Source organism: bacterium (assembly GCA_019637795.1).
In the GTDB taxonomy this organism is placed as follows: domain Bacteria; phylum Desulfobacterota; class Binatia; order HRBIN30; family CADEER01; genus JAHBUY01.
Genome location: JAHBUY010000003.1, coordinates 458,342 through 516,012, shown reverse-complemented (window position 1 = coordinate 516,012; position 57,671 = coordinate 458,342). Strand labels below are relative to the sequence as shown.

Annotated in this window: 50 protein-coding genes (2 of these 50 running past the window's edge); 43 read left to right on the top strand and 7 right to left on the bottom strand. The window is 72.3% G+C overall.

All coding sequences use genetic code 11. The annotated features are described in order from the left end of the window. Both KF840_12210 and KF840_12205 read right to left on the bottom strand, forming a co-directional pair. Positions 1-415, bottom strand: the start of a protein-coding gene (locus KF840_12210) for a DegQ family serine endoprotease (GenBank protein ID MBX3025661.1). Its footprint begins 1,187 nt before the window's first position; 415 of the gene's 1,602 nt are visible here — the first part of the coding sequence; its start codon is at positions 413-415; its stop codon lies beyond the left edge, outside the window. Positions 416-467: 52 nt separating this feature from the next. Next, on the bottom strand, positions 468-899 hold the full coding sequence (locus tag KF840_12205; GenBank protein MBX3025660.1) for a DUF1844 domain-containing protein: 432 nt from the start codon (positions 897-899) through the stop codon (positions 468-470). A 353-nt stretch (positions 900-1,252) separates the two neighbouring features. Between KF840_12205 and KF840_12200 the strand changes: the two genes are divergently transcribed. Both KF840_12200 and KF840_12195 read left to right on the top strand, forming a co-directional pair. After that, positions 1,253-2,662 (top strand): hypothetical protein, encoded by a 1,410-nt coding sequence (locus tag KF840_12200; GenBank protein MBX3025659.1) that lies wholly within the window; start codon positions 1,253-1,255, stop codon positions 2,660-2,662. Positions 2,663-2,814: 152 nt separating this feature from the next. Next, a complete protein-coding gene (locus KF840_12195; GenBank protein ID MBX3025658.1) occupies positions 2,815-4,224 on the top strand; it encodes a transglycosylase SLT domain-containing protein in 1,410 nt (469 codons plus the stop codon). Positions 4,225-4,258: 34 nt separating this feature from the next. On the opposite strand, the gene KF840_12190 is transcribed toward KF840_12195, so the two are convergent. Continuing rightward, positions 4,259-4,744 carry an adenylyltransferase/cytidyltransferase family protein gene (locus KF840_12190; protein ID MBX3025657.1) on the bottom strand — a complete coding sequence of 162 codons (486 nt, stop codon included), beginning with the start codon at positions 4,742-4,744 and terminating at the stop codon, positions 4,259-4,261. A 204-nt stretch (positions 4,745-4,948) separates the two neighbouring features. Between KF840_12190 and KF840_12185 the strand changes: the two genes are divergently transcribed. The 26 genes from KF840_12185 (at position 4,949) to KF840_12060 (ending at position 34,779) form a co-directional block, all read left to right on the top strand. Continuing rightward, a complete protein-coding gene (locus tag KF840_12185; protein MBX3025656.1) occupies positions 4,949-5,800 on the top strand; it encodes an isoaspartyl peptidase/L-asparaginase in 852 nt (283 codons plus the stop codon). Positions 5,801-5,921: 121 nt separating this feature from the next. Further along, on the top strand, positions 5,922-6,098 hold the full coding sequence (locus tag KF840_12180) for a hypothetical protein (protein MBX3025655.1): 177 nt from the start codon (positions 5,922-5,924) through the stop codon (positions 6,096-6,098). An 8-nt stretch (positions 6,099-6,106) separates the two neighbouring features. Beyond that, positions 6,107-6,682, top strand: coding sequence for a hypothetical protein (locus tag KF840_12175; GenBank protein MBX3025654.1), 576 nt, complete (start codon positions 6,107-6,109; stop codon positions 6,680-6,682). Next, a complete protein-coding gene (locus KF840_12170) occupies positions 6,679-7,446 on the top strand; it encodes a matrixin family metalloprotease (GenBank protein MBX3025653.1) in 768 nt (255 codons plus the stop codon). Before KF840_12175 ends, KF840_12170 begins: the two co-directional genes overlap by 4 nt. A 217-nt stretch (positions 7,447-7,663) precedes the next feature. Next, positions 7,664-9,454, top strand: coding sequence for an ATP-dependent DNA helicase RecQ (locus KF840_12165; GenBank protein MBX3025652.1), 1,791 nt, complete (start codon positions 7,664-7,666; stop codon positions 9,452-9,454). Between the two features lie 6 nt (positions 9,455-9,460). Next, positions 9,461-10,558, top strand: coding sequence for an efflux RND transporter periplasmic adaptor subunit (locus KF840_12160; GenBank protein ID MBX3025651.1), 1,098 nt, complete (start codon positions 9,461-9,463; stop codon positions 10,556-10,558). After that, on the top strand, positions 10,555-13,635 hold the full coding sequence (locus KF840_12155; GenBank protein MBX3025650.1) for an efflux RND transporter permease subunit: 3,081 nt from the start codon (positions 10,555-10,557) through the stop codon (positions 13,633-13,635). The genes KF840_12160 and KF840_12155 overlap by 4 nt, the downstream gene beginning before the upstream one ends. A gap of 100 nt (positions 13,636-13,735) precedes the next feature. After that, on the top strand, positions 13,736-14,863 hold the full coding sequence (locus KF840_12150) for a response regulator (GenBank protein MBX3025649.1): 1,128 nt from the start codon (positions 13,736-13,738) through the stop codon (positions 14,861-14,863). Positions 14,864-14,896: 33 nt separating this feature from the next. Next, positions 14,897-15,193, top strand: coding sequence for a hypothetical protein (locus tag KF840_12145; GenBank protein MBX3025648.1), 297 nt, complete (start codon positions 14,897-14,899; stop codon positions 15,191-15,193). After that, positions 15,190-15,453: a DUF493 domain-containing protein gene (locus tag KF840_12140; GenBank protein MBX3025647.1), complete on the top strand. Its 264-nt coding sequence runs from the start codon at positions 15,190-15,192 to the stop codon at positions 15,451-15,453. The genes KF840_12145 and KF840_12140 overlap by 4 nt, the downstream gene beginning before the upstream one ends. 132 nt (positions 15,454-15,585) lie before the next feature. Beyond that, complete coding sequence (ptsP, locus tag KF840_12135) at positions 15,586-18,000, top strand: phosphoenolpyruvate--protein phosphotransferase (GenBank protein ID MBX3025646.1); 2,415 nt, start codon at positions 15,586-15,588, stop codon at positions 17,998-18,000. A gap of 119 nt (positions 18,001-18,119) precedes the next feature. Then, entirely contained in the window at positions 18,120-18,566 is a 447-nt protein-coding gene (locus KF840_12130) for a DUF4878 domain-containing protein (GenBank protein ID MBX3025645.1), read from the top strand. A gap of 207 nt (positions 18,567-18,773) precedes the next feature. Beyond that, on the top strand, positions 18,774-19,838 hold the full coding sequence (locus tag KF840_12125; GenBank protein ID MBX3025644.1) for a hypothetical protein: 1,065 nt from the start codon (positions 18,774-18,776) through the stop codon (positions 19,836-19,838). Positions 19,839-19,863: 25 nt separating this feature from the next. Further along, positions 19,864-22,560 (top strand): MMPL family transporter, encoded by a 2,697-nt coding sequence (locus tag KF840_12120; GenBank protein MBX3025643.1) that lies wholly within the window; start codon positions 19,864-19,866, stop codon positions 22,558-22,560. A 10-nt stretch (positions 22,561-22,570) separates the two neighbouring features. Then, on the top strand, positions 22,571-22,756 hold the full coding sequence (locus tag KF840_12115) for a hypothetical protein (protein ID MBX3025642.1): 186 nt from the start codon (positions 22,571-22,573) through the stop codon (positions 22,754-22,756). Positions 22,757-22,788: 32 nt separating this feature from the next. Beyond that, a complete protein-coding gene (locus KF840_12110; protein MBX3025641.1) occupies positions 22,789-23,064 on the top strand; it encodes a hypothetical protein in 276 nt (91 codons plus the stop codon). A gap of 125 nt (positions 23,065-23,189) precedes the next feature. Next, positions 23,190-24,128 (top strand): ATP-binding cassette domain-containing protein, encoded by a 939-nt coding sequence (locus KF840_12105; GenBank protein ID MBX3025640.1) that lies wholly within the window; start codon positions 23,190-23,192, stop codon positions 24,126-24,128. Beyond that, positions 24,125-24,880, top strand: coding sequence for an ABC transporter permease subunit (locus KF840_12100; GenBank protein ID MBX3025639.1), 756 nt, complete (start codon positions 24,125-24,127; stop codon positions 24,878-24,880). Before KF840_12105 ends, KF840_12100 begins: the two co-directional genes overlap by 4 nt. Next, on the top strand, positions 24,877-26,214 hold the full coding sequence (locus KF840_12095; GenBank protein ID MBX3025638.1) for a GldG family protein: 1,338 nt from the start codon (positions 24,877-24,879) through the stop codon (positions 26,212-26,214). Before KF840_12100 ends, KF840_12095 begins: the two co-directional genes overlap by 4 nt. Positions 26,215-26,219: 5 nt before the next feature. Next, entirely contained in the window at positions 26,220-26,705 is a 486-nt protein-coding gene (locus tag KF840_12090; GenBank protein ID MBX3025637.1) for a DUF4340 domain-containing protein, read from the top strand. Between the two features lie 123 nt (positions 26,706-26,828). Next, positions 26,829-29,123 (top strand): hypothetical protein, encoded by a 2,295-nt coding sequence (locus KF840_12085; GenBank protein MBX3025636.1) that lies wholly within the window; start codon positions 26,829-26,831, stop codon positions 29,121-29,123. A gap of 92 nt (positions 29,124-29,215) precedes the next feature. Beyond that, the gene (locus KF840_12080) at positions 29,216-29,806 is read left to right on the top strand and encodes a hypothetical protein (protein MBX3025635.1); all 591 of its coding nucleotides are present in this window, start codon (positions 29,216-29,218) and stop codon (positions 29,804-29,806) included. 117 nt (positions 29,807-29,923) lie between these two features. Then, a complete protein-coding gene (locus KF840_12075; protein MBX3025634.1) occupies positions 29,924-31,891 on the top strand; it encodes a hypothetical protein in 1,968 nt (655 codons plus the stop codon). A gap of 23 nt (positions 31,892-31,914) precedes the next feature. Beyond that, positions 31,915-33,216, top strand: coding sequence for a hypothetical protein (locus tag KF840_12070; GenBank protein MBX3025633.1), 1,302 nt, complete (start codon positions 31,915-31,917; stop codon positions 33,214-33,216). A 121-nt stretch (positions 33,217-33,337) separates the two neighbouring features. Then, a complete protein-coding gene (locus tag KF840_12065) occupies positions 33,338-34,162 on the top strand; it encodes a hypothetical protein (protein MBX3025632.1) in 825 nt (274 codons plus the stop codon). A 17-nt stretch (positions 34,163-34,179) separates the two neighbouring features. Further along, positions 34,180-34,779 (top strand): hypothetical protein, encoded by a 600-nt coding sequence (locus tag KF840_12060; GenBank protein MBX3025631.1) that lies wholly within the window; start codon positions 34,180-34,182, stop codon positions 34,777-34,779. A 62-nt stretch (positions 34,780-34,841) separates the two neighbouring features. Here the strand turns inward: KF840_12060 and KF840_12055 are convergent, their stop codons facing one another. The 3 genes from KF840_12055 to KF840_12045 form a co-directional block, all read right to left on the bottom strand. Beyond that, entirely contained in the window at positions 34,842-36,491 is a 1,650-nt protein-coding gene (locus KF840_12055; protein MBX3025630.1) for a glycosyltransferase family 39 protein, read from the bottom strand. Between the two features lie 136 nt (positions 36,492-36,627). Then, entirely contained in the window at positions 36,628-38,340 is a 1,713-nt protein-coding gene (locus tag KF840_12050; protein ID MBX3025629.1) for a hypothetical protein, read from the bottom strand. A 195-nt stretch (positions 38,341-38,535) separates the two neighbouring features. Further along, the gene (locus KF840_12045; protein ID MBX3025628.1) at positions 38,536-39,366 is read right to left on the bottom strand and encodes a hypothetical protein; all 831 of its coding nucleotides are present in this window, start codon (positions 39,364-39,366) and stop codon (positions 38,536-38,538) included. A gap of 155 nt (positions 39,367-39,521) precedes the next feature. Here KF840_12045 and KF840_12040 point away from each other — a divergent pair, with 155 nt between their 5' ends. The 10 genes from KF840_12040 to KF840_11995 all read left to right on the top strand — a co-directional run bounded on the left by KF840_12040 (position 39,522) and on the right by KF840_11995 (position 51,665). Further along, positions 39,522-40,994, top strand: coding sequence for a sulfatase (locus KF840_12040; protein ID MBX3025627.1), 1,473 nt, complete (start codon positions 39,522-39,524; stop codon positions 40,992-40,994). 46 nt (positions 40,995-41,040) lie between these two features. After that, positions 41,041-42,213 (top strand): glycosyltransferase, encoded by a 1,173-nt coding sequence (locus KF840_12035; GenBank protein MBX3025626.1) that lies wholly within the window; start codon positions 41,041-41,043, stop codon positions 42,211-42,213. Beyond that, the gene (locus KF840_12030) at positions 42,210-43,148 is read left to right on the top strand and encodes a glycosyltransferase family 2 protein (protein ID MBX3025625.1); all 939 of its coding nucleotides are present in this window, start codon (positions 42,210-42,212) and stop codon (positions 43,146-43,148) included. Before KF840_12035 ends, KF840_12030 begins: the two co-directional genes overlap by 4 nt. A gap of 93 nt (positions 43,149-43,241) precedes the next feature. Further along, positions 43,242-44,090 carry an ABC transporter permease gene (locus KF840_12025; protein ID MBX3025624.1) on the top strand — a complete coding sequence of 283 codons (849 nt, stop codon included), beginning with the start codon at positions 43,242-43,244 and terminating at the stop codon, positions 44,088-44,090. Positions 44,091-44,205: 115 nt separating this feature from the next. Next, a complete protein-coding gene (locus tag KF840_12020) occupies positions 44,206-45,513 on the top strand; it encodes an ABC transporter ATP-binding protein (GenBank protein ID MBX3025623.1) in 1,308 nt (435 codons plus the stop codon). Continuing rightward, complete coding sequence (locus tag KF840_12015) at positions 45,510-46,523, top strand: glycosyltransferase family 2 protein (protein MBX3025622.1); 1,014 nt, start codon at positions 45,510-45,512, stop codon at positions 46,521-46,523. Before KF840_12020 ends, KF840_12015 begins: the two co-directional genes overlap by 4 nt. Positions 46,524-46,639: 116 nt before the next feature. Continuing rightward, positions 46,640-48,103, top strand: coding sequence for a hypothetical protein (locus tag KF840_12010; GenBank protein MBX3025621.1), 1,464 nt, complete (start codon positions 46,640-46,642; stop codon positions 48,101-48,103). Between the two features lie 66 nt (positions 48,104-48,169). Continuing rightward, a complete protein-coding gene (locus KF840_12005) occupies positions 48,170-49,021 on the top strand; it encodes a class I SAM-dependent methyltransferase (GenBank protein ID MBX3025620.1) in 852 nt (283 codons plus the stop codon). After that, the gene (locus tag KF840_12000) at positions 49,018-50,985 is read left to right on the top strand and encodes a hypothetical protein (GenBank protein MBX3025619.1); all 1,968 of its coding nucleotides are present in this window, start codon (positions 49,018-49,020) and stop codon (positions 50,983-50,985) included. The genes KF840_12005 and KF840_12000 overlap by 4 nt, the downstream gene beginning before the upstream one ends. Beyond that, on the top strand, positions 50,982-51,665 hold the full coding sequence (locus KF840_11995; protein ID MBX3025618.1) for a glycosyltransferase family 2 protein: 684 nt from the start codon (positions 50,982-50,984) through the stop codon (positions 51,663-51,665). The genes KF840_12000 and KF840_11995 overlap by 4 nt, the downstream gene beginning before the upstream one ends. A gap of 22 nt (positions 51,666-51,687) precedes the next feature. Here KF840_11995 and KF840_11990 read toward each other — a convergent pair whose 3' ends face one another. After that, positions 51,688-52,311, bottom strand: a complete 624-nt coding sequence (locus tag KF840_11990) for a hypothetical protein (GenBank protein ID MBX3025617.1) — start codon at positions 52,309-52,311, stop codon at positions 51,688-51,690. 162 nt (positions 52,312-52,473) lie between these two features. On the opposite strand from KF840_11990, the gene KF840_11985 reads away from it, so the two are divergent. The 5 genes from KF840_11985 to KF840_11965 all read left to right on the top strand — a co-directional run. Continuing rightward, positions 52,474-53,742, top strand: coding sequence for a radical SAM protein (locus tag KF840_11985; GenBank protein MBX3025616.1), 1,269 nt, complete (start codon positions 52,474-52,476; stop codon positions 53,740-53,742). After that, on the top strand, positions 53,729-54,898 hold the full coding sequence (locus KF840_11980; protein ID MBX3025615.1) for a radical SAM protein: 1,170 nt from the start codon (positions 53,729-53,731) through the stop codon (positions 54,896-54,898). Before KF840_11985 ends, KF840_11980 begins: the two co-directional genes overlap by 14 nt. A gap of 280 nt (positions 54,899-55,178) precedes the next feature. Next, positions 55,179-55,988: a class I SAM-dependent methyltransferase gene (locus KF840_11975; GenBank protein MBX3025614.1), complete on the top strand. Its 810-nt coding sequence runs from the start codon at positions 55,179-55,181 to the stop codon at positions 55,986-55,988. 8 nt (positions 55,989-55,996) lie between these two features. Then, positions 55,997-56,800, top strand: a complete 804-nt coding sequence (locus KF840_11970; GenBank protein MBX3025613.1) for a class I SAM-dependent methyltransferase — start codon at positions 55,997-55,999, stop codon at positions 56,798-56,800. 31 nt (positions 56,801-56,831) lie between these two features. Further along, positions 56,832-57,671 carry the 5' portion of a hypothetical protein gene (locus tag KF840_11965; protein ID MBX3025612.1) on the top strand. It continues 120 nt past the right edge of the window, so the window shows 840 of its 960 coding nt (coding positions 1-840); its start codon is at positions 56,832-56,834; its stop codon lies off the right edge, out of view.

Genomic DNA, 57,671 nt, shown 5'->3' with positions numbered 1-57,671 from the left:
CGAACGGCTCCCAGAACTCGCGGTACTGCTCGTTGGGATCACCGCCACCGCCCGGCCCGCCGGGGCCTCCCGGGCCTCTCGGCCCGCCAAACCCGTGCGGGATCGGACCCTGCGGGCCCGAGGTCTCGGTGGCGACGGTCGAGATGTTGACCACGGCCGGCCGCAACTGCTCGGCGAGATCGGCGAAGTTGGGCAGGGATCCGGCCGCGCCGCCGGTCGAGGTCGCCGGCGCGCTCGACGCGTCGGGGGCGGCGGGCTGGGGCGCCTGCTCGGCCGCCGGCGACGGCTCCTCGTTGCCCCAGAAGCGGATGGCGTGGGCGGGTGCGCCGAAGCCGGCGGTGATGGCGAGTGCGACGGCGACGAGCGCCGAGCGCACGGCCACTCGGACGCGGCGCTGGCGCGACTGCGAATGCATACGGGATCTCCTTGTGAGGTGGTGGGTGGGGGGAGTGCGCACGTGCGGCGCGTCAGCGGTTGGCGCGCTCGACGTATTTCATGCGTAGATCATACAGGGCGCCTTCCAGCAGCGCCGCTTCCCGGGCGTCGAGATTGCCGCGGGTCTTGTCCTGCAGAATGCCCAGGATGTCGATGAACTGCCGCGCTCCCTCGAGATCGACCGCGGTCCGGCCCTGCACCGGATCGGGGATCTCACCGAGGAGCGCCAGCGCCTGCGTGCTGAGGCTGATCACGAAGGTGGCGAAGGACAGCTCGGCGTGCGCGTGCTCGTGGTGCGAGGGCGCTTCAGCGGCGGGCGCGGCGGGGGGCGGCTCGGGGGCGGCGGCCGGCGCTGGTTCGGCCGGCGCGGCCTCGCTCTCGGCCCGCGCCTCGCCGGTGGCGGAGAATCGCCGCCGATCCTGCACCTTGAAGGGCTTGTCGGAGTCCCGTTCCTCGCTTCCCATGTCTGCCGTGCCCCTCAGATCGCCGCCGGTCGGCGGAGCATCTCGTCACTCGATCTCGGCGCCGCATCGATGCGCGGACGGGATTGGCGCGCCGCGCTGAATGAGGTCAGGTGCCCGCGTCCCGCCCGTCGAGCGACGGAGCGGTCGCGTCGGGCCGGGTCACAGGCGGTGAGAATGAGGCGAGATGACACCAGAGAACCTGCGGCTGCCGCTTTGACGGCGGCGAGCCAGTTTTATTTGCTGCGGCCTTGCAGAAATCGCGCCGTCCGTCCGCGAACGTAGGCTGGCACCTCGGGGGTGTCAAGGAAGCGGCGGCGGCAGAGGCTGCAGATGACGCGTGCCCGGGGGCAGCGATGAGGTTTCACCGACTCCGCGACATCACCGCCGCCGACCGTCGCGGGCACCTGCGATGGGCGGTGCGCGTCCGCTGGCTGGCGATCGGCGGCTTCTCGGCCCTGACGCTGCTCGGCTGGCGGATCGGGCTGCTGCCCGATCCGTGGCCGCCGTTCGTCATCGGCGGCGCGGCGGCGGCGGTCAATGCCCTGAACCACTGGTGCGTCGAGCGGGGGCGGGGCCTCCGCCGCGTGACCACGCTTGCCCTGACCGCGGACGTGGCGTTGATCACCGCGCTCATCCTCCTCACCGGCGGAGCGCACAGCCCGTTCGTGATGCTGTACGTCGTGCAGGTCGTCGCCACCGCGTTGCTGGTCGACCTCTGGATCGCGGCCCTCGCCGCCGTGGCGTCCGCCGTCGCGATCACCGCGGCGCTGTGGTGCGGGCTGGCGGTGGCGGCGCCCGCCGGGGCGCGCGAGGATCCGGCGGCCCAGATCGTCTGGGGACTCTTCCTCTTCTACTGCCTCGGGCTGCTCACCTTCCTCGGCGGCTACATCGCCGAGGCGCTGCGGCGGAGCGAGGGGGACCTGGACGCCGCGCAAGCGGTCCTGCGGGGCACCCGCCACCGCCTGCGCGAAGCCGAGGCGCAACTGGTCCACGCGGAGAAGATGCGGGCGCTCGGGCAGTTCGTCGCCGGCATCGCGCACGAGCTCAACAACCCGCTCGGCTTCGTCGCCGCCAACCTCGACGCGCTGCGCCGTGCCGTCGCGGCCTTCGAGGCGATGCTCGACGCCTATGCGGCCGCGCCGCTGCCGGCGGCGGCGCAGGCGGCCCTGGCCGAGCGCGGCGAACGCGCGCGCCTCGCCTTCTGGCGCGCCGAGCTGCCGGTGGTGGTCGAGGACTGCGCCGAGGGGGTGCGGCGGGCGGCGGACATCGTCGCCGCGCTGCGGGTGTTCGCCCGCGCCGACCGCGGCGAGACATGGACGGCCGTCGACCTGGACGCGCGCCTCGAGCGCGTCCTGTCCTTGCTCCGCCACCGCCTCGGGTCGGGCATCGTCCTGCACCGCGAACGCGGATCGTTGCCGCTCGTCGAATGCCTCGCCGGCCAGCTCGATCAGGTATTCCTCAACGTCCTCGCCAACGCGATCGACGCCGTGGCCGGCGCCGGGACGATAGCGGTGCGCACCCGCCTCGCGCCGCCGCGCGCCGTCGTCGAGGTCGCGGACGACGGACCCGGCATCGCGCCGGAGCTGCGCGACCGCCTCTTCGAGCCGTTCTTCACGACCAAGCCGGAAGGACAGGGCACCGGGCTCGGCCTCGCCGTGTCCTACGGCATCGTCGAGCGCCACGGCGGGACGATCGCCATCGACTCGCCGGCGACCGGCGGCACCACCGTCACCATCGCGCTGCCCCTGCGTCGACCCTCGTGAGATGGCGCGCACCAGGCGCTGACGCCCGCGCGGGCATCGGCCGGTCCGCGCGCCGCCGCTCCGCCACGGCCCGCGCCCCGCGTCACGGCACGTCGCGCCCTTGACCCCTCGCGCGTGGCGCCGATAATGCGGCGGCGGGTGAGCACGCGGTGATGCGGGGTCAGCAGCGGGCACGACGGGTGACGGTCGAGTGGGTGTCCGCGATCGCGGCGACGCTCCTCGGGTGCCTGATCGCGAACGCCGCCGGCGCCGCCGCCACCTTCACGGTGCCGCCGGCGCTGCGGCCGCAGGTCGACTTCTGGATCGCGATCTTCGCGACCTACAGCCGCTACCAGGACGTGATCCACGACACCGAACACCTCGACCGCGTCTACAGCGTGCTCGACTTCCGCGAGCTCGCGGCGCAGGGCGCCAGCGGCGGACAGATCGACGGCCTGATGCGCGCCCAGGAGGACGCGGAGAAGCAGCGCGTCCGCGCCATGCTCTACCGCCTCCAGGACGACCCCGACCCGGCGACGCTCAGCGCCGAGGAGCTGCGCCTGCAGGCGCTGTTCGCCAGCGATCCGTCGCCGACCAAGTACCTCGACGCCGCCGCGTCGGATCGCATCCGCGGCCAACGCGGGCTCCGCGAGCGCTTCGCCGAGGGCATCGCGATCGGCCACGCCTACTTCCCGTACATGGAGGAGATCTTCCGCCGCAACGGCGTGCCGGTCGAGATCACCCGCCTGCCGCTCGTCGAGTCGACGTTCAACATGAAGGCGTACTCGAAGGTGGGCGCGGCCGGCGTGTGGCAGTTCATGCCGGGGACGGCGCGCCATTTCATGCGCGTCGACGACGTCGTCGACGAGCGGCTCGACCCGTTGGTCGCCACCGCGGCGGCGGCGACGTTCATGCGCCAGAACTACGACCGGCTCGGCACCTGGCCGCTGGCGATCAAGGCCTACAATCACGGACCGGGCGGCATGGCGCGGGCCGTGCGCGACACCGGCACGACCGACATCGCCACCATCATCCGCGACTACAAGGGGCCGGCGTTCAAGTTCGCGTCGCGCAACTTCTACCCCGAGTTCCTCGCCGCGCTGCACGTCGAGCACAACCACCGCAAGTACTTCGGCGAGATCGAGCTGCACCCGCCGCTGCGCACCGAGACGGTGGAGCTGTCGAGCCCGATGTCCATCACCAGCGCGGCGCGCTGCGCCGATGCGGACGTGTTCGCGGTGAGCGACCTCAACCCCAGCCTGTTGCCGCCGGTGCGCGCCGGCCGCGCCGCCATTCCCTCCGGCTACAGCCTGCGCCTGCCGGCCGGCGGCGCGGCGCGCTTCCGCAGTTGCGCCGTCGCCCTGCCGGCGTCGGACATGGCGCGCCGCGCCACCGAACGGCGCAACGTGGCGACCCGCGGGCGCACCGCGTCGACCGCTCGCGTCCACCGCGTTCAGCGCGGCCAGACGCTGGCCGCGATCGCGGCGCGCTACGGCTGCACGATCGATCAGATCCGCCGCGGCAACAGCCTCAAGTCGGGAGCGGTGCGCACCGGCCAGTTGCTGCGCATCCCGCCCTGCTGACGCGTCCGCCGACCGTGGCGCCGCGCCCGGGACACTAGGTCGACATCCGCTCCAGGTCGGACCGCAGAAACGTCGTCTTCAGCCGCTGGCGCTCGTACGGTGGGCAGCGGACGATCTTGGCGAAGATGCCGGCGGCGTGCAGCGCGTCCTCCCAGCCCGCCTTCTGGTCGTGGCCGAGCACGATGAGGTCCGGGTTCGCCCGCCGCACCGAGGCGATGAAGTCGTTGCGCGCTCCAACGAACGCCTCGTCGACCAGGCGCAGCGCGGCGACGAGCGCGCACCGCTCGCGCTGGGTGTGATGCGGCGGCCGGTGCTTGATGCGGCGCACGCTGTCGTCGCGCGCCACGACGACGCTGAGGTGGACGCCGGGCCGGCCCTGCCGCCGCGCCATCGCGGCGCCGCGCCGGTGCGCGTGCTCGAAGAGGAACAGGTGGCCGCGATGCAGACCGTCGAAGGTGCCGCCGACGAAGACGCGCACGGGGTCGGCAGGGCGCGGCGCGCCGTCGCGGGACTGGGTCACGCGGCGTCGTTTACCAGACGCGGCCAGCGTCGGACAGAGCACCGGCTGGGGCTCGGTGCGGCCTGGCGATCGCGCTCCGTCGCCCGCGTCGGAACCGCGGACTGGCCACTGACGTTCCAGGTTGGTAGCCTCGCGCCAGATCCCCTCCGATCCCGTCTCCGTCGCGAGAACGCGCGTGGGCCCGCGGCGGCCCATCCCGACTGTATGCAGCGCCCGACCTTGATCGTTCACGGCGGGGCCGGCCCGTGGCCGGCCGACCTGCTCACCGCCGCCGTCGCCGGCTGTGGCGAGGCAGCGGCGGCCGGCTGGGCGATCCTCGCCGCCGGCGGCAGCGCCATCGACGCCGTCGAGGCCGCGGTGCGGTTCCTGGAGGACGACCCGCGCTTCAATGCCGGCGTCGGATCGAGCCTCACCGACGCCGGAACGGTCGAGATGGACGCCTCGATCATGGACGGCGCCAGCGGCCGCGGCGCCGGCGTCGCCGGGGTGACGACGATCCGCAATCCGGTGCGGCTGGCGCGCACGCTACTCGTGGAAGGTCGCCACGTGCTCGTCGCCGGCGCCGGCGCCGAACAGCTCGGCCGCGCTCACCGACTGCCGGCCGTGCCGCCGGAGAGCCTGGTGACCGCGGTGCAGCGCCGGCGCTGGAGCGACCGGCTCGCCGGCCAACCGGGGACGGTGGGCGCGGTCGCCTGCGACGCCGCCGGGCACGTCGCGGCGGCGACCTCGACCGGCGGCCTGCGCGGCAAGCGCGCCGGGCGCATCGGCGACAGCGCGGTCATCGGCGCCGGTACCTATGCCGACGACCGGGCCGGCGCCGCGTCCGCCACTGGCGACGGCGAAGCGATCCTGCTCGCCGGGCTGACGCGCGCCGCGGTCGATGGGGTGCGCGCCGGTCGCGACCCCGCCGCGGTCGCCGCGGCGTTGGTCCGCGACCTGACGGGTCGCGCCGTCGAGGCCGGTCTGATCCTCGTCGATCGCTTCGGGCGCGCCGCCATCGCCCACGGCGCCGACGCCATGCCGACCGCCCAGCGATCACCGGTGGGGCGAGCTTGAAGCGCCAGGAGGTGTCTGGTTGATATGAGCGCGCACGAACACATCGACCGCGCGGGCCCGCGAGCCCGCGCCCACGCGGCCTGGGAGGCCGATCACGGTCACGAGGAGGAGGGTGTACATCATGGCGAAGAAGGCGTCCGCGAAGTCGGCCAAGAAGCCCGCCAGGAAGCCGGTCCGCGCCAGCAAGCCGGCGCCGAAGACGGCGGCCAAGAGCGCGCCGAAGTCCCGCGCCGCGAGCGCCGCGAAGTCGGCCAAGTACCAGCAGTCCGGCGCGCCCTGGTGGAAGCAGTTCCTGTGATCCGCTCTGTGCGACCGTGCCATGGCGCCGCCGCGATCGCGCTGCTGAGCCTGCTGCTCGCCGCGCTGCCGGCGCACCGCGCCGGCGCGACGGTGGTGGTCGCCAAGGACTTCAGCGCCCTCTGCCGCGAGGCCGAGCTGATCTTCGTCGGCACGGTCGCCAGCGTCCAGTCCCGCTGGAGCGATCCCCAGCAGCAGGCGATCGAAACGGTGGTGACCTTCACCGATCTCACCTGGCTGCGCGGCGGGCCGCAGGCGCAGATCGCGCTGCGCTTCGCCGGCGGGGAGATGGACGGCCTGCGCGAGGCGGTCGCCGGCGTGCCCGAGCTGGCGGTCGGCCAGCGCCGCGTCGTCTTCGCCCACGCCGGGCACTTCGTCAGCCCGATCGTCGGCTTCAACCAGGGGTTGTTCCGCGTCGTCGACGGCGCCGACGGCCCGGTGGTGCTCGATGCCGAGGGCAAGGCGGTGACCGGCATCGGCCGGGCCGCGCTCCAACGCGGCGCCGCCGACGACCGCGGCGCGGCGCTGCCGCTCGACACCTTCCTGGCGCGCGTCCGCGCCCAACTGGCGGAGCCGACGCCGTGAGGCGGGCCGCGTCCCTCGCGGCGGTGGCGCTGATCGCGGCGACCGCCGCCCCGGCCTACGAGCTGCTGCGCGTCAACAACAACCCGTGCAGTCGCGGTGACCAGAACCTGTTCTGGCGCGACGCCACCGTGTCGGTGGCCGTCAACCTGTTGCCGGAGCCGCAGCGCGGCCTCGCCGACCAGGCCCGGCAGCGCTGGAACCAGAGCCTGCGGCGCTTTCGCTTCGGCGTCGGCAACGGGCCCGCCTGCGCCCGCGACGGCATCGCGACCCTGACCATCGCCGACACGCCGTGCGGGCAGGCGAGCTTCGGCGACGCCCTGGCGATCACCCGCAGCTTCTGGATGGCGAACGGCGAGCTCGTCGATGCCGATGTGACCTTCAACGCCAACTCGTTCCTCCTCGCCGACAACGCCGCCTTTCTGCAGGTCGCCATGCACGAGCTCGGTCACGTGCTCGGGCTCGACCATGCCGACGCCTGCGGTGCCGACGGCACGGGCACGCTGATGCGCTCCCGCCTGGTGCCGCCGCGGCTGGAAGCGCCGCAGGCCGACGACGTGTCCGGCGCCGAGGCGATCTATCCCGGCGGCGGCGGTGGCGGCGGGGGTGGCGGCGGCGTGCCGGAGGGCGCCAACAGTTGCGCGATCGTCCCTGGCGCCGCGAGCGCCTGGCCGTTGCTCGGCGCGGCGCTGTTGCGCCTGCTGCGGCGGCGCCGTGCCCGACACCCCGGCCGGCGACCGCGCAGCGCCGCCGCCGATCCGGATTGACGGCACTCGCCTCATCCTCTACACACGTTCAAAGCAGGACGGGGTGCTCGGCGCGTTTCCCGGAAATTCGCGGCATCCCAGGGACGTTGGAAGTCAGGTCCCGTCAGCGCGACGGGCTTCAGCGTCGGAGGCGAGATCGGACGGTCCCCTGCTACCGCACCACGCCTGCGACAGATCACCGCTGCGACCGCGAACGGCGCAGCCGCGAGAGATCGACGTGAACCGCACCCCAGACGACGGCAGCGCGCCGGTCGCCGAGACGACCGGTCCGGACGCGGCGCGATCCGACACCCCGCAACGCAGCGGCCATCGCCGCCGCCGCCGCCGCCGCCGTTCCGACGGGCAGCGCGCCGCCGAGGCGCGCGAAACGCTCGGCCCGGTCGAGCAGGCGGCGCGCCGCCTCGGCATCACCCGCCTGTATCCCGAGCAGGAGCAGGTGATCCACAACGCGCTCGCCGGCACCGACTCGCTGGTGGTGCTGCCGACCGGCTTCGGCAAGTCGGCCTGCTACCAGATTCCATCGATGATCATGCCGAAGCCGGTGGTGGTCATCTCGCCGCTGCTGGCGCTGTTGCGCGATCAGCACGAGAAGCTGCTCAAGCGGCGCATCCCGTGCGTCCGACTCGACGGCACGGTGCGCGGCAAGGCGCGGCGCGAAGCGCTCGACACGATCGCCCGCGGCGGCTCGCTGCTGGTGATGACGACGCCGGAAACGCTCGGCTCGGAGGAGGGGCGGCAGGCGCTGCGGGCCTCGGGGGTGAGCCTGGCGGCGGTCGACGAGGCGCACTGCATCTCGGAGTGGGGCCACGACTTCCGCCCCGCCTATCTGCAGATCGGCGAACGCCTGCGGCAGCTCGGTGGGCCGCCGATCCTGGCCCTCACCGCGACGGCGACCACCAACGTTCGCGAGGACATCGTCCGCTTCCTCGGCCTGCGCAGCCACGCCGTGGTCGCCGGCTCGCCGCATCGCGCCAACCTGGCGTTCGAGGTGCTGCACAGCCGCGGCGACGCCCGCCTGCGGGCGCTGATCCGCTTCGCGCGCCGCCTGCGCCGTCCGGGCATCATCTACTGCACGACGACGCGCGAGGTGGACAACGTCTATGCGGCGATGCAGATGCTGCGCATTCCCGCCCATCGCTACCACGGCAAGATGGCGGCGGGAGAGCGCGATCATCAGCAGGAGATGTACATGAAGGCCGGCCGGCGCACCGTCATGGTCGCCACCAGCGCCTTCGGCCTCGGCATCGACAAGCCGGACATCCGCTACATCGTTCACTACCAGTCGCCGGCGTCGCTCGAGCAGTACGTGCAGGAGGCCGGCCGCGCCGGCCGCGACGGGCAAAAGGCGAACTGCATCCTGCTCTACGACGAGGACGACCGCGCCATCCACGAGGCGTTGCTGCAGAAGAGCCGCGTGCGTCCCGACCAGTTGTACAAGCTCGGGCGCGCGCTGGCGGCGTGGGCCGCGGAGAACCGCACGCCGCAGCTCGAGGCCCTGGCGCTGTCGGCGGGGCAGGGGCCGCGCATCACCGGCGCGCTGCTGGCGGTGCTCGAGGAGGCCGGGCTGGTGTCGCTGGCCGAGGACGGCGCGATCCACATTCTCGAGCCGGCGGAGTCGGTCGAGGAACGCTCGCGCAGCCTCGCCGGCCAGTTCGAGACCCTGCGCACCCAGGACGGGCGGCGCATGGACTCGATCTCCGAGTACGCTCTGACCAGCGAGTGCCGCGCCGTCCTGTTGCGCCGCTACTTCGGCGAGCAGGATGGCACGCCCTGCGGCCTCTGCGACATCTGCCGCGGTCGGCCGGAGCGGCCGTCGAGCTTCTGGGAGCCGATCGCCCAGCCGGAGCGCAAGAAGAAGAAGCGCAAGCGCTCGAACCGCAAGCGCAACAAGAAGAAGGGCGGGGCGGCGGTGACGCCCGACGTGCTGACCGCGCCGCTCGAGTCGATCGATCACGGCGCCGAGGCGCTGCTGCCGATCGACGAGTTGCCGCTGCCGCTCGACGACTGACCGCGCGTGTCGCGTTCCCTTCCGAGGATCCGCGGCGGCGCCGCGCTGCTGGTGCTGTGGGGCGCCAGCGGCTGCGATTCCCCGGCGACGTCGGCGCGCACCGTCTCCGGCCCGCCGCCGGTGCACGTCGAGTTGGCCGCGGTCCAGCAGACGGCGATCCGCGACACCGTCGACCTCGTCGGCCAGCTCGACGCCGAGGAATCCGTGGTGCTGAAGCCCGAGACCTCCGGCGTCGTCGCGACGGTCTCGTTCGAGGACGGCGACGCGGCGCAGGCCGGCCAGGTGCTGCTGCAGCTCCGCGACGGCGAGCAGCGGGCCCGCCTGCACGAGGCGGCGGCGCAACTGAAGCTGGCGGAGGACGAGCTCGCCCGCACGCGCGCGCTGGCCGCGCGGCAGACCGTGTCCGCCGCCGAGCTCGACCGCGCCTTCGCCACCGCCGAGGCGGCGCGCGCCCGCCGCGACCTGGCGCAGGTCGAGCTCGACCGCATGACCATCCGCGCGCCGTTCGACGGCCTGCTCGGCGCCCGCCAGGTCTCGCCCGGCGACCGGGTGAGCAAGACGACGGCGCTGGTGCGCATCGATGCCGTCGACCGCCTGCGCCTGCTCTTCAGCGTGCCCGAGCTGGCGGTGACCGCGATGCGCGTCGGCTCGCCGGTGGCGCTGTCGGTCGCCGCCTATCCCGAGGAGCGCTTTGCCGGCGAGGTGTATTTCGTCGCGCCGGCGCTCGACGTCGCCAGCCGCCGGCTGCCGCTGCGGGCGTGGATCGGCAACGAGGACCATCGCCTCCGCCCCGGCATGTTCGCCAACATCCGCCTCGAGGTGGCGCGGCGCGACGACGCGCTGGTGATTCCGGAAGCGGCGCTCGCCTACGACGCCGACGGGCCGTTCGTCTGGCGCGTCGGCGCCGGCGACGCCGCGCAGCGCGTCCCGGTGGCGATCGGCATCCGCCAGGCGGGGCAGGTCGAGGTGACGAACGGGCTCGCCGCCGGCGACCACGTCGTCGCCGCCGGCACCCACAAGGTCGCGCCCGGCGCCGTCGTCCGCGACGTGCCACCGCCGCCGCCCGCGGCGGCGACGTCGCCCGGCGGCGGAGCGGCCGAGTGAAGCTCTCGCAGACGTGCATCGAGCGACCGGTCCTCTCGACCGTCCTGTCGATCGTGATCGTCCTGTTCGGGGCGATCGCGCTCTCGCGCCTGGCCAACCGCGAATACCCGGACGTCGATTCGCCGGTGGTCGCGGTGACCACGGTGCTGCCCGGCGCCGCGCCGGAGGTGATCGAGACCTCGGTCACCCAGCCGCTCGAGGATCAGCTCATCGCCATCGAAGGCGTGCGCCACCTCACCTCGCTCAGCCGCGAGCAGGTGTCGCAGATCACGGTCGAGTTCGAGCTCGACCGCAACGTCGACGAGGCCGCCAACGACGTGCGCGACCGCGTCGCCCGGGCGCGCAGGAAGCTGCCCGACGACGTCGAGGAGCCGGTGGTCGCCAAGCGCGAGGCCGACGCCAGCCCCATCCTCTGGCTGGCGCTCTTCGGCGACCACACCTCGCAGCTCGCGCTCTCGACGCTCGCCGAGACGCAGATCCAGGATCGCCTCGCCAAGCTGCCCGGGGTCTCCGAGGTGATCATCGCCGGCGAGCGGCGCTATTCGATGCGGGTGTGGATCGACAACTCGCGCCTCACGGCGCACGCCCTGACCATCGCCGACGTCGCCGCCGCGCTGCAGCGCGAGAACGTCGACATCCCCTCCGGCCGCGTCGAGAGCGTCGACCGCGAGTTCACCCTGCGGACCCTCGGCGAGCTGTCGACCGCGCCCGACTACGGGGCGGTGACGATTGCCGTCGTCGACGGCGCGCCGGTGAAGCTGCGCGACGTCGCCCGGGTCGAGGTCGGTCCCCAGGATGAGCGCAAGCTGGTGCGTTTCAATGGCAAGCCGGCGGTGGGCCTCGGCATCGTCAAACAGTCGAAGGCCAACACCCTCGACGTCGCGGCCGCGGTGAAGGGCGAGCTCGCCGCGATCCGCGCCATCCTGCCGGAGGGCGTGCGCATCGACACCGCGTTCGACACCTCGATCTTCATCGAGCGCTCGCTGCGCGACGTCCGCGAGTCGATCTTCGAGGCGATGGCGCTGGTGGTCGTCGTCATCTTCCTCTTCCTGCGCTCGCTGCGCGCGACGCTCATCCCGTCGGTGGCGATTCCGATCTCGCTGATCGGCACCTTCGCCGTCCTCTACTTCGTCGGCGCGTCGATCAACACGCTCACGCTGATGGGTCTGACGCTCGCCATCGGCCTGGTCGTCGACGACGCGATCGTCGTGCTCGAGAACATCAGCCGCTGGGTCGAGCTCGGGCTGCCGCCGATGGACGCGGCACGCCGCGGCATGGAGGAGATCTCGTTCGCGGTGGTCGCGGCGACGGTGTCGACGATCGCCGTGTTCCTGCCGCTGGCATTCCTCAGCGACAAGACCGGGCTGTTGTTCCGCGAGTTCGGCATCACGGTCGCCACCGCGGTGACGATCTCCGGCTTCGTCGCGCTCACCCTGTCGCCCATGCTCTGCGCCCGCGTGCTGCGTCACCACGCCGCCGAGCACGGCATCAAGGCGCTGCTGGCGCGCGGCTTCGACGCCCTGGCCGGGGGCTATGCCCGGGTGCTCCGGGCGACGGTCGCCCGGCCGCTGCTGCCGATCGCCATCGGCGTCGCCTGGGTGGCCGCCGGCGGCGTCCTCCTCCAGATCGTGGCGCGCGAGTTCATCCCGATGGCCGATCGCGGCGGCCTGCGCATCTTCTCGCGCGCCCCGGAGGGCAGCACGATCGACTACACCGATCGCTACCAGCGCGCCGTCGAGGCGCAGGTGCTCACCTATCCGGAGATCGACCGCGCCTTCTCCGTCGTCGCCCTGGGCATCGGCACCCCCGGCCTGGTGAACGAAGCCGGGATCTTCGCCAACATGACGCCGTGGGAGTCGCGCACGCGCTCGCAGATGGCGATCGTCGACGAGCTGCGCGGCAAGCTGGCGGTCATCGGCGGCATCCAGGCGTTTCCCGCGAACCTGCCGGCGCTCAGCAACGACGCCGGGGTCGCGCCCATCTCGCTGGTGCTGCAGGGGCCGGACGTGACACGCCTGTCGCGCTACGCCGACCAGATCATCGCCAGGGCGCGCGCCATTCCCGGGTTGGTGAACCTGCAGAGCGACCTGTTGCTCAACAAGCCGCAGATCGAGGTGCGCATCGACCGCGACCGGGCCAGCGACCTCGGCGTGTCGGTGCGCGAGATCGCCCGCGCGCTGCAGATTCTCTTCGGCGGTCTCGACCTGACGACGTTCAAGCTCGCGGGCGAGACCTACGACGTCATCGCCCAGCTCGGCCGGCTGGACCGCTCCAACCCGCGCGATCTGTACAACGTGTTCGTGCGCGGCAGCGGCGGGGCGCTCATCCCGCTCGCCTCGGTGGTGTCGGTGACGGAGACCGTGGCGCCGCGCGGACTGCCGCACTTCGATCGCTTCCGCTCCGCCACCATCGGCGCCCATCTGGCGCAGGGCCTGCCGCTCGGCACCGCCATCGAGCGCATCCGCGCCATCGCCGACGAGGTGCTGCCCGAGGGCGAGGGGTACCGCTACACCTTCGCCGGCGAGTCGGAGGACTACTTCGAGTCGGGCAACGCGCTCGCGTTCGCCTACGTCCTCGCGGTGCTCGTGATCTACCTGGTGCTGGCGGCGCAGTTCGAGAGCTTCGTCCACCCGTTGACGATCCTGGTGGCGGTGGCCCTGTCGTTCACCGGCGCCCTGGTGTCGCTGCAGATGACCGGCGCGACGCTGAACCTGTTCAGCGAGATCGGGCTGGTGATGCTGGTCGGGCTGGTCACCAAGAACTCCATTCTCATCGTCGAGTTCGCCAACCAGTTGCGCGCCCAGGGGCTGACGCTGGTCGAGGCGACCCTCGAGGCCGCGCGGACGCGCTTCCGCCCCATTCTGATGACCGCCCTGGCGACCATCGTCGGCATCATTCCCATCGCCCTCGGCTCCGGCGCCGGCGGCGAGGCCCGCGCGCCGCTCGGCATCGCCGTCGCCGGCGGCATGCTCTTCTCGACCATCCTGACCTTCCTGATCGTGCCGGCCACGTACGTCGCCATCGAGCGCCTGCGCGCCCGCCCCACCCGCGCCACCGCCCTCGCCGACGCCACGTAGCCGCGGCAGCGTCGCCGCGCCTACCACTCCCGGCGCGGCGTCGGCGCAGCGAGTCCGCGCCGTCATTGCGGCGGTCCCGCGCAGGGCGCTAGCTGCCGCCATGCACTGCGTCCTCGCGGTCGATGACGAGCCGGCGAACCAGCGGGCGGTGCGGCGGGTGTTGGCGGACGACCATGAGGTGCTGGTCGCGAGCAGCGCCGCCGAGGCGTTGGAGGTGCTGGCGCGGGCGCCGGTGGCCCTGGTGATCTCGGATCACCGCATGCCCGGCATGACGGGGGCCGCCTTTCTCGCCGAGACGGCGGCGCGGCATCCGGCGGTGATCCGCGTCGTGTTGACCGGCTATCCCGAGGTCGAGCTGCTGCTCGACGCCATCAACCGCGGCCACGTCTATCACTTCCTCACCAAGCCGTGGCAGGCGCACGAGCTGTGCCAGGTGGTGCGGCGCGGGCTCGACGCCTGGGAGGCCGCGGCGGAGCGCGGACGCCTGCTCGACGAGCTCCGCGCCGCCTGCGGGCGCGCCGAGCGCGAGGCGGCACAGCGGGCCCGGATGCTGGTGCTGGCGGCGCACGAGCTGGGGACGCCCGTCCACCTGCTGCTCAACGCCCTCGCGCTGCTGCGCGAGCGACCGCTCCCGCCGGACACGGCGCCGTGGTTCGCGATCGCGGAACGCGCCGCCGACTGGCTCGCCGCGGGCGCGGCGCAGTTGCACGCCGGCGCCATCGCCGGCGGCGCCCGGGCGCTGGTGGTACGGCCGCAGGCGGTGGCGCTGCGGCCGCTCGTCGACGCCGCCGTGGCGGCGATCGCCACCGCCAGCGGCCGTCGCCTGACCCTGGGCGCCAGCGGCGCGGCGACGGCGGTGGCCGATCCGCACTGGGTCGCGTCGGCGCTGGCGGCGCTGCTCACCAACGCCGTGCGCAGCACCCCCGACGGCGGCACCGTCGCCGTCCACCTGGCGGCCGCCGACGACGCGGTCGAGATCGCGGTGCGCGACACCGGCATCGGCATCGCCGCCGAGCACCTGCCGCACATCTTCGAGCCCTTCTCGACCGCCGGGGGCGATCTGCTGCTGCACAGCTCCGGGCGCTGGGCGTTTGGGGCGCGCGGGCTCGGGATCGGCCTGGCGACGGTGCGGGCGATCGCGGAGGCGCACGGCGGCCGCGTCGCGGTCGAGAGCGCGGTCGGTCAGGGCAGTTGCTTCCGCCTGCGGCTGCCAGCGGCGCGCGGCTAGCCGCGCTCGGAGCGGACGCGTACACTGCCGGGCGTGTCGACCTCCGAGTCCCACCCGTTGCGGTGCACGCACTGCGGCCGGCCGGTGCGCGGCACCCAACACACCCGAACCGACTACCGGGTGGACTACTACGCCCTGCACGGCGGCCACGGCGAGGTGTGCGCCCTGGTGGGCGACTTCGCGCACCACGACACCACCTTCATCCGCCTGCTCGACCACTACGAGGTGATCTCCTGCGCCGAGTGCTATCCGTTGCCGGCGGTGCAGGCGGAGCGCGAGCGCCTCTTCCGCCCCGAGGCTGGCGCCGGCGACGAGGCGGGTGAGCCATGAGCGACGACTCGTTGCAGGTCTTTCCCGGCGAGTACGTGTTCAAGATCTTCGGCCGGCAGTCGCCGACGTTCGTGGAGCGGGTCTCCGCCATCGTCTCGGCGACGTTCGGCGCCCTCCCTGCCGAGGCGGTGACGGTGCGCGCCTCGAGCGGCCAGCGCTACCTCAGCGTCACCATCACGGTCTGGGTCGACCACCGCCGCCAGCTCGAGGCGGTCTACGGCGAGCTGAAGGCGGAGCGGGAAGTGCTGCTCTACATCTGAGCGGCCAGGCGTCAGCGGCGCCACGTGCGGCCGCGGCAACCCGTCGCGCGCCGCCAAGCGATCGCGGCGACCGTCCCGAACGCGGTCGTTGTCGCTTCCACGGCCCTTGGCTATAAGCAGGGCTCCACTTCCATGGAACGCGCACTAACCGAGGAGTCCAGCCGGCGGATCGATCCGCGCGGGCGGGGGCGGGGGCGAGGCCTGCTCCTGCTCGAGGCGATCGGCACCCTGATCGGCGATTCGGGCGATCTGCGGGGCACCCTCGAGCGCATCGTCGCGCTGGTCGCGGAGCGCCTGGACATGGAGGTCTGCTCGATCTACCGCTACGACGCCGAGGCGAAGCGGCTGCACATGGTGGTCACGCGCGGCCTCGATCCCGGCTCGGTGGCCGCCGTCAGCATGGGCATCGACGAAGGGCTCACCGGGTTCGCCATCCAGAAGGGCGAGCCGGTGATGGCGATCGATGCCCTGGCGCACCCGCGCTACAAGTACTTCCCGGAGACCGGCGAGGAGCGGTACCACTCGTTCCTCGGCGTGCCGATCGTCGACCGCCGCGAGGCGCTCGGGGTGCTGGTGGTGCAGACCTCGCGCCGGCGCCGGTTCACGCGCGATGAGGTGCGGCTCATGAAGGCGGTCGCGGTGCCGGTCGGCGGGCTGCTGACCCAGCTCCGCCTGCTGGAGAGCCTGGAGAGCAAGGAGGAGGAGCGGCGCGGCTACCAGCGGCGGATGCTCGACGCGATCAAGAAGCTGCAGGCCTACGAACGCCGCCAGGTGCCGACCGGCGAGGCGGAGACGGCCACCGCCTCGCGCCTGGTCGGCGTGCCGGCGGCGCCGGGTTTCGGCATCGGCCGCGCGCACCTGCTCGAGTCGGAGGTCAGTTTCGCCAGCATCCCGCGTCGCAAGCCGCGCTCGGCGCGCAAGGAGCGCGAGCGCTTCCACGCCGCGATCGCGCAGTCGGTGCAGGAGATCGAACGCATGAAGGCGCGCGTGCAGCGCTCCTTCCCGGAGATCGACGCGGCGCTGTTCGACGTCCAGCAGATGATGCTCACCGACACCACCTTCGCGCGCCGCGTCGAGCGCCACATCAGCGGCGGGTCGAGCGCCGAGGTGGCGCTCGAGCGGGTGGTGACGGCGATGGTGGACGAGTTCGCGCGCCTCGCCGACCCGTACATGCGCGAGCGCGCGGTCGACGTGAAGGACATCGGCCAGCGCACGCTGCGCAACCTGCTCGGCGTCGCCGAGCGCGACCGCTCGTTCGCCAGCGCCGTGGTGCTGATCGCCGAGGAGCTGACGCTGTCCGACATCCTGCTCATCGAACCGGAGCTGCTGAAGGGCATCGTCATGGGGGCCGGCGGCGCGACCTCGCACGCCTCCATCCTCGCCAAGTCGCTGGAGATCCCGACCGTCGTCGGCGTCGAGCGCCTGGCCGAGATCCACGAGGGCGAGCACCTGATCATCGACGGCAACGCCGGCACGATCTACGTCAATCCGAGCGGCGACGTCCTGCGCGAGTACGGGCGGTTGAGGAACGAGTACGCCGCCTTCAACCGCGAGCTCGACAGCCTGCGGGCGCTGCCGGCGGTCACCCGCGACGGCTGCCGGATCATGATGGGCGCCAACATCGGCCTGCTCGGCGACCTGCCGCTGGCGCACCGCCATGGCGCCGATCGCATCGGCCTCTACCGCACCGAGATCGCCTTCCTGAGCCACCGCGACTTCCTCAGCGAAGAGGACCAGGTGACGCTCTACGACCGCATCGCCGAGGCGGCGCAGGGCCTGCCGCTGACCGTGCGCACGCTCGACCTCGGCGCCGACAAGTACCCGCCCTACCTGCACATCCCCGAGGAGCGGAATCCGTTCCTCGGCTGGCGTTCGATCCGCGTCTCGCTCGAGCTGGCCTCGGTCTTCAAGACCCAGTTGCGCGCCATCCTGCGCGCCAGCCCGCGCGGCCCGCTGCGCATCATGCTGCCGATGATCTCGAGTCTCGAGGAGCTGCGTCGCAGCAAGGAGCTGATCGACGAGGCGAAGGCGGAGCTGCGGCGCGAGGGCGTGGCGTTCGATGCGAGCATCCCGGTCGGCATGATGGTCGAGGTGCCGTCGGCGGTGCAGTTGGCCGATCGCTTCATCGAGGAGGTCGACTTCTTCAGCATCGGCACCAACGACCTGATCCAGTACCTGCTGGCGGTCGATCGCAACAACCGCAAGGTCGCCTCGCTCTACGAGCCGCTGCACCCGGCGGTGCTGCGGGCCGTCGCCTCGGTGGTGCGGGTCGCCGACGCCGCCGGCAAGCCGGTGTCGCTGTGCGGCGAGATGGCGGCCGACCCGGTGTGCACGCTGGTGCTGATCGGCATGGGGCTGCGCGACCTCAGCATGAGCGCGTTCTTCGTGCCGGTGATCAAGCGGCTCATCCGCTCGGTGGACATCGCCGCCGCCGAACGCGTCGCCGCCCACGCCCTCACCCTCGACACCGTGCGGGAGGTCAAGCGCTGCGTCTTCGAGCAGATGCGCGCGCTCGACGTCATCGATCTGATGGAGACGTACCATTGAAGACGGCCGTCAGGGGGTTGGGCTGTCGGCCCTCAGGGGTCGCCGGCCGCAGATGATGTCCGACCTCAGGACCCCGAAGAGCTAACAGCCCAACAGCGTAACAGCCTCAGGACGCCGACATGCGCATCGCTCTCGCTCTCTTCGCTCTGCTGCTGACCGCGGCACCTCTCCGTGCCGCCGACCTGACGCCGGAGGAAACGGTCAAGCAGTACCTGACCGCCTTCAAGGCCGGCGACTTCAACCAGGCCTATCCACTCGTCACCCACGCCATGGCGCAGAACAAGTCCAAGGAGGACTGGGTGAAGGAGCAGCAGTGGATGATGCAGATGGCGGAGGTGAAGATCTTCGAATTCCACGTCTACCCGGGGAAGGTGGAGGGCCAGACCGCCTACGTGCCCAACGTGCTCAGCTCGCAGGACAAGTTCCTCAACCAGCTCGGGGTGGTCGAGCACGAGCTCTACACCCTGCTCAAGGAGGAAGGCCGCTGGAAGATCAACCAGCAGCAGATCGTCGAGCGCAGCGATCTGGCGAAGTGGTTCCCGAAGGACGTGGTCGACGGCAAATGAGGCGATCCGCCCGCGGCGGACGGCGGATCGCCGCGCGCTCGTCCACCCGGGCTCCGGGCGACGCCGCTGGCGGAGTCCTCCGGCCGGCCGGCCGTCGTCAATTCCCACGGTTTTCTTGACACCTGTGATAGCGCCCCGGTAGGACCTGCCCATTTGCACAGGGGTCCAGACGGCCGTGGCGCGGCAACCGGCCGACAAGGGGGTTTCATGCACAGGTTCGGGCCGTTGGCCTGCTGGGTGGCGGTGTTGGCGCTGAGCAGCGTCGGATGCCACCAGGAAGTGCCGGAAGACATTCCCTCCGCGGACACGCGCAAGATCACGATCGCCGACCGCTTCTATGACGTCGTCGCGCTCGACGACAAGCAGACGATCGTCGTCGGCTACGCCGGCAAGATCCTGCGCACCGACGACGGCGGCTACACCTGGGCGCTGGTCGCCAGCGGCACCGACAAGGCCCTCTACGGAGTCAGCTTCCCCGACAGGAGCAACGGCTGGATCGTCGGCCAGGACGGGCTGATCCTGCACTCGAGCGACGGCGGCCGGACCTGGACCCGGCAGCCGACCGCCGTCCCGGTGTACCTCTTCGCGGTGAACTTCGTCGATGCCACGCACGGCTGGGCGGTCGGCGACAAGGCGACCTACGTCAAGACCAGCGACGGCGGCGCCACGTGGACCGCGGGCAAGATCGGCAGCGACGAGAAGCTGACCGCCGACGAGGCCCTGCTGGCGCAGGAGCCGGTGCTCTATGGCGTGCGCTTCCTCGACCCGACGACCGGCTGGGTGGTCGGCGAGTTCGGCAACATCTACCACACCACCGACGGCGGCGCGTCGTGGCGCACCCAGCAGGAGAGCCTGATCGGCGCCGAGGGCACCTTCGACGCGCTCGACATCCCGACCTTCTTCGGCGTCTCCTTCGCCGACGCCACCACCGGCATCACCGCCGGCCTCGAAACCAGGATCGCCCGCACCACCGATGGCGGCGCGGTGTGGAAGTTCGACGACACCGCGATCGCCGACTCGACCGGCGATCCGCTCTACCAGCCGTTCCTCTTCCCCGACGCCACCGGCTGGGCGGTCGGCGCCGCCGGCACCGTGCTGCAGCGCATCGAGCCGGGCGCGCCCTGGAAGCGCGTGTCGCTCGGCATGGAAGTCAACACCTGGCTGCGCGGCGTGCACTTCCGCGACAAGAACGACGGATGGGTGGTCGGCGGCTACGGCCTCATCCTGCACACCACCGACGGCGGCGCGACCTGGCTGCCCGCCCTCGGCTGAGCGACGGGACGAGGTAGGAGGAACCATGGCCCTCGACTACGAGGTTCCCAAGGACAAGCGGCTGCTCTACTGGCTCGGCGACAAGCTCATCGACTATCGCCATCCCGTCTCGATCATCGTCATCCTGGTCACCGCGCTGTTCGCCTACTGGGCCTTCCAGTTGCGGTTGGTCACCAGCTTCGGCGACCTGCTGCCGCAGGAGCACGAGTACATCCAGATCCACAACCGCTTCTCCGGCTCCTTCGGCGGCGCCAACAACATCATGGTGATGCTCGAGGTGAAGGACGGCTCGATCTTCAACCCGGAGACGCTGAACAAGATCTGGCGGATGACCGAGGGCCTCGACAAGGTCTACGGCGTCAACCACAACCAGATCGATTCCATCGCCCACCGCACCGTCCGCTACCTGAAGGTGGCCGCCGGCGGCACCATGCGCGCCCAGCCGGTGATGACCGGCGAGGTGAAGACGCAGGAGGAGGCGAACTTCATCCGCCGCAACGTCCACAACTCGGAGAACATCTACGGCCTCCTCGTCTCGCTCGACGACAAGGCGGCGTTGATCCGCGCCAACTTCATCGAGGGCAAGCTCGACTACCGGCGCATCTTCGAGGAGGTGAACGCCAACGTCGTCGACCCCTTCGGGGACGAGAACACCACGATCTACGTCGCCGGCGAGCCGCGGCTGTACGGCTGGGTGTACAACTACGCCGGCGACGTCTTCTTCATCCTCGTCGTCACCTACTGCATCGAGTGGGTGCTGCGCTGGATGTACTTCCACGACTGGCGCGGCGCGCTGCGTCCCACGATCACCGGCCTGATCGCCGCGTTCTGGGGGCTCGGCTTCATCCACCTGATCGGCCTGGCGCTCGACCCGCTGATGCTGGTGATGCCGTTCCTCATCACCGCCCGCGCCGTCAGCCACGCCATCCAGATGCACGATCGCTACTACGAGGAGTTCGAGAAATCGGGCTGGCACAAGCGACGGGCGATCGTCGCGTCCTTCGGCGAGCTGTTCGTGCCGACCCTCTCCGGCATCTCGACCGACGCCTTCGGCGTCCTGGTCATCCTGCTGGTGCCGGTGATCATGCTGCAGAAGCTGGCGATCACCGCCTCGTGGTGGATCCTCGCCATCACCATCTCGGAGATGCTGCTCAATCCGATCGTCTACTACTACCTGAAGGCGCCGGAACCGGAGCTGGTGATCCTGCGCGAGCGCGGCGGCTTCCGAAAGCTCATCAACCGCTTCGTGCAGCGCCTGCTGACCCCGACCGGGATGACGGTGACCGTGGTGGCGTGGCTGCTGGCCACCAGCGTCGCCGTCTACTTCGTGCGCGGCCTGACCATCGGCGACCCGACGTCGGCGTCGCCGCTGCTCTTCCTCGACTCGCCCTACAACGTCTCGCACAAGAAGATCCAGGACAAGTTCGGCGGCGTCGAGCCGCTGATCATCGTCGCCGAGGGCTACGACCGCGACGCCATGAAGGAGCCGAAGATGCTCCGGCGCATGGAGGAGTTCCAGCGCGTCATGGAGCGCGACCCGAGCATCGGCTACAGCTTCTCGCTCGCCGACATCATCCGCGCCGTCAACGGCGTGTTCCACGAGTCGGAGCCGAAGTGGGGCGTCATCCCCAATAGCTGGGTGGACGTCGGCGGCCTCTTCTTCATCTACTTCTCCGGCTCGCCGCCGACGGAGACCGCGAAGTACGTCGATCCCAGCTACACCACCGCCCACGTCACGTTCTTCTGCAAGGACCACAAGGGGCAGAACATCCGCCGCATCATCCACCGCGCCAAGCAGTTCATCTACCGCTCGCAGCTCTCCGACCTCGGCATCGCGGTGGCCGAGCAGAACGGCCAGGTGGTGATCACCGAGGTCCAGGGCGCGCAATGGGAGAAGGCGGGCCCGTCGTGGGTGTCGAGCGAGCACGAGAGCGCCGAGGGGCCGTTCCGGCCGGGCGACGTCATCACCGGCATCGGGCGCAACGAGGTGACCGACATCGAGAGCCTGCGCGTCGCCCTCAACAAGCAGAGCGCCAACAAGACGCTGCTCGACTTCAAGCTGACGCGCGACGGCGGCCCGGTGGTCGAGACGGTGCTGGTGCCGTGGAAGGCGGCGTTCAAGCTCGCCGGCGGCCTCATCGGCACCCTCGCCGCCGCCAACGAAGAGCTGGTGAAGAACGACGCGCTGATGAACTTCCTCGGCTTCTTCACCATGTGGATGATCATGCTGTTCACGTACCGCTCGTTCGCCGCCGGCCTCTACCTGCTGGCGCCGCTGGCGCTGTCGAACGTCATGGTCAACGCCTACATGGCGGTGAACAACATCGGCGTGAACATCCACACCCTGCCGCTGGTGACCGTCGGCCTGGGCTTCGGCATCGACTACGGCCTGTACATCGTCAGCCGCACCATCGAGGAGATCCGGGTCCGCGGCGATCTCAGGGACTCGCTGCGCGAGGCGCTCGAGACCTCGGGCAAGGCGGTGACCTTCACCGCCGCGACGATGGTCATCAGCACCGTCTTCTGGATGACCTCGAACATCCGGTTCAACGCCGAGATGGGCCTGCTGCTGGCGATCTGGATGGCCATCAGCTACGTCGGCTCGCAGACCCTGACGCCGGTGCTCATCCTGCTGTTCAAGCCGCGCTTCGTCATGCGCGAGGCGCATCGCAGTCCGGAGCTGGTGGCGGGCACGCGCCCCGGCGCCGGCGCCGCGCGCTGAGGAGACGATCATGGAACTCGGCATGTGGAGCTCGATCCTCATCGTCACCGGCTTCAGCTTCGTCGTCATCTTCCTCGACGAGTACGTCCTCAAACCGTGGCGGCATCGGAAGTGGGAGCGCCTGGCCGAGTCCGGCGATCCGGAGGCGCAGGAGCTGCTGCGCATCGCCAAGTCGGCGAAGGTCAGCGACGAGTGAACGGCGGCGCCGCGGCGCGCCACGGGTCGAGCATGTCGTTGGTGCGCGCGGCGCGGATCGCCGCGGTGACGCTCGCGCTGCCCTGGCTGGCGCGCCTGTCGCAGCGGGTCGGCGAGGCGAGCGGCAATCCCCCCGTCGAGGGCATGTCGTGGGCGCTCGGCGTCCTGGCGGTGCTGTTCGCGCTGCGCGCCCTCGCCACCGAGGTCAGCCGCGGCGCCGAGGCGAACCGCATCAAGGACCTCCAGTGGGGGCTCGCCGCCGGCTGTCTGATCGCCGCCCTGGGGCGGGCCGGGGTGCTCGGCGGCTGAGCGACGGGCTGAGGGCGCCGCGTCGCCGGCGGCCTGTTGCATGGGCCGTGGCCGCGTGATGCAACAGGCGCTGCCGGAGGCCCCTCGCTCGTGGCGCCCGCCACGCGCCGCGTCCCCCGCCGCCCATGATCGCCGTCACCGATCTCACCAAGACCTTCGGACGCGTCGAGGCGGTGCGCGGCGTGTCGTTCCGCGCCGCCGCCGGCGAGGCGATCGGGCTGCTGGGGCCGAACGGGTCGGGCAAGACGACGATCATGCGCGTCCTCACCGGCTACTTCCCGCCCACCAGCGGCCGCGTCGAGGTGGCGGGGATCGACGTCGAGCGCGCGTCGCTGCGGGCCCGCGCCCAGGTCGGCTACCTGCCGGAGCAGTCGACCTGGTACCCCGACATGCGGGTGCGGGAGCTCCTCGACTTCTGCGCCGACGCGCGCCGCCTGCGCGGCGCCCGCCGGCGGGCGCGGCTCGACGCCGTGGTCGCGCAGTGCGGGCTCGGCGACGTGCGCCGCCGCCTCATCGGCCATCTGTCGAAGGGCTACCGCCAGCGCGTCGGCATCGCCCAGGCGCTGCTGCACGAGCCGGCGGTGCTGATCCTCGACGAGCCGACGGTCGGCCTCGACCCGCGCCAGGTGGTGGAGATCCGCGGCCTGGTGCGCGCGCTGCGCGGCCGCACCACCGTCCTCCTCAGCACCCACATCCTCTCCGAGGTGGCGGCGGTGTGCGATCGCGTCGTCATCCTCGACCGCGGCCGGGTGGTCGCCGAGGATCGCGCCGACGCCCTGGGGCGCGCCGGCGAGGCCGCCGAGCGCCTGCTGGTGCGCGTCCAGGGACCGGCGGCGGCGGTGCTCGCGGCGCTGCGCGCGCTGCCGGAGGTCGCCGGCGCCGAGGCGCGGCCGAGCGACGACGGCACGGTGCACGTCGTGGTCGCCGGCCGGCCCGGCGTCGCGCTCGGCCCGGCGCTGGCCGCCGCGCTGGTCGGGCGCGGCTGGGGCGTGGCCGAGATGCGCGCCGAGACCGCCAGCCTCGAGGAGCGCTTCGTGCGCCTCACCGGCGGCGAGCGGCCATGAGCGTGCTCGCCCTGCTGCGCAAGGAGCTGCGCGCCTACTTCGCGTCGCCGCTGGTCTACGTGGTCGGGGCCGTCTTCTACGCCCTGACCGGCTTCTTCTTCTACACCCAGCTCGTCTACTTCGTGCAGTACGGCTTCGGGGTGAACATCCTCGGCAACTTCTGGACGGCGTTCATGGCCGGCGCCCCGTACTCGCTGTCGATGGTGCTGCTGCTGGTCGTGCCGCTGCTCACCATGCGGCTGCTGGCCGAGGAGTGGAAGCTCGGCACCATCGAGCTGCTGCTCACCTACCCGCTGCGCGACGGCGCCATCGTCGCCGCCAAGCTCGCCGCCTGCGCGCTGGTGATCGCGCTGCTGCTGCTCGGCACGCTCGCCTATCCGCTCTTCCTGGCGCGCGTCCAGCCGGTGCCGTGGGCGCCGATCGCCGCCAGCTATCTCGGCCTGCTGCTGCTCGGCGTCTGCTTCGCCGCCGCCGGGCTGCTCATCTCGGCGCTCACCGAGAGCCAGGTGGTGGCGGCGGTCGCCACCCTCGGCTTCCTGCTGCTCTGCTGGGCGGTGAGCTGGAACGAGGCGGCCACCAGTCCGCCGCCGTTGCGCCTCGCCGCCGAGCTGGCGATGTTCGACCACTTCGAGCCCTTCGCCCGCGGCGTCATCGACGCCGGCGATCTCGCCTACTTCGCCGCCGCCACGGTCCTCTTCGTCTTCCTCACCCTGCGCGTGCTCGAGGCGCGGCACTGGCGGGGGCGCCGATGAGCCGCTGGCTGGCGACCCTGATCGGCACCCTCGCCTGCGCGGTGGCGCTGGTCTGCGCGCAGCGCCTGGCGGCGCGCACCGGCTGGCGCGTCGACCTGACGCCCGAGCGGCGCAGCGTCCTCTCCGCGCACGCGCGCGGCATCCTGGCGGCCGTCGACGCGCCGGTGTCGGTGACCGCCTTCCTGCGCGCCGACGACCCGCGCAACCGCGACATCGAGGACCTGCTGCGCCGCGTCCGCGCGGCGCAGCCGCTGGTCCAGTTCCGCATCCTCGATCTCAACCGCAATCCGGCGCTGGCGCGCGAATTCGGGGTCGACGCCTACGGCGCCGTGGCGGTCGAGAGCGACGGCCGGCGGCGCGACTTCGCCAACCCGGACGAGCCGACGCTGATGGCGGCGATCATCCAGGTGACCCGGCCGGCGCGGCCGCGCGTCTACGCCACCGCCGGCAACGGCGAGCGCCGGCTCGGCGATCGCGAGCGGCGCAACGGCTTCTCGGCCGCCAACATCGCCCTCATCAACGAGCGCTACGAGGTCGGCGAGCTGCGGCTGGACGCCGACACGCCGGTGCCCGACGATGCCGCGGCGCTGATCCTCGCCGGCCCCGAGCGCGATCCCCCGCCGGCGGCGCTGCAACAAATCGACGCCTACCTGCGGCGCGGCGGCGGCGTGCTGGTGCTGCTCGATCCGGCGCGGACCCCGGCGCTGGTCGCCCTGCTGCAGCGCCACGGCATCATCGCCGGCGACGAGATCGTCCTCGACTCCGACCGCCGCCTGTTCGCCGGCGATTACCTCACCATGCTGGTGCCGGGGCGCAACCCGGCGCAGCCGGTGAGCGCCAACCTCAGCGCCCCGCCGCTCCTCTCGGCGGTCCGCCCGGTGCGCGCGGCCGACGCCGACGCGGGCGTCGATCTGCTGACGACCTCCGAGTCGAGCTGGCGCACGCCGGACCGCAGCGTCCTGGCCACCGGCGTCGGCGAGCTGGTCGCCGGCCGCGACAGCCGCGGTCCGGTGGCGGTGGCGGCCAGCGTCGAGGTGGCGGGCGACGGCCCGCGCCCCGGTCGGCTGCTGGTGGTGGGCGATGCCGACTTCGCCGCCAACCTGCTGCTCGACTACGCCGGCAACCGCGACCTCTTCCTCAACGCCGTCGACTGGCTGGCCGGCGAGGAGGCGCTGATCGGCAGCCGCCCGCCGCGTCAGCTCCCCGGCGTCAACCAACTGTTCATCAGCGCCGCCCAGGGCGAGCGCATCTTCTGGCTCGGCGCGGTGGCGCAGCCGGCCGCGGTGCTGCTGTGCGGGCTGCTGGTCGTGGCGTACCGGCGGCGCAGCGGGTGAGGCGGATGCGCTGGTCGCGCGCCCTGTCGTACGTCGCCCTCGCCGCGCTGCTCGCCGCGGTCCTCTGGGTCACCACGCCGCCGCCCCCGCCGCCGGCGCCGGCGGCGTCGCCCGAGCGCCGGCCCGACATCGTCGGCGTCAGCGTCAGCGCCGGCGACCGCCGGATCAGCGCCCGGCGCGTCGACGGCCGCTGGCAGGTGGCGGCGCCGCACGGCGACGCCGTCACCTCCGACCTCGTCGACGCCCTCCTCGCCGCGGTGCTCGACGCGCCGGCCGAGGCGGTCGCGCCGGCGGACGCCGGCGACGAGTTCGGCCTCGACCAGCCGTTCGCGCGCATCGAGCTCGAGCGCCGCGAGGGCCGGCCGGTGACCGTGCTCGTCGGCCATACCAATCCGGCGAACACCGGGGTCTACGGCCAGCTCGTCGGCAACCCGCAGATCCTCCTGATGGGCCTCAACGTCCGCTACTACGTCGAGCTGATGACGCGGTGAACGCGGGCGCCGCCCGGCGGCGCCCGGCGGGGGTTTTCCTTGCCTCTGCAATGCGACTTGGGTAGCCGTGGGTCCATACGCCGAACGCGACCGCCTGCGCGGTCGAAAGCGGGATAGGGGATTATGCGAGCCGAAACTCTGGGCAGGAGTGGCGCGCTGGGTGCGTTGCTGCTGCTGATGCTGTCGACCCCGCTGTGGGCGACCACTGCCAACGACCTGTGCGCGCCGAATGCCGACCCCTGCGTCGTCTCGACGGCGGTGCCGGTGACCGCCAACTCGGTGATCGACGTCGGGGCGCGCGAGCTGCGCATCAACGCCGGCGGCGCGCTGGACGTCGGCAGCGCCACCATGACCATCCGGGCCGGCCGCCTCACCGTGAACAGCAGCGGCTTCATCCGCGCCAGCGGCACCACCGCCGTCAGCGGCGGCACGCTGGTCATCGACGTCAGCGGGCCGGTGGCGGTGTCCGGCAGCCTCGACGCGCGCGGCTCGCCGGGCGGCACGATCACGCTGACCAGCGGCGCCGACGTCACCATCGGCGGCAACACCACCACGCCCGGCATCACGGCGCGCTCGCTCTCGCTGGCCCAGGTCGGCGGCACCGTCAGCGTCACCGCGGCCAGCGTCAACCTCACCGGCGCGATCAGCGTGCTCGGCGGATCCGACGGGCTGGGCGGCGACGTCACCATCACCACCACCGGACCGACCACCATCAGCGGCGCCATCGACAGCACCGGCGGCGACGGCGGCACGATCGACATCGATGCCGGCGTGGCGCCCGGCGCCGGTGACGTCGTGATCACCAGCAGCGCCGTCCTCAAGGTGGATGCGACGGTCGCCGGCGGCTTCGGCGGCACGCTCGACGTCACCGCCCTGGGCGACGGCGTCGCCAGCGGGCACGTCAGCGTCGAAGGCGTGCTGACCGCCACCGGCAAGACCGGTGGCACGGACACCGGCGGCGGCGCCGGCGGCTGCGTCACCATCACCGCCGACGGCAACGTCACCAACAGCCTCCCCGCGGCGTCGATCAACGCCGCCGGCGGCGGTCCCGACGGCGACGGCGGCGAGATCGAGATCACCGCCAAGCACGGCACCGTGGTGCTCAACGGCGCGCTCGACTCCGGCTCCGCCGGCGTCGAGAGCAGCGGCGGCTCGACGACGATCACCGGATCGCGCGACGTCACGATCAACGGCGCGCTCACCTCGGTGGCCGGCGACGGCGGCGGCGGCGAGGTCGATCTCAGCAGCGATACCGGCAGCGTCACGGTCACCCGCACCGCCAGCATCAAGGTCGACGGCAGCTCCTCCGGCGCCGGCGGCGCGATCTCGATCGAGAGCGGCGCCGACGGCACCCTGCCGCACGCGGTGGTCGTCGAGGGCACGCTGACGGCGCTCGGCGGCTCCAGCGGGGGCGGCGGCGGAACCATCGAGCTCGACGGCGGCGACGCGGTGCGCGTCGCCTTGACGGCGACGTTGAATGCGAACGGCGCCCTGGGAAGCGGCGCCGGTGGCACCATCAGCGTCGCCGTCGACAGCGGTCCGGCGTTGATCGACGGGCGCATGAGCGCCGCCGGCGGCAGCCCGGCGGGGAAGGGGGGCATGGTCTCGGTGGATGCCGGCCAGCGCATCCTGCTCACCGGCGTCACCGACGCGCGCGGCTTGGGCGCCGGCGCCGGCGGTCAGGTCGGCCTCTCCTCGACCGGACTGATCGACGTGCGCGGCAACATCTCCACGAGCTCGAGCTCCGGCGGCGGCGGCAAGATCCAGATCGTCTCCGACGGCGACGTCACCATCGCCGCGTCGCTGGTCGCCGACGGCGGCGCCCTGCCGGCGGCGAGCGTCGACATCGTCGGCTGCGCCGTCACCGTGTGCGGCCTCGACTCTCCCGCCTGTCCGAGCGGCGGCACCGGCATCCTCAGCAGCCTCGGTCCCGAGGGGCGCAATCGGATCACCGGCCGCGATGCCACCGTCGTGCTCGGCACCATGCGGGCCAACGCGAGCACCGGCCAGAACATCCTGCTGCACAACGGCGACCCGGCGAGCGAGCCGTTGGTCCTCGGCACCGTCACGCCGCGCGCCGTGGTGACGGTCAGCGACGAGGTCCTGCCCTGTCCCGCCTGCGGCAACATGAGCATCGAGCCGCCGGAGACCTGCGACGACGGCAACGAGCTCGACGGCGACGGCTGCTCCGCCACCTGCCAGGTGGAGACGCCGATCCGCGGCGACGCCAACGGCGACTACGCCGTGACGCCGGCCGATCGCGAGTTCCTGGTGAGCGAGATCTTCGACGGCGACGGCGATGCGGTCGGCATGGTCAGCGGCGGCACCTTCCCCGGATCGGTGGGCGCCGACGCCAACGCGGACGGTGTCATCACCGCCGCCGACCTGGTGGCGATCACCCGCCTGCTCGCGCCCTGAGCGCGGGCCCCGTATCGATGAGACCGTCGAGCCGAGACGCCGAGGCCGTTGCCGCCATGCCGAATCCGCTCATTGCCTTCTCCCGCCCGCCCATGCCGGCGCGCCGCCGACCGCCGCTGCTCCTCCTGCTGCTGGTGCCGGCGATGGCCGCCGCCGCGGCGGCGCCCATGGATACGTTGAAGGGCTATGGGCCGGCGCCGTTCGGCACCCGTTGGGACAAGGCGCAGGCGCTCTTTCCCAGCGCCGAGGTCCTGGCGGACGGCCGCAACGTGGGGGCGCCGAGCGTCGGCGGCCCCTTCGTGCACCGCCTCTATCTCGAGGACCAGCACGTCGAGGGGCTGTCGAAGCCGGTCAACGTCGAGCTCCGCTTCTGGAAGAAGAACCTCTGGGTGGTGCAGGTGTACTGGGGGGACAACAGCGACGCCGACGTCCTGGCCGCCCTCACCAAGCGCCTGGGCCCGAACCAGGACAACGGCGACAGCAACCTGTTGTGGATCACCGACACCGTGCAGGTCACCGGTTCCACCCGGCTGCGCACCTACGGCGTCGCCGACCTGGCGCTCTCCGCCGATGCCCAGAAGTGGTTCAAGCAGTTGACGCGCGGCGAGTGGAAGGCGCCCAGCCAGGCCGAGCTCGACGAGATGGAGCAGCGGACGCCGGCTCCCAGTCCGGGCGCCAAGTAGGGCGCGAACGCGGGGCCCGCGCCTCGCACCCCACGTCGCAGGCCTTTCCGCTTGCCTTTGCGCCGCTCGCTGGTGTTGATTGAAGCTCGTTCGTCTCGAGGGGGGAATGAGTTGATGATGCGCCCTGCGCCGTCGCATCGGGCCTGGCTCTGCGCCGCGATCCTGCTCTGGCTGATGGCCGGTTGCGGCGGCGAGTCGTCGGTTTCCGTCGGCGTGCCGACCGAGAACAACGGACCGGTGGTCAACGGCCAGGTCCGGATGCCGAGCGGCCGCCTGGCCGCCGCCCCGTCGGCGCTCGAGCGCCTGGCGGGGTGGGTCGTCACGCGGGTCGAGGCCCTGGTCGCCAACAACGTCTTCCCGGTGGGCGCCGGCGTCGAAGTGCGCCTGCTGCGCATCGGCCCTTCGAACGTCAGGAACGGCACCATCCGCGGCGGCGAGACGGTCAACACGACGACCACCGGGAGCGACGGCTCGTTCGCCCTGCGCATGCCCACCGGCACCAACTACGGCACCTGCCGCTACGTGGTCGAGGTCGGCAACACGCGCGACCGCACGCTGACCCGCGCCTTCGTCGACTCCGCCACGGTCGACATCACCTTCGAGAGCGAGGCCGCCCTCCGCCTGCTGCTCGACGAGGTCTCGGCCGGCCGCGCCGCGTTGTGCGACCTCGACGCCGACGAGATCCGCTCGGTGCGCCGCGCGGTGCAGGACTCGCCGAACCAGGCCTTCGGCCTCACCGCGGCGGCGATCAACGCCTCGGCCGAGACCGCCGCCGGCAGCGATCCCAACGTGCGGGCGGCGATCGCCAATGCGACCGGCCAGGTGACGCCGCCGCCGACCTCGACCAGCACCGCGCCGCCGCCGCCCACCGCGACCGCCACCGACACCGCGCCGGTGCCGACCGCGACCGCGCCGGGACCGCCCACCCGCACCAACACCTCCGTGCCGACGCGCACCAACACCACCGGGCCGACGCGCACCAACCCGCCGCCGGCCACCGATACGGCGGCGCCGACGCGCACCAACACGCCGGCGCCGACCGACACCGCGACCAGCGCGCCGACCGAGACGGCGACCACCGGTCCGACCGCCACCGCCACCAGCGCGCCGACCGGCAGCGCGACGCCGGTGCCGACCGGCACCGCGACCACGGCGCCGACCACCACCGCCGTCCACACCAATACGCCGCTGCCGACGAGCACCGCCACTGCGCCACCGACGCCGACCGCCACCACCGCCGTCGTGGCGGCGGTGAATCTCGGCGTCGTCGCCGGCACCGCCGGCTTCGCCGTCGACGTGCCGATCACCCTGGTGGCGAACGACGCCCCGATCGCCTCGGTGGCGACGGACATCGAGTTCGACGCCGAGGCCCTGTCGGTGGTCGCCAGCGACGACGGCAAGCCGGACTGTCGGATCGCGCCTCGCTTGGCCGGCGTGAAGGACGCGCTGGCGCACGCCTCGGGCGGCCTGCTGCGCCTCGGCATCATCGGCCTCGACAACAACGCCCTCATCGGCAGCGGACCGCTCGCCGTCTGCCGCTTCCTGCTGTCGCCGGCGGCCAACGGCAGCTACGTCCTGCGCAACACGCCGGAGGCGGCGGGACAGCAGGCGCAGGCGATCGCGGTCACCGGCAGCGACGGCCGCATCGACGTCAGCGCGGCGCCGGGAACGCTCGGCCTCAGTGCCGGCACCGCCGCGGCCGGCGGGACCGCCGAGGTCACCGCCAGCCTGACGCCGCGCGGACAGGCGATCGCCGCCGTATCGACCGACATTCGCTTCCCCGCCGACCGTCTGAGCGCCGGCGCCGCGCCGGACTGCACCGTCGGTGCCGCCGCGGAGGCGCTCGGCAAGCAGCTCGTCGCCGCGCTCCTGCCGGAGGACGGCGAGGGGCGCGCCGGCGTTCGCGTCGGCGTCTTCGGCCGCGACAACAACGCGGTGCTGCCGGACGGCGCGCTGTTCGCCTGCCGCTTCACCGTCGAGAGCGGCGGCGGCGCCATCGTGTTGGAGCACACCGCGGAGGGCGCGTCGCCGGCCGCCGCGCCGATCGGGCTGCTCGCCGAGCCCGGCGCGATCACGGTTCCGTGAACCGGACGAACGAGGACATGCGTATGACGACCTGGGTACTTTCGCGACTCCCGCTGCGACGCGCCGCGGCGCTGGCGGCGTTGCTGGCGCTCGGTACCGTCGGCCGCGCCGCCGCCGTCTGCGTCGGCGACTGCGACGGCGACGGCCGGGTGAGCATCGCCAACCTGCAGGCCTGCGTGAACCTGGCCAGTGGACTGCCGGCCCCGAGCTGCGCCGCGGCGGACCAGAACCGTGACGGCACCGTCGATGCCAACGAGGTCGACCGCTGCGTGCAGAGCTTCCTCAACGCCGCCGGCTGCCCGATGGTCTTCACCCCCGTGCCGACCAACACGCCCGTCCCGACCAACACGCCCGTCCCGACCAACACCGCGGCGCCAACGGCCACGGGCACCAGCACGGTGACGCCCACCAGCACGCCGACCCTGACGCAGACCCGCACCCCGACCCCGACCAACACGGCGGACCCGGTGGTGCGCAACCAGTGCACCCTGAAGGAGGGGAGCCAGCTCTTCCTGCAGACCGCCGCGCTGCCGCTCGCCCTGCCGGCGACGGGCAAGTTCTCGATCGACTGCGGCCAGCCGGGCGCCGACGGCACCGCGGATTGCTCCTGCGCGCTGATCGCCTTCGATCCGGTGGTCATCCCGTCGATCGGCGACGTCTGCGTCAACCCCGCCGCCGGCTGCGCTCCGGGGAAGGTCGACTGCGACGGCGGCGCGCCGCTCGACGTGGTGCTCAACGCCAACCACGCCATCGGCTCCTGCAGCAACAACGCCCAGTGCGCGGCGAGCTGCGATGCGCACTGCGCCTCCCTCGGCGCCGGCTACGTCCGCCAGAGCTTCGGCTGCGAGGGCTACTGCCAGGGCGGCAGCGCCGACGAGATGGAGTGCAACCGCGACAGCGAGTGCCCCGGCGGCCAGTGCCCGGGCGGCGAGCCGGTGGCGCACTTCGACAACTGCAATTGCGTCTGCTCCGCCACCGGCGTCGGCGCGGCCAGCGCCGCCGGCGGCCTGTCGTGCAACCTGGGCACGCAGATCAACGTCGAGTTGCCGTCCAACGGCGCTTGCGGCGACCCCGCGACCATCCAACTGGCGCCGGTCTGCGGCGCGGTGAGCAGCGAGACCTCGACCGGCGTCATCCTCAAGGCCAACAACAGCCCCACCTCCACGATCCCGCCCGCGGGGCCGGAGTCCGTTACCGGCGCCCGGGTGTCGTGCGCCGACTTCCAGGCGCACAACATCGCCAACCTGAAGCTGGTCGGTCAGCTCGGCTTCTTCGACTCCACGCTGGGCGACATCCGCAGCCGCAACACGTTCATCTGTCAGTGATGCGTACGGAGCGCCGCGGGTCCCGCGGCGCTCCGCCTCACCAGTGGATCCGGTGCGCGGCGCAGTAGCCTCGATGGCCGGCCGGTCATGCGGCGCGGGGTGGAGGCGGATCGGCGGCGTCATGGCGGCGGCGTTCCTCCTCGACGCGGTCCTCTGGCCACTGTCCGGGGCCGCCGTCGCGGCGGCGCCGACGGCGGTGGCGGCGGAACGAGCCGCCGACGCGGCGGCCGCCGGCGCCCTGACGAGCGCCGTTGCCGCGCTGCGCGCGCCGGGCGCGCCGGCGATGGAGATGGGCGAAGCCTGGTTCCTGCAGCAGCTCGCGGCGCAGCGCGCCGATCCCGAATTGCGCGCGCTGGTCGCCGAGACCGAGCGCCGCCTGCGCGATCACCGATTCGCTCGCCTGCTGCGCGCCGATGCGCCGCCACCGCCGCTGCCGGCCGATCCCGGCCGCGGCATCACGCGGCTCGCGACCTACGTGTTCGCGCCGGTCGGCGCGCCGCCGGAGCGCGCCGCCGCGTTCATCGCCGACTTCACCGCGACGCCCGGCACCGGCTACATCCTCACCCACCAGTTCCTGGTGCTCGCCTGGGCGCGCAGCGTCGGGCTGCCGCTGCCGGCCGCCACCAGCGGCCGCGCGCCTGGGCTGCTGGCGGCCATCGCCGCGGAACAGCGCGCCGACGCCCGTTTCAGCGACCTGTTCGCCGAGCGGGCGGCGATCCTCCTCGCCTTCGCCCCGCCGAGCCCGGCCGAGGCGGATCGCTGGGTCGAGGTGATCGCCGCCGCGCGCCGGCCCGACGGGCGATGGCTGTCGCCGCCGTCGGAGATCGAATATGACGGAGTCTCCGCGACGGCGAACCACCCCTGGACGCACACCACCGGCTTCGTCGCCGCGGCCATGGGGTTCTATCTGCAGCAGCGCGGTCGCTCGCTCACCCCGCTGCCCTAGACGTTGGAGGGAGAGAGATGCGCAAGAGAACGATCGCTTTCGCGGTGCTGGCCGCGCTGATCGCGGCGCCGGCGCTCGGCGTCACCAACGAGCCGACCGGATTCGGCAAGGCGAAGCTGGGCTCGAGCGTCGAGGCGGTGAAGAAGCTCTACCCCAAGATGGAGGCCGTCCCCGCCGCCGCCAACCTCGGCTCGCAGGCATTCGTCAGCGACTACCTGACGCGCTACGTCGTGCGCGGCGTCGAGGTTCCCGAGCTGAAGCGCAAGGCGGACGTCGAGCTGCGCTTCTGGAAGAACCAGCTCTGGGTGTACGTCGTCTACTACGGGGCCGAGAACCAGCAGTCCGTCATCGAGACGCTGACCAAACGCTTCGGACCGCCGAACGGCACCAACCCGCAGAAGCCGGGTTGGACGGGCGACAAGTCGACGGCGTTCGTCGAGACCTCCCAGCACTGGTACGGGGTCAGCGACAACGCCGTGTCCAAGGACGCGCAGGCCTGGTTCATCGCCAACCTGAGCCAGCTCACCGGCTCCGCGCCGCCCGCCGCCGCCGCAACGCCGGCCGCCGAGCCGACCGCGGCAGCGACCGCGCCCGCGGCGACCCCAGCGGCGCAGTGATCTCGCCGCGAGGGTAGGGGGAGGGGACTCGGGGGGGGCGGATTCCGGCTCGCCCCACCCCCTCAACCCGCCTCCCTCCCTCCCACCGCCTCCCACTCGCCCCGGTACTGGCGCTCGGAACCCGGCCGTATCCGGGCGCAGGCCTCCAGGGCGCGGCGGGCGGTCGCCGTGTCGCCCACGCGCAGCGCGGCGCGCGCCAGGTTGAGCTGGGCGTAGAAGGAGTAGGGCTCGCGCTCGACGGCCCGTTGCAGGACGGCGGCGGCGCGCGGCCCGTCGCCGCCGTGGAGCAGCGCCCGGCCGAGATTGAGCAGCGGCACGCCGGCGTCGCCGCCCGGGAGCCGGGTGGCGGCGTCGAGCTCGGCGACGGCCTTCGGCAGGTCGCCGCGCTCGTAGAGGAGGGCGCCGAGATTGTGGCGCAGCAGCGCCGAATCGGGCGTGGCGCGGGCGGCCGCTTCGAGGATGGCGAGCTTGCGCTCGCTGTCCCGGGTGAGGAACGGGCCCTGGTCGACCGGCAGGTACCATTCCTGGAGCGCCCAGTCGCGCCAGAGGCTGATCTCGTCGTGCCAGACCGCCAGGCGGGTCACGGTGAGCCCGCCGAGGGCGACGGCGAGCGCCGTCGCGGCGACCGCCGCCGCGCGACGGGCCGCGGCGCGCCACAGCCCCGCATCGAGGGCGCACGCCGGCGCCGCCAGCAGGCCGAGCAGCGGCAGGTACATGTAGCGGTCCTGCATCAGCGTCGGGAAGGGCACGATGTTCAGCATCGGGGCGAGCGTGATGCCGAACCAGAGAAGCCAGAAGGCCTCGCGCGGCCGACGTCGGTGGAGGCCCCAGACCAGCGCGGCGAGCGCCGCCAGGCCGAGCAGCGACAGCGCCACCGGCCAGTCGGTCGGCGAGCCGTGCAGCGGGATGTAGTAGAACGTCCGCAGCCCGAGCGGCGCGACCGTCAGGGCCAGATAGCGGAACACGACGGTGCTGCTGGTCAGCCAGGTCACCAGGGCGCTGCCGCCGTGGAAGCGGCTGCCGTGGATCGGGTTGCCGGCGAGGTTGTACCAGACGACGACCGCGCCGATGGCGAACAGCGGCAGGGTGGCCGCCAGCGTCCAGCGGCCGACGCGCCGGGTCACCAGGACCTCGTAGGCGATGCACAGCGCCGGCAGCACCACCGTGTTCATCTTCGACAGCAGGGCGGCGGTGAACAGCAGCGCCACGGCGCCGTAGGCGCGCCAGTCGCGGCGCGCCGAGAAGCGCAGCCAGGCGAGGAAGGCGGCGAAGAAGAAGGCGCCGGAGAGGACGTTCTTGCGCTCGCTCATGAACGCCACCGACTCGACCTGCAGCGGGTGCAGCGCCCACAGCAGCGCCACCAGCAGCGCCGCCCCGGGCGAGAGCGCCAGGCGCAGCAGGATGCGCCAGACGAGCAGGGTGCAGGCGATGTGGAGCAGCAGGTTGCCGAGGTGGTAGCCGAACGGCTCCGGTCCCCAGACGGCGCGATCGACGGCCAGCGAGAGGACCTTCAGCGGGATGTAGTTGGCGTCGTCGAAGCTGGCGAAGATGGCGCGCAGATGCGCTGCATCGAGCGCCTCGAGGAGCGGGTTGTTGGCGATCGCCGCGACGTCGTCGGAGACGAAGCCGCCGGCGAAGCTGCCGGCGTAGGCGAGCGCGACGCTGGCGGCGAGCAGCATCGCGCCGCCGATGGCGCGCTGGCGAGCGGTCATCGCGTTGAACCCCCGGCGCGCCGCCGACGATCCCAGAGCGACGAAAGCCCCTGACGCCGGGGCGTCAGGGGCTTTCGCGCAGTACCGTGCTGGAGGGGGCCGGCGACGCCGGCCCCCTCCAGGCCGTTGATGGGTCTTACTGGCAGACGAACGAATTCATCGCCAGGATGTCGCCCAGCGTCGAATCCGGGAAGGCCAGGTGGCCGACCAGCTTCAGACCGGACACCGAGCTGCCGCTCAGCGACGCGCACGACGTCGCGACGCCGGTGAGCGAGTTCGGGTAGGTGCCGTAGCCGAACGGCGGGTTGACCAGCGTGCCGTACGGCGGAACGGTGATCCCCATCGCCTTGTCGGCGTTCAGGATGCCGCCGCTCGCCGTGGTGGTGGTCACGCCACCGCAGATCGGCGGCAGGGCGATGGTCACCGTGTCGCCGCAGGTGCCGTTGCTGGGCAGCTCGACGTCGATCTGGGTGCCGACCTCGCACGCCATGTTGCCGGCCGCCGCCGGGGCGCCGAGGCCCTGCGACTGACACGAGCAGTTGCACGTGCCGGCGTGCGCCGGCGGCACCGGATCCTTGCCGGGGCACTGGCCGCCCGGGCACTGCGAGTCGAGCGTGCAGGCGCCGCCGTGGTTGGAGCCGCCCTGGCAGAAGCCCTCGCAGCCGTAGGTCAGGCGGCTCGAGCTGATGCCGCCGCAGTAGGCGTCGCACTGGGTCTTGCAGTTCGCATCGCCGCTGCAGGAGCCGATGTCGTGATCGGCGACCAGCGAGGCATTGAGCGAGGTCCCGCCGTTGCAGTCGATCTTGCCCGGCGTGCAGCCGGCGGCGGGGTGCACGCAGACGTCGCCCAAGCTCATGATGACGATCGGGGCGAAGGCGCCGACGTCGCAGGTGCAGTTCGCGGCGCCGTCCGGTCCGGCCGAGCCGCAGGCGATGTTCAGCGTGCCGCTCGCGGCGAGCGGCAGGCTGAGCGCCGCGGTGCCGAGGGCGAGCTGGCTGCTCGCGTCCAGAGTGCAGGTGGCCGCGCCGATCGGCTCGCAGGAGTAGTTCGACGAGCCGTCGTCGAACACGTCACAGTCAATGTTCTGGCCGTCGGCAGCGTTCAGCGTCCGGCAGGCGACACAACGGGTCTTGGCGACCACACAGTTGCCGAGGTTCGTGGTGTTGTTCGTGCAGCCCGCGGGCAGCCCGTCGAACAGCGACGCCAGCGAGGAGGTGGTCGCGCCGCAGGTGCCGCTCGCGTCCGCGCTCACCGCCGCCAGCTTGCCGGCGGCCTTGTTGCCGCTGTCGATCTGGGCGAAGGTGCCGCAGGTCGCATCGAGGCTCGTCGCGTCGGTGATCGTCCCCGACTTCATGCCGTTCTTCACGCAGGCGCGGTGCGCCAGGATGATGGCCGTGAAGGCCTGGGTCGAGCGCTGCACGATCTTCTGCAGGCACTTGGCGTCGGCCTTGTCGTTGCTCAGCGTGCCGGTCGGATCGCCGAAGAGCGCGTGCGCCAGCTCGGTCGCCGAATTGCGGTGCGCCGCGTTGCCGGTCACCGCGCCCTGCTGGATGGGCTCGCTGCCGGTGCACTTGGCCGGATAGAGGCCGGTGACCTTGGTCTCCTTGCCGGCGATCTTGCCGTCGGTGTTGGTGACGATGCAGGTGTTCGGGCTCGAGCCGTCCTTGGTCGCGGTCTTGACGCACGCCGTGGCCGACTTGCCCGCCTGCGCCGAGACCAGGCGCAGGAAATTGTTGTACCCGTCGATGCACTTCTGCTCGGCGCCGGTCAGCGCCGCGAAGGCGTTGCCAGCGACCAGCAGGCTGACGGCGATGCTGCCGCCGAGCGTGAGAAGCCTGCGACTACACATACGTACCCCCCTTGCTGATGTGGTGCAGCCGCCCGGGCTGCACGGTTGATGGACTAACTCGAGAATAGGATGGTGATATCCGTCCTGACCACGGCCGCCACGGTCATGTCAAGGCGATTTTTTCTCATGGTGAGCGCGGCTTCACCGAAACGATCGTTTGCTTGAAGGGCCTGTGCCGCTTGCCTTTGCGGGCCCTCAGGTGGGGGCGCAGGAGCCGTTGGCGAGGCCGTCGTCGAAGACGTCGCAGCTCATGCTCTGCGAGTCGGCGTAGTTGATGGCGATGCACGCCCGGCAACGGGTGTGGGCCTGCAGGCAGGCCGACAGCGCGGCCGCGGTTTCGTTGCAGGCGGCGGGCAGGCCGTCGAACAGCGCCGCCAGGTTGATGCCGGGTTTGGCGCAGGCGCTCTGCACGTCGGCGTCGAGCTTCTTCAGCCGCCCGTCCGCTTTGCCGCCGGTGTCGAGCAGGGCGAACGTGCCGCAGGTGGCGAGCAGGGTCGCGTTGCTGGTGACGGTGCCGGCCTTCATGCCCGCGCGGGTGCAGCCGCGGTGCTGCTTGACGATCTCGGTGAGCGCCTGGGCGGCGCGCTGCACCGCCTTGTTGAGGCACTTGGCGTCGGTCTTGTCGGTGCTGAAGAGGCCGACCGGGTTGCCGAAGAGCTCGTGCATGAGGCGGCTGAGGGCGCTGACGTGGGCGGCGTTGGCGATCGCCGCCGGGCGCACGATCACCAGCGGCACCGGGTCGCACAGCTTGCCGGGCCCGAACAGGTCGGCGACCTTCGCCGTCTTGTCGGCGATCTTGCCGTCGGCGTCGCCGACCACGCAGGCCTCGGGGTTGGGCAGGTCGCCTTCGGTCGCCAGCTTGATGCAGGCGGTGGCGCTCTTTCCCACCTGCTGCGACACCAGGCGCAGCTTGTTGTTGTAGTTGTCGATGCACTTCTGCTGGGCGCCGGTGAGCTGTGCCGATGCCACCCCCGTGACCAGCACGGCACCCGCAAGCCCGGCGAGCAGGACCCGTCGAACTGTCATCTATCCCCCTTGGCTATCTGCTTCCTGGCACTGGCCGCGGGTCATGGTCAATGGGATTCGTCGCCGGCGGCGCGCCCGCGCACCGCCGCGCCGCGCCGGCGCGGCGGCTTTGCGCTGGCGATAGCCGACGGATTCGGTTTACGCTGGATCGTTCGATGGCTCGTGCGCTCGTGGCCGCGCTGGCGGCGGTGGTGGCGATCGCCGGCTGCGGCGGTCGCCCGCCGGCCGGCGGCTGGCGGCCGAACGTCATCATCGTGCTGGTCGATACGCTGCGCGCCGACCGCATGGGGTTTCTCGGCAACGACCGCGGCATGACGCCGTTCCTCGACGCCCTGGCGGCGCGCAGCGCGGTGTTCGAGCGCGCCTATCCGAGCAGCTCGTGGACGGCGCCGTCGGTCGCCTCGCTGTTCACCTCGCTGTACCCGACCCAGCACGGCCAGACGGCGCTCGGCCTGGCGCTGCCGGACACGGTGCCGACGCTGGCGGCGACGCTCAGCGAGGCCGGCTACACGACGGCGGCGATCTCCGGCCACGGCGGCATGGCGCCGCAGCTCGGCCTGGCGCGCGGCTTCGCGGTGGCGCGACTGGTGTCCGGGCCGTCCGGGCCGCTGGCCAAGGCCTCGGGCGAGGCGGTGACGGCGCAGGCGCTGGCGTGGCTGGACGGCCGCACCGAGACGGAGCGGGCGCGGCCGCTCTTTCTCTACCTGCACTACATGGAGCCGCACACGCCGTACGACGCGCCGGCCGAGATCCTGGACCGCGTGCTGGCGCGCCGCGGCGACGTGGCGCGGGCGCGCACGGTGACCGACCGCGCCGCGGACCACGTCCTCGACGAGCACCAGCACATGGGCCTGCCGGTCGAGCGGGCGGCGCGCGATCGCTCGCAGGACGTGCCGCTCACCGACGCCGAGCTGCTGCAGGGGGTGAACGACCTGTACGACGCCGAGGTGGTCACCATCGACCAGCGCCTGGCGGCGCTCTTCGCCGGGCTGCGCGAGCGCGGGCTGCTGGACGACGCGCTGGTGGTGTTCACCGCCGATCACGGCGAGGAGCTGCTCGAGCACGGCAGGCTCGGCCACGGGATGACCCTGTTCGAGGAGAGCCTGCACGTCCCGCTGCTGATCGAGACCACGCGCCACCCGGCGCCGGCGCGCATCCGCACCGTCGTGTCGCTGCTCGACGTCGCCCCCACCGTGCTCGCCGCCGTCGGCGTGCCGGCGCCGGCCGGCTTCGAGGGGCGGAGCCTGTGGCCGTTGATCGACGCCCACGTCGGGGTGCGCGGCTGGCTCACCGCGGCCCGCCAGGCCCTGGGCGCGGCGCCCGGCGGGGTCGGCTTCAGCGAGCTCTACCCGCTGCTCGGGGCGCGCCAGCCGACGCCCAGCCGGGTCGTCATCCGCGGCGATCGCAAGCTGATCGTCGGCCCGAAGGGCGCCGAGACCGCCTTCGATCTGGCCGCCGATCCGCGCGAGCAGGCGCCGCTCGCGGACGATCCGGAGCGCCCGGCGCTGCGCCAGTTGCTGGATGATTTCGCCGCCCGCGTCGCGCGCGGCGCGGGCGTGGGCGAGGCGGGCCGGCTCGACGAGGCGACCCGCCAGCGCCTGCGCGTCCTCGGCTACAACCCGGACTGAGGGCGGCTGGCCAAGCGGCTCGCCGCCGTACTACACGGCGCCTCCTGTGCGGATTCTCCACGTCTCGCCGAGCTTCTATCCCGCCTGGGCGTACGGCGGCATTCCCCGCTGCGCCTACGAGGTCTGCCGCAGCCTGGCGGCCGCGGGCGACGAGGTGACGGTGTGGACCACCGACGCGCTCGACGCCGCCAGCCGCTGCGCGACGGCGGAGGAGACGGTGGACGGCGTCTACATCCGCCGCTTCCGCAACCTGCACAACGGCCTCGCCTACCACCGCCAGCTCTACCTGCCGCTCGGCATCCTGCAGGCGCCGTGGAAGGACCTGGCGGCGTTCGACATCGTCCACATCCACTCGCACCGCCACCTGCTCGAGGCGCTGGTCGGCGCCGCGGCGCGGCGCCGGCGCATCCCCTACGTCTTCACCGGCAACGGCACGGTGCCGCCGATCGAGCGCTACGTGCTCATCAAGCGCGTCCTCGATCTGCTCGGCGCCGACGACATCCTCGAGCACGCGGCGGCCTGCATCGCCGTCTCCGAGGCCGAGGTGCCGCACTACGAGCGGGTCGGCGTCGGGCGGGCGCGCATCCGCGTCATCCCCAACGGCGTCCGCCTGGCCGAGTTCGCGACCCTGCCGCCGCGCGGCAGCTTCCGCCGCGCCTTCGGCCTCGGCGACGGGCCGCTGATCGTGTTCGTCGGCAAGATCACGCCGCGCAAGGGCGTCGACGTCCTGCTGCGGGCGCTGGCGCGGCTGCCGCCGGCGGTGCGGTTGGTGGTCGCCGGCAATTTCATGATGCCGGAGGCGCCGCTGCGCGCCATCGTCGAGGAGCTGCACCTCGGCGACCGCGTCCTCTTCCCCGGCCTGCTGCTCGGCGAGGACCGCAACGCGGCGTACGTCGACGCCGACGTCGTCGCCTATCCCTCCACCGACGAGATCTTCGGCCTGGTCGCCGCCGAGGGCCTGATGTGCGGCGCCCCGGTGGTGGTGTGCGACGATTCCGGCTGCGGCGAGGTGGTGCGCGCCGCCGACGGCGGCCGCGTCGTCCCCTACGGCGATCCCGCCGCCCTCGCCATCGCCCTGCAGGCGCTGCTCGACGACCCGGCCGAGCGCGCCCGCTGCGCCGCCAACGGCCGCCGCTACGTCGAGCGGCACTGCGGCTGGGATCACATCGCGGCGCAGACGCGGGCGCTGTACGACGAGGTCCTGCGGGGCGCGCGGTGACCCCGCACGTCGTCCTGCTCATCCTGACCTGGAACCGGCGCGACGACGTGCTGCGCTGCGTCGCCAGCCTGCCCCGCCTGACCTACCCGCGGCTGACGCCGGTGGTGGTCGACAACGCCTCCGCCGACGACACGGTGGCGGCGCTGCAAGCGGCGCATCCCGGGCTGGCGATCATCCGCAACCCGAGCAATCTCGGCTACGCCGGCGGCAACAACGTCGGCATCCGCTGGGCGCTGGCGCGCGGCGCCGACTACGCGCTGCTGATCAACAGCGACACCGAGGTGACCGCCGGCATGGTGGACGAGCTGGTGCGGGTGGCGGAGTCGGACGCGCGCATCGCCGTGGTCGGCTGCCGCAACCTGTTGCTCGAGGATCCGGCGCGCCTGTGGGGGGCCTTCGGCACGCTCACCTACGGGCCGTTCCTGGTGCGCAGCGAGGGCGCCGGCCAGCCCGACGGCGCGCCCTGGCGCGGCACGCGCGACGTCGACGTCGCGATCGGCAACGGCTACCTGTGGCGGCGGACGGCGCTGGAGCAGATCGGGCTGCTCGACGAATCGCTGTTCGGCTACCACGAGGACGTCGACTGGTGCCTGCGCGCCCGCCGCGCCGGCTGGCGCGTCGTCTACGCCGGCGACGCCGCCATCCTGCACCGCGGCGGCTCGAGCTCGGCGCCCGGCGCCCACCGCGTCTTCCCGCAGGCCTACTTCCTCGGCCGCAACGGCGTCCGCATCGCCCAGCGCTACGGCGCGCCGCGGCAGCAGCTCCGCTTCGCCGCCGCCTCGCTCGCCGCCTGCGCCGGGCGCGCCGCCCGCGCCGCCCTGCGCCGCGACGCCCCCGGCATCGCCCGCGAGCGCGCCTTCCTGCGCGGCGCCCTCGACGCCTGGCGCGACCGCCCCATCCCCTTCGCCGCCCTCGGCATGGCCGACGTGCGCTAGCGCGGCGCGCGGACCGCTCGCCGCCGCCCGCCGGGCATCCCGTTCTTCGCCGTTGTGACTCGCCGCGCAACCCTGTAATCGGTGGATGTTTCGATGACACGGGGGGTACGGGCACAACCCGCGGCCACGGCGGCGAACGGGCGGCGGCGCATTCTGCCGGGCGCGCCGACGAGCTGGGGCGGCCGGCGCGCCAGCTACGGCTGGCTGGTGCTGCAGTTCGCCCTCAAGGACTTCAAGATCCGCTACACCCACTCCGCCCTGGGCTACGCCTGGTCGGTGCTCAACCCGTTGATGTTCTTCGCCATCTACTACGTCGTCTTCACCTTCTTCATGCGCCTCGACGTCCCCAACTACCCGGGGTTCCTGCTGCTCGGCGTGGCGCTGTGGAACTTCTTCTCCGAGGGGACGGCGACCGGCGCCGGCTCGCTGCTGTCGCGCGCCGAGCTGCTGACCAAGACCGTCCTGCCGCGCGAGGTGATGGTCTACTCGGCCCTGCTCAGCGCCGGCCTCACCTTCATCATCAATCTGGCGGTGCTGGCGGTGCTGCTGCGGGTCACCGGCACGCCGCTGACCATGCCGGCGATCACCTTCCCGATCCTGCTCGTCGACCTGGTGCTGCTCACCCTCGGCACCTCGCTGTTCCTGGCGCCGCTGTACGTGCGCTATCGCGACGTCGGCTACCTGTGGAACATCGTCCTCCAGGTCGGCTTCTGGCTGACGCCGATCATCTACCTCGACCTGATGGTGCCGGAGCGCTGGCGCTGGATCGTCTGGGTCAATCCGGTCGGCCGCATCATCGGCGACAGCCGCCGCGCCCTCATCTACGGCTGGTGGCCGGGCGCCCGCGGCCTGCTGCTGACGACCGCCATGTCGGTCGGCGTCTGCCTGCTCGGCTACCACATGTTCCGCCGCCTGCAGCACCGGCTCGTGGAGCACTTCTGAGCCCCGAACGGATGCACACCACGCCGAGAACGCGGAGCGGAGCGGGGGCATGCCGCGATGCCGCCGCGGCGCGTCGCGTTCGCCGCGCGGGCGCCGTCGGGAAGCGCTGACGACCATGCCGGCGATCGATCTGCGCGACATCCACAAGACCTTCCGCATCCCGCACGAGGTGCACACGACGCTCACCGAGCGCATCCTCAGCGGCTTCCGCGGCACCACCTACGAGCGCTTCGAGGCGTTGCGCGGCGTCGACCTGGTGATCGAGGCGGGGACCTTCGTCGGCATCATCGGCGGCAACGGCTCGGGCAAGTCGACGCTGCTGAAGATCATCTCCGGGCTGCTGCCGCCGGACCGCGGCGCGGTGCATGTCGACGGCTCGATGTCGGCGCTGCTCGAGCTCGGCCTCGGCTTCAGCAACGAGCTGACGGTGCGCGAGAACGTCGAGCTCTACGCCGCGGTGCTCGGCTACCCGCGCCGCGAGGTGGCGCGGCGGGTGGACGAGGCGATCCGCTTCGCCGACCTCGACCGCTTCCGCGACGCCAAGCTGAAGAACCTCTCGACCGGCATGCGCGCCCGCCTCGGCTTCGCCACCGCGCTGCAGGCGGAGAGCGACATCATGCTGCTCGACGAGATCCTCGCCGTCGGCGACGCCGACTTCCAGCTCAAGTGCCTCAACGTCTTCGAGGACCTGAAGCAGCGTCGCAAGACGATGGTGCTGGTCAGCCACGACCTCGGCCAGGTGCAGCGCTTCTGCGACGAGGCGGTGTGGCTCGACCACGGCCGCATCGCCGCCCAGGGCGATCCGGACGCGGTGATCGCCGCCTACCTCAGCACGGTGGGCCGCGAGCAGACCGCCGAGACGGCGCTGCCCGCGGCCGCGGCGCAGGCGGGCGGAACGCGCGTCTGGGGCGAGGGGCAGATCCGCGTCCTGCGCGGCTGGATCGAGAACGAGGCCGGCCGCGCCGTCGGTCGCGTGCGCTGCGGCGACCTCGCCACCCTGGTCATCGAGTGCGAGGCCATGGAGGACGTCGAGTCCCCGGTCCTCGGCATCGGCATCAACGCCGACGACGGCTTTCCGGTGTACGGCGACACCAGCCACGCGCTCGGCGCGCAGGCGCCGTCGCTCGCCGCCGGCCAGCGCATCGAGTGGCGGGTGCGCTTCGTGGCCGCGATGCGCAATGGCCGCTACCGCGTCGGCGTCGGCCTGGCCGACAAGGATTCCACGCAGTACTACGACCTGGTCGAGGCGGCGATCGAATTCGTCGTCCACGGCGGCCTCGGCCGCCACACCGGCGCCGACATGCACGGGCGGATCAGCTACGCCGACCTGCAGGGCCGCGTCAGTTTCCGCGTCGGCGCCGCCGACGCAGCCGCCACCCCCGAACCCATCGTCCGGCAACGGCAGAAAGGAGGCGCGCGGTGACCGCATCCGTCCCCGCCCCGACCGCACCGAAGGTGACGGTCATCATCCTCACCTGGAATCGCGTCGACGACGTCGTGACCTGCCTCGAGAGCTTCTCCGAGGTGACATATCCCAACCTCGAGGTCGTGGTCGTGGACAACGCGTCGGCCGACGAGACGGTGGCGACGCTGCGCGCCAAGTACGACTGGATCACGCTGATCGTCAACGACGACAACCTCGGCTACGTCGGCGGCAACAACGTCGGCATCCGCTACGCGCTCGAGCACGGCGCCGAGTACGTCTTCATCCTCAACAGCGACACCAAGATGATCGCCAACTGCCTCGAGGAGCTGGTGCGCACGATGCAGGCCGATCCGCGCATCGCCATCACCGGGGCGAAGAACCTCTACATGCAGAACCCCGCCTTCACCTGGGGCAAGTACGGCATCCTCAACTGGGGCCCGATGCTCTGCAAGACGCACGGGCGCTTCGTGCGCGACTACCCGGAGTCGTCGCCGAAGGACGTCGACTGGGTGATCGGCAACGGCTGCATGATGAGCCGCGAGGCGCTGGAGAAGGTCGGCATCTTCGACGAGGACTTCTTCCAGGTGAACGAGGACGTCGACTGGTGCATGCGGGCGCGCAAGCTCGGCTACCGCGTCGTCTACGTCGACACCGCCGCCATCCAGCACCGCGGCGCCTCGAGCGCCGACCTCTCGAAGCCGATCGTCTTCTCCTACGGCTACTTTCTCGGCCGCAACGCCATCCTGTTCGCCAAGAAGCACGCCAACCCGTTCCAGTTCGCGTGGCTGCTGCTGATGATGATGATCGGCGTCACCGGTCGCATCAGCGCCATCGCCCTCGGCGCCGTCATCCGCGCCGTGATGAGCCAGGAGCACTTCGTCACCGGCATGGTCGACGGCTTCGCCAGCCGCCTGCGCCGCGACAAGATCACCATCCGCATGCCGGTGCCGACCAACGAGCCGCCGGACACCCTGGTGATCCGCATCCTGCGCTGGCTGGGCGCGTGAGGGGCGGGGTGTGACGCGCTTGGGCCGTGGCGCTGTCAGGGACGGGACGCCTCGCGAACCAGCCCTTCGGTCCCTGACCGCCTGACCGCGCAACAGCCCGAGGCGCCTCGACCCCGATGTCCCTGATCGGCCTCCTCCCCGCCGCCGGCCGTGGCGTGCGCGCCTACCCGTACACGGCGACGGTGCCGAAATCGATGCTCGACGTCGACGGGGTGCCGAACCTGCAGCGCAACGTCGAGCTGCTGCGCGACCAGCTCGCGGTGCGCGACGTGCGCATCGTCGTCGGCCATCACGGCGAGGTGATCAAGCGCCACTTCGGCGACGGCGCGCGCCTCGGCGTCGCCATCACCTACGTCGACAATCCGCGCATCAATCTCGAGCTGCCCTATTCGGTGTTCCTCGCCGGGCGGACGATCGACCGGCCGTGCGTGATGCTGCTCGCCGACGAGTGCTACGTCGACTCCAACCACGGTGAGCTGCTGACCACCGCCGACCCGCAGTCGCTGGTCGTGTGCGGGCAGATCGCCGCCGAGTACGCCAAGCAGATCCGCAAGAACTACGCGATGGAGGTGCGCGACGGCCGCATCGTCGACCTGGTGGAGAAGCCGACGCACCCGATCGGCCGCATGATGGGCACCGGCACCTACCTGATCCAGCCGGAGATCTTCCGCCGCCTCGAGCAGGCCTACGCCGGCGGGCCGGAGAGCGGGCCGCGCGACTGGACCTCGTGGCTCGCCGGCCTGGCGCGCGCCGGCGCGCGCATGACGCCGTTCACGCTGCGCGGCCACTACGTCAACATCAACTCGCGCGACGACCTCAACACCGCCAACTACCTGGTGCGCGATCACGCCTTCGACCGCAAACGCACCAGCTTCGTCTACGTGGTCGACGGCGAGGACGAGGGCGCGGCGCGGGTCGTCGCCCGCTACGCCGAGGAGGCCGGGGTCGACGAGGTCGTGGCCGTCGCCCGCTCCGCCACGCCGGCGTTGCAGCGCGTCGCCGACGGGGTGCGGGTTCGCCTGGTCACCGCCGACGACCCGACGGCGCGCATCGCCACGCTGGTGAAGCTCGGCCTCGACCGGGCCGCGGGGGACATCCTGCTGCTCGCCTGCAGCGACGACACCTTCGCGCCGCGCGACGTCGGCAAGTTCCTCGTCTACCTGCGCGACGCCGACATGGTGGTCGGCACCCGCACCACGAGGCAGATGATCGAACAGGGCACCAACATGCGCGGCATCGTCCGCCTGGCGCACATCGTTCTCGCCAAGCTGCTGCAGATGCTGTGGTGGCGGCTGGAGTGCCGCTTCACCGACATCTGCTGCGTCTACCGCGCGCTCTGGCGTTCGACCTACACCACCATCCGCGACAATCTGACGTCCGAGGACGCCGAGATCTTTCCCGAGATGGTCATCGAGGTCCTGCGCGCCCGCCGCCGCATCATCGAGATCCCGATCAACTACTACAGCCGCGACCTCGAGTACCTGCAGGTCCACGGCCGCTACCAGACGGTCGACACCTTCGTGCGCGTGCTCGCGCTGCTGCTGCGCCGGCGCTGGTCGGACACGGGGGCGTGGGGGTAGCCGCGTCTCGGCCGCCCGCCCGTTCGACGATGGCCCGGGCGCGCCGGCTCTGGTATGCACGATCGCTTGAGGCCGCACGAGCATGCGAGGACGGCGCCCGACGCGACGGCGCCGGATGCCGACGAGGCGCGACGCTACCGGGCCCTGGAGCGCGCCTGGCAGGACGAGGTCGGCGTCGACCTGCTCGACCGCCCCTTCGCGGCGGCGGGCAGCGCCGCGGTCTTCCACCACCAGTGGGATCGTCTGCTGGCGGAGATCGCCGCCGCTCCCGAGGGGAGCGTGATCGAGGTCGGCTGCGGGCGCGGGCACTTCCTCCGCTACGCCCAGGAGCGGGCGCCGCGTTCGACGCGACCACTGATCGGCCTCGACGTGTCGCGCGCCGTCGCCGCCCTGCCGCAGGCCCGGCTGGCCGGCGTCCAGGCGGACGGCGAATGGCTGCCGTTTCGCACCGCCAGCGCCGCCTGCATCGTGTTCGACGGCGCCCTGCACCACGTCATCGACTACGCCGCCGCCCTGCGCGAAGCACTGCGGGTCCTCGTCCCGGGCGGGCTGCTGGTGATCTACGAGCCGCTCAATTCCACCTTCACCACGCTGGTGCACCGGCTCCTCGATCCGATCGTCTTCCGCGCCTCGGTGCAGTACGAGTCCCCGATCGACATCCGCTTCAAGCGCGACTTCCACGAGCACCGCATCCTCGGCGTCCTGCGAGAGGGTGGCTGCACGGTGCGCGAGAGCCGTTCCGATTTTCTCGCCTACCCGCTGACCGGCTGTTACGCCGGCTCGGCGTTCGGTCGCAGCCTGCGGGTGATGCGGGCGCTCCTGTGGCTCGAGGACGCGATCGCCCGCGCGCCGCTGGTCGGTGCCATCGCCCGCTGGTTCGCCTGGCGTTTCACCATCGTGGCGCGAGCGCCCGGATGACGCGGGCGCCCCGCCGCGGCGATGCCGGGGCCGCGCGCCGCGCGCCGTCGGGCATCGCGACCAACTCGCTCCTGCACGCGCTCGCGGTGCCCGGCGGCGCGGCCATGGCCGTGGCGCCGCATCGCCGGTCGGCGCCGCGCGTCCTGCTGCGCTGGGGCGGGCCGGCGCTGCTCCTGGTCGGCGCCGCCGCCTACTTCAGGTTGTCGCTGCCCTTCGGGCTCGAGTTGGCCGACAGCGGCATGATCCTGCTGCCCAGCCGGCAGGTGCTGGATGGCGCCGTCCCCTACCGCGACTTCCCGCACGCCTACGGGCCGTCGCTGTTCTACCTGAACGGGGTCCTGCTCCGCCTCGTCGGCGCGGAGCTCTACGGGCTGCGCCTGGCGATGCTCGTCGTCAAGCTGGGGACCATCGCCGCGGTGTACCTGTGCGCGCGCCAGGTCGCGGCGCCGGCGGTCGCGCTGGCGGCGGCGGCGCTCGCGACCGTGATGTGGGGCGCGCCGTGGTGGCTGTTCCACACGCCGTACGCGAACCACTTCGCGCTCACCTTGTGCCTGCTGGGGCTGTGGGCGTCGCTGGCGTTGCCGGCGCGGCTGACGCTGCGCTGCGCGGTCGCCGGCCTGTGCTTCGGCCTGGCGGCATCCTTCAAGCAGACCAGTGGCCTGTTCGCGCTGATGGCGCTCGCCGTCTCGCTCCTGCTCGCGCCCGGCGAGGGCGCGGGCCGGCCGCCGGCCTGGCTCGCCGGGATCCTCGGGCGCGCCATCCGCTGGCTCACGCTCGCCGTCGCCGCGGTGCTCGCGGCCGCCTACCTCGCGCCGCGCAGCGATGCTTGGACCGCGCTGGTGGTCGGCGCGCCGGCCGCCGCGCTGCTCGCCCTGGCGGCGCACCGCGAGTGGCGCGGACTCCTGCCGGTCGACGACCGCGCCGCCGGCGCCGCCGGCGTGCTCGCGACCGCCGCGGCCGCCGCGGCGCCGCTGTTCGCGTACGCCGGGTACTTTGCCGCCCAGGGCGCCCTCGGGGCGTTCGCGTTCGACACCCTCTCGGGGCTGCCACAACGCCTGGAGTGGTTCGAGCCGTACTTCCGACCCGCCTGGCCGGCCTGGGTGGCGGCCGCCGGCGTGATCGCCGCGGTGGCGGCGGCGCGCCGCGGGCGCGGCGCGGCATGGGGCGGCGCGGCGCTGGCGGCGGTCGCGGTCTGCGGCGCGATCGCGGCGGGGGGCTTCGGCTGGGATGCGATCTGGTTCGGCGCCCTGGCGCTGCTCGTGCCGGCGGTCGTCTGGGGCGGCCTCTGGGCGCTGCGCTCCGCGGCGCCCCCGTCCGCCGCCCTGGTCCGTTTCGCGGCGTTTGGCGCCATCAGCCTGCTGTTTCTCTACCCGAGCGGCGATTTCTGGCACATCGCGATGGCGGCGCCCGCCTTTCTGCCGCTGGCCGCCGGACTCGGCGACCGATGGTTGGCCGGCGGGCGCCGGGCGGCGGCGATCGTCGGCGCGACGACCGTCCTCCTGCTGGCGTCGCCCTTCGTCCGCTCCCTGGTCGCCGTCCGCGCCGCCGGCGGCACCGCGCCGGACAGCGGGCCGCTGCGCGGCATCGTCGATCCGTCGCCGCGCGGCCAGGCGGCGCGCGTCGTCAGCGAAGCGCTGCTGCGGCGTCCCGGCGCGCCGCTGCTGGTCACCACCGCCGACTCGCTGTTCTACCTCCTCGCCGGACGCGACTCGGCGCTGCCGGCGGGCGAGTTCATCCTCTACCTGATCGGCTTCGGGCTGATCGACGACGACGTCGCCCGCGCCCTGCTGCCGGAGTCGCAGGTGGTCGAGGCGCTGCAGCGAGTGCGCCCGACGCTGGTCGAGGCGCAGTCGACCCGACACCTGTTCCGCCGCGTCTATCCGCAGGCGGCGGCGATCATCGACCGCCACTATCGCGTCGCGGTCGACGCGCCGCCGTTCCAGATCCTGGAGTGGGCCGCATGACGCCACGCCCGGTCGACATCATCGTGCCGGTCTTCAACGAGGCCGACAACGTCGACGAGCTCGTCGCCCGGGTCGTGCGGCAGGGCCTCGGGGAGGCGCTGGTCTTCGTCGACAACGGCTCGACCGACGGCACCCTGGAACGGCTGGCGCGCTACCCGTTCGTCACCGTCATTCGCCACGCTACCAACGAGGGCTACGGTGGCTCGATCTGCGACGGCATCCGCCGCACCTCGGGCGAGAAGATCCTGATCATCGATGCCGACCTCGAGTATCCGCCCGAGGCGCTGCCGCGGCTGGTCGCGGCGCTCGACACGGCGGCGGTGGTGTACGCCTCGCGCTTCCGCGGCGGCGCGCCGGCGGCGATGCCGCTGGTGCGCCGCGTCGGCAACGCCCTCTGCACCGCCCTCTACAACCGCCTGTACGGGCAGCGGACGACCGACCTCTACACGGGGATGAAAGGGCTGCGCCGCGGCGCCGTGCCGCTCGAACGGCTGCGCCGGCACGGCTTCGAGCACGCCGCCGAGATCGCCGCCCTGGTGGCGCTGTCGGGGCACCGCATCGAGGAGATCGGCATCGAGTACGCGGTGCGCGCCCGCGGCCGCTCCAAGATGCGCCACGTGCCGGAGACGCTGAAGCTGGTCGCGGCGCTGATCGGCTACCGCATCCGCGGCACCGTCTGAGCCGCCGCGACCAGCCGCGCGATCACTTCTTCGCCGGCGTCGCCGCCGTCGCGGCGCTCCCCTTGTCGCCGGCCGCCGCCTTGTCGTCGGCCGCGGCCTTGTCGTCGGCCGCGACCTTGTACGTCACCTCGAACGGAATCTCCTTGTCGCCCAGGATCCTGGTCAACGCCATCTTCCAGGTCGCGGTGTTGCCGCTGGTCGAGTCGGCGTTCGTCTTGACCACCTCGCCGGGCAGGGTGATCGAGAAGGTGAACTCGTTGCCGAAGTAGTCGAGGACCGCCGGCGGCAGCTTGGCCTGGTTGCGGTTCACCTGCTTGGCGGTGATGGTCTTGGTCCCGGCTTTGGCATCGCTGGTCACCGCCAGGACCACGTTCTTGAACATCGGCGCCGTGTTGAGCTTGGCGAGGTCCGTGTACGCCGCTTCGATGTGGACCGTGTTGTCCTTGTCCAGCTCGGCCTTGGTCACCGACATCGTCGCGCTGGTGAACTGCTTCTTCTGCTGATCCAGGTTCTGGTCCTTGGCGATCTTGTACGTGGCCTTGACGGTGCCGCCGCCCTTGGCGTCGAGCGTCGACTCGATGAGGCAGCCGCTGGCCAGCACGACCAGGGGAATCAGCAGGGCGATGGGACGCGGTGTGCGCAGCATTCGTGACCTCCTCGTGGATGGGACAGAAGGCGCCATGCTAGCCAATGCGGCGGCACAAATGAACAGCGAAGGCCGCGCGCCGCCGCGTCGCGGCGCCGGCGCGAACTGCGTTGACTCTCTGCGGAGGGGGCCGCTACTGTTCGCGCTGCCCCAGGCCACGGCATGACGCTTCCCGAGCCCCTTCAGCGCGCCTGGTCGACGCTCATCGCCCACCCCTGGTGGCGGCGGGTCGTCACCAGCGAGACCTACACGGACGCCCGCGAGTTCCTCTCGCTGCCGCCCTGGCAGGGCTACGAGCTGACGCTGCGCCGGCTGCTCAATCTCTACCTGGTGCGCTGGCAGATCGGCCGCGGCAGCACGCGGCTGCGCGGCAACCCGATCAAGCTGACGGTCGAAGCGACGAACATCTGCAACCTGAAATGCCCCGCCTGCTTCACCGGCAGCGGCCAGGAGGGGCGGGCGCGTTCGCACATGTCGCTCGATCTCTACCGCCGGCTGCTCGACGAGCTCGGGCCGACGCTGTTCGAGCTCGAGTTCTACAACTGGGGCGAGCCGCTGCTCGCGCGGCACATCTACACCATGATCGGCGAGGCGCATCAGCGCGGCATCTCGACCACGGTCAGCACCAACTTCAGCATCCCGTTCGACGCCGAGAAGGCGGAGCGCCTGGTGCAGTCGGGGCTGACGGTGCTCGGCGTGTCGATCGACGGCGCCCGCCAGGAGACCTACGAGCAGTACCGGGTCAAGGGCGACCTGTCGCTGGTGCTGCACAACTGCCGCCTGGTGCGCGACGCCAAGCGCCGCCTGAGCTCGCAGTGGCCGCGCATGATCTGGGAGTTCCACGTCTTCCCGCACAACACCGGGGACATCGAAGCGGCGCGCCAGATGGCGGCCGAGCTCGACATGGAGATCGCGGTGGACAAGGGCTGGGTGATCGGCCCGGAGTGGGACACCGAGGGGGCGTTCCGCTACTTCCTCGAGGCGCAGCCGAGGCGCTGCCCGTTCCTGTGGGGGTTCGCGGTGGTCAACAACGACGGCGGCGTGTCGCCGTGCTGCGGCACGTTCTATCGCGAGGACGACCGCGGCCGCCTGGCGGCGAAGCCCGGCGACGGCGGCGCCGCGAGCTTCCGCGAGGTGTGGAACGGCGAGCGTTTCACCGCCGCGCGCCGCTTCTTCCGCCGCCGCGAGGGCTCGCCGGCGGAGCGCGAGGACGTCTGCTTCGGCTGTCCGGTGACCGTCAACTGGGAGCGCTTCGAGGCCCACACGCGCGCCGGCGGCAGCAAGGCGACGTTCCGCCCCGACTTCACCGCCAACGACTGCGCCAACTACTTCTGGGAGCGCCGGCCGGCGCGGCCCGAGGGGCGCTCGCCGAAGGTGGTGCCGCTGCCGGTGGCGGCCGCCGCCGACGACGGCGAGCGTGCCGTTCGTTGAGATGTCGGGCCTGGTGCAGCGCGTCGTCGCGCACCCGCGCCTGCGCTCGCTGCGCGAATTCCTCACCCCGCCGCAGGTGCCGGGCGGCCGCCTGACGGCGCGCAAGCTCGCCAACCTCTACCTCTCGCGCTGGGAGGAGGCGCGCGGCCGCACCGTGCTGCGCAGCAAGCCGCTGCGCCTGACCGTCGAGGCGACCAACGTCTGCAACCTGCGCTGCCCGGCCTGCTTCACCGGCGCCGGCGAGCGCGGTCGCGGCCGTTCGAGCATGACGCTCGATCTCTACCGCCGGTTGCTCGACGAGCTCGCGCCGACGCTGTTCTCGGTCGACTTCTACAACTGGGGCGAGCCGCTGCTCGCCAAGCACATCTTCGCCATGCTCGAGGAGGCGCACCGGCGCGGCCTGTCGACGCAGATCAGCACCAACTTCAGCTTCCCCTTCGACGCGGCGCGCGCCGAGCGGCTGGTCGCCTCGGGGCTCGACGTGCTCGGCGTCTCGATCGACGGCGCCCGCCAGGAGACCTACGAGGGCTACCGGCGGCGCGGCAATCTCGAGCAGGTGCTGGCCAACTGCCGCCTGGTGCGCGACGCGAGACGCCGGCTCGGCGCCGTCGCGCCGAAGCTGGTCTGGGAGTTCCACGTGTTCCCCCACAACGTGGACGACGTCGAGACGGCGCGCGCCATGGCCGCCGAGCTGGAGATGGAGATCGCCGTCACCAAGGGCTGGACGGTCGGCGCGGAGTGGGATCCGCTCAGCGAGCACCGCTTCTTCTGGTACCCGACGCCGCCGGCGCGCTGCCGCTTCCCGTGGCAGGACGCCGTGGTGCACAACGACGGCGGCGTCGCCCCGTGCTGCGGCACGTTCTACGAGGAGGACGACGTCGGCCGCATCGCCGCCAGCGCCGGCGACGGCGGCGCCCCCGACTTCGCCGCTCTCTGGAACGGCCCCGGCATGCAACAGGCGCGCGCCCTGTTCCGCGACCGCCACCTCCCCGGCGGCGCCGCGCACGTCTGCCGCGATTGCCCGATCACCGTCATCTGGGAGCGCTGGCAGCGCCACCTCGCCACCGGCGAGCCGTTCGAGCCGGGATTCGGCACCAACGACTGCTTCAACTATTTCTGGAACCGGCGGCCGCAGCGCGAACGGAAGACGGCGTGAGCACGGCGGCCGGCGTCGCCATCGCGGACGGTCGCGTGCTCGGCATGGCGTTTCCGGTTGGGCGGGCCTGGAGGGCCGCGCTCCGGCGCGGCCGAACGACGCCGGCGCCTGGCGATCCGCGCCCGATGCGCGTCACGTGCCGCGCGCTGCAACGGCCGCGCGGGAGCGCGGCCCTCCACGCCTTCCCCGTCCCCACGGACCAGCTCGCCCGAGCCGATCCGGCGCCTCCGCCGGCGCGGCGCGCTCCAGGGGGGCGACGCGCCCCGTGGAGCGGCCCGCCGTGAGCTTCGCCATCCACATGCCGGCGACGCTGACGCCCATCGAGTGGAGCCAGGCGGGGTGGAAGGTCGAGGGCGGCGCGGTCACCACCGAGGAATGCGAGCGCAAGCTGATCGGGCCGCTGCTGCTGCGCGAGCTGCCGCGCGACGGGGTGATCGTCGACGCCGGCTGCGGTACGGGCAAGTGGGTGATCTGGCTGCGGCGCCACGGCTTTCGCAGCATCGGGCTCGACTGCAGCCGGGAGGCGCTCGGCCTGGCCCGCCGCGCCGAGCCCGAGGTCGCGCTGGCGCTCGCCGACGCGCAGCGGGCGCCGCTGCGCGACGACAGCGTCGACGCCGTGCTGTCGCTCGGCGTCGTCGAGCACGACGAGGCCGGTCCGCTCGCCGCCCTGCGCGAGCTGCGCCGCGTGCTCAAGCCGGGCGGGCTGCTGGTGCTCGACGTGCCGTTCAACAGCCCGCTGCGCCGCCTGCTGGTCAATCCGGCGCTGCGCTGGGTGACCCGCCGCCGTCGCCGCGCCGGCTGGCGGCTGGCCTTCGCCGAGTACCGCTTCAGCCTCGCCGAGCTGCGCCGCTATCTCGCCGCCGCCGGCTTCGCCGTCGTCGGCGCCCATCCCGACGACTTCCTGCCGCCGCAGAACATCGGCTTCTCGGTCGACTGGCACAACCTGACCTTCGACCCCTTCCGCCCGACACCGCCCGACCAGCTCTTCGCGCTCCCCGGCTGGAAAGGCCGCGCCGCCGCCACCGCCGTCCGCCTCGCCCCCTGGCTGACCTGCGGCGAGGTGACGGTGCTGGCGCGCAAGCAGGGGTGAGCGGCGGCATGAGCTACAAGGTCCTCCTCTGGAACAGCCTCTCGCCGATCGAGTGGAGCCAGGCGTCGTGGCGCAAGGAGGGGCGGCAGGTGCCGCTCGAGGAGTGCGAGGAGGAGCTGATCCGCGACGTGCTGCTGCGCCACCTGCCGCGCCAGGGGCTGATCGTCGACGCCGGCTGCGGCAGCGGCAAATGGCCGATCTACCTGCGCCGCCGCGGTTACGACGTGCTCGGCCTGGAGATCGACCACAACGGCTGTGTCATCGCCGCCGAGAACGAGCCCGGGCTGGCGATGGCGCGGTGCGACGTGCGCCGCATCCCGTTGCGCGACGCCAGCGTCGAGGCGGTGATCTCCCTCGGCGTCGTCGAGCACGACGAGGCCGGCCCGCAGGCGGCACTGGCCGAGGCGCGTCGCATTCTCCGCCCCGGCGGCCTGCTCATCCTCGCCGTGCCGTTCAACAACCCGTGGCGACGGGTGATCGGCAATCGCCTGCTCGATCGCGTCACCCGCCGCCGCCTCGCGGCCGGGCAGCAGCTCGGATTCAACGAGTACCGCTTCTCGCGTCCCGAGGTCCGCCGCTACCTGGCGGACGCGGGATTCACGCCGCTCGCCGCCTACCCCAACGAGCTGCGGCCGCCCAAGAACATGGGCCTGTGGGTCGACTGGAACAACCTCGCCTTCAGCCCGCTGCAGCCGCGCACCGGCGAGCTGTTCGTCCTCCCCGGTCTCGCCGGCCGCCTCGCCAACCTGCTGCAGCGCTGGACGCCGTGGCTGGTGTGCGGCGAGGTGGTGTTCGTCGCCCGGGCGCGGTGAGCGCGATGGGGCGGCCCGAATACGGACGTTCGTGGCCCGCGGCGGCGCGATCGCGTTCGGCGTGCTCGCCGCCCTGGTGCTCCTAGAGATCGTCTTGCGCCTCGGCGCATCGGTCGTTCCGGAGCCGAGCGCGCTGCGAGGTGGGACGGCGCCACGCCTGCTCTGTCTCGGCGATTCGAATACCTACGGCATCTTCCTGCCCACGCGCGACGACGCCTACCCGCACCAGCTGCACCTCGCGCTCGGTCGCCGCGGCCAGCGGGTCGACGTGATCAACCTCGGGTATCCGGGCAACAACTCGTCGCGCATCCGCGCTGCACTGCCATCGGCGCTTGCCACCGTCCGTCCCGACACGGTCACCGTGATGGTCGGCGCCAACGATTTCTGGACCGTCCCGGAGCCGCTGCCGGCCGCCGGCGATGGGTGGCCGAGCATCCGGCAGTGGCTGTGGCGGCACTCGCGTGCCTTTCGTTTCCTCTTCATGCTGCGCCAGGCGCTGTCGCCGCGCGGCGCCGCCCCGGAGGTGACGTATCGAGCCGATCCGGCGTACCGCCTGCGTCCGGAGGATACGGCGACGCTGCCTGCCGACCTGCGGGGCGAGATCGAGCTCGACGGACAGCGATTCGCCGGCGGCTTTGAGCGGAAAGAGGGCGGGGTGCCGAACTGGCAGGTCGGGCTGCGCGACAACCTCGCGGCGATCGTCGCGGCAGTTCGCGACAGCGGCGCCGAGGTGGTGCTCATCACCTATCCCTCGGAACAGGACGCGTACCGCTTCGCCAGCCAGGTCATCCGCGAGGTGGCGGCGGAAACCGGCGCGCCGCTGATCGATCTGGGCGTGCAGTTCCGCGCTCTCTGCCCCGCGCCTCCGTGC

Bases quoted from the DNA above. Each gene is read 5' to 3' on its own strand.
- KF840_12205 (MBX3025660.1), bottom strand. From the start codon at position 899: ATGGGAAGCGAGGAACGGGACTCCGACAAGCCCTTCAAGGTGCAGGAT.
- KF840_12200 (MBX3025659.1), top strand. From the start codon at position 1,253: ATGAGGTTTCACCGACTCCGCGACATCACCGCCGCCGACCGTCGCGGG.
- KF840_12195 (MBX3025658.1), top strand. From the start codon at position 2,815: ATGCGGGGTCAGCAGCGGGCACGACGGGTGACGGTCGAGTGGGTGTCC.
- KF840_12185 (MBX3025656.1), top strand. From the start codon at position 4,949: ATGCAGCGCCCGACCTTGATCGTTCACGGCGGGGCCGGCCCGTGGCCG.
- KF840_12180 (MBX3025655.1), top strand. From the start codon at position 5,922: ATGGCGAAGAAGGCGTCCGCGAAGTCGGCCAAGAAGCCCGCCAGGAAG.
- KF840_12150 (MBX3025649.1), top strand. From the start codon at position 13,736: ATGCACTGCGTCCTCGCGGTCGATGACGAGCCGGCGAACCAGCGGGCG.
- KF840_12140 (MBX3025647.1), top strand. From the start codon at position 15,190: ATGAGCGACGACTCGTTGCAGGTCTTTCCCGGCGAGTACGTGTTCAAG.
- ptsP (MBX3025646.1), top strand. From the start codon at position 15,586: ATGGAACGCGCACTAACCGAGGAGTCCAGCCGGCGGATCGATCCGCGC.
- KF840_12130 (MBX3025645.1), top strand. From the start codon at position 18,120: ATGCGCATCGCTCTCGCTCTCTTCGCTCTGCTGCTGACCGCGGCACCT.
- KF840_12125 (MBX3025644.1), top strand. From the start codon at position 18,774: ATGCACAGGTTCGGGCCGTTGGCCTGCTGGGTGGCGGTGTTGGCGCTG.
- KF840_12120 (MBX3025643.1), top strand. From the start codon at position 19,864: ATGGCCCTCGACTACGAGGTTCCCAAGGACAAGCGGCTGCTCTACTGG.
- KF840_12115 (MBX3025642.1), top strand. From the start codon at position 22,571: ATGGAACTCGGCATGTGGAGCTCGATCCTCATCGTCACCGGCTTCAGC.
- KF840_12110 (MBX3025641.1), top strand. From the start codon at position 22,789: ATGTCGTTGGTGCGCGCGGCGCGGATCGCCGCGGTGACGCTCGCGCTG.
- KF840_12105 (MBX3025640.1), top strand. From the start codon at position 23,190: ATGATCGCCGTCACCGATCTCACCAAGACCTTCGGACGCGTCGAGGCG.
- KF840_12100 (MBX3025639.1), top strand. From the start codon at position 24,125: ATGAGCGTGCTCGCCCTGCTGCGCAAGGAGCTGCGCGCCTACTTCGCG.
- KF840_12095 (MBX3025638.1), top strand. From the start codon at position 24,877: ATGAGCCGCTGGCTGGCGACCCTGATCGGCACCCTCGCCTGCGCGGTG.
- KF840_12090 (MBX3025637.1), top strand. From the start codon at position 26,220: ATGCGCTGGTCGCGCGCCCTGTCGTACGTCGCCCTCGCCGCGCTGCTC.
- KF840_12085 (MBX3025636.1), top strand. From the start codon at position 26,829: ATGCGAGCCGAAACTCTGGGCAGGAGTGGCGCGCTGGGTGCGTTGCTG.
- KF840_12080 (MBX3025635.1), top strand. From the start codon at position 29,216: ATGCCGGCGCGCCGCCGACCGCCGCTGCTCCTCCTGCTGCTGGTGCCG.
- KF840_12075 (MBX3025634.1), top strand. From the start codon at position 29,924: ATGCGCCCTGCGCCGTCGCATCGGGCCTGGCTCTGCGCCGCGATCCTG.
- KF840_12070 (MBX3025633.1), top strand. From the start codon at position 31,915: ATGACGACCTGGGTACTTTCGCGACTCCCGCTGCGACGCGCCGCGGCG.
- KF840_12065 (MBX3025632.1), top strand. From the start codon at position 33,338: ATGGCGGCGGCGTTCCTCCTCGACGCGGTCCTCTGGCCACTGTCCGGG.
- KF840_12060 (MBX3025631.1), top strand. From the start codon at position 34,180: ATGCGCAAGAGAACGATCGCTTTCGCGGTGCTGGCCGCGCTGATCGCG.
- KF840_12055 (MBX3025630.1), bottom strand. From the start codon at position 36,491: ATGACCGCTCGCCAGCGCGCCATCGGCGGCGCGATGCTGCTCGCCGCC.
- KF840_12050 (MBX3025629.1), bottom strand. From the start codon at position 38,340: ATGTGTAGTCGCAGGCTTCTCACGCTCGGCGGCAGCATCGCCGTCAGC.
- KF840_12045 (MBX3025628.1), bottom strand. From the start codon at position 39,366: ATGACAGTTCGACGGGTCCTGCTCGCCGGGCTTGCGGGTGCCGTGCTG.
- KF840_12040 (MBX3025627.1), top strand. From the start codon at position 39,522: ATGGCTCGTGCGCTCGTGGCCGCGCTGGCGGCGGTGGTGGCGATCGCC.
- KF840_12025 (MBX3025624.1), top strand. From the start codon at position 43,242: ATGACACGGGGGGTACGGGCACAACCCGCGGCCACGGCGGCGAACGGG.
- KF840_12020 (MBX3025623.1), top strand. From the start codon at position 44,206: ATGCCGGCGATCGATCTGCGCGACATCCACAAGACCTTCCGCATCCCG.
- KF840_12010 (MBX3025621.1), top strand. From the start codon at position 46,640: ATGTCCCTGATCGGCCTCCTCCCCGCCGCCGGCCGTGGCGTGCGCGCC.
- KF840_12000 (MBX3025619.1), top strand. From the start codon at position 49,018: ATGACGCGGGCGCCCCGCCGCGGCGATGCCGGGGCCGCGCGCCGCGCG.
- KF840_11995 (MBX3025618.1), top strand. From the start codon at position 50,982: ATGACGCCACGCCCGGTCGACATCATCGTGCCGGTCTTCAACGAGGCC.
- KF840_11990 (MBX3025617.1), bottom strand. From the start codon at position 52,311: ATGCTGCGCACACCGCGTCCCATCGCCCTGCTGATTCCCCTGGTCGTG.
- KF840_11985 (MBX3025616.1), top strand. From the start codon at position 52,474: ATGACGCTTCCCGAGCCCCTTCAGCGCGCCTGGTCGACGCTCATCGCC.
- KF840_11970 (MBX3025613.1), top strand. From the start codon at position 55,997: ATGAGCTACAAGGTCCTCCTCTGGAACAGCCTCTCGCCGATCGAGTGG.